Origin of the sequence: Magnetococcus marinus MC-1 (genome assembly GCF_000014865.1) — a bacterium.
GTDB classification, from domain to species: Bacteria; Pseudomonadota; Magnetococcia; order Magnetococcales; family Magnetococcaceae; genus Magnetococcus; species Magnetococcus marinus.
This window is the reverse complement of sequence record NC_008576.1, coordinates 4,547,744-4,605,414: the sequence shown is the minus strand read 5'-3', so window position 1 is coordinate 4,605,414 and position 57,671 is coordinate 4,547,744. Positions and strand designations below refer to the sequence as shown.

At 53.8% G+C, this 57,671-nt stretch carries 49 protein-coding genes and 7 tRNA genes (2 of these 56 running past the window's edge); 45 read left to right on the top strand and 11 right to left on the bottom strand.

Annotated features, from left to right (window positions below):
- On the top strand, window positions 1-984 hold the 3' portion of the coding sequence (locus tag MMC1_RS18850) for an NAD(P)/FAD-dependent oxidoreductase (RefSeq protein ID WP_011715205.1). It extends 234 nt beyond the left edge of the window; the window shows 984 of its 1,218 coding nt (coding positions 235-1,218); its start codon lies off the left edge, out of view; its stop codon occupies window positions 982-984.
- Between the two features lie 19 nt (window positions 985-1,003).
- A complete protein-coding gene (locus MMC1_RS18845) occupies window positions 1,004-1,885 on the top strand; it encodes a hypothetical protein (RefSeq protein ID WP_011715204.1) in 882 nt (293 codons plus the stop codon).
- Window positions 1,886-2,014: 129 nt separating this feature from the next.
- Here MMC1_RS18845 and ssb read toward each other — a convergent pair whose 3' ends face one another.
- Complete coding sequence (gene ssb / locus MMC1_RS18840; RefSeq protein WP_011715203.1) at window positions 2,015-2,557, bottom strand: single-stranded DNA-binding protein; 543 nt, start codon at window positions 2,555-2,557, stop codon at window positions 2,015-2,017.
- A 132-nt stretch (window positions 2,558-2,689) separates the two neighbouring features.
- Between ssb and dctP the strand changes: the two genes are divergently transcribed.
- The 5 genes from dctP (at window position 2,690) to topA (ending at window position 8,800) form a co-directional block, all read left to right on the top strand.
- Window positions 2,690-3,724, top strand: coding sequence for a TRAP transporter substrate-binding protein DctP (gene dctP, locus MMC1_RS18835; protein WP_011715202.1), 1,035 nt, complete (start codon window positions 2,690-2,692; stop codon window positions 3,722-3,724).
- A 38-nt stretch (window positions 3,725-3,762) separates the two neighbouring features.
- Window positions 3,763-4,500, top strand: coding sequence for a class I SAM-dependent methyltransferase (locus tag MMC1_RS18830; RefSeq protein WP_011715201.1), 738 nt, complete (start codon window positions 3,763-3,765; stop codon window positions 4,498-4,500).
- A gap of 138 nt (window positions 4,501-4,638) precedes the next feature.
- Window positions 4,639-5,250 carry a glycerol-3-phosphate 1-O-acyltransferase PlsY gene (gene plsY / locus MMC1_RS18825; protein ID WP_011715200.1) on the top strand — a complete coding sequence of 204 codons (612 nt, stop codon included), beginning with the start codon at window positions 4,639-4,641 and terminating at the stop codon, window positions 5,248-5,250.
- Window positions 5,251-5,267: 17 nt separating this feature from the next.
- Window positions 5,268-6,353 carry a DNA-processing protein DprA gene (dprA, locus tag MMC1_RS18820; protein WP_160162739.1) on the top strand — a complete coding sequence of 362 codons (1,086 nt, stop codon included), beginning with the start codon at window positions 5,268-5,270 and terminating at the stop codon, window positions 6,351-6,353.
- Window positions 6,354-6,448: 95 nt separating this feature from the next.
- On the top strand, window positions 6,449-8,800 hold the full coding sequence (topA, locus tag MMC1_RS18815; RefSeq protein ID WP_011715198.1) for a type I DNA topoisomerase: 2,352 nt from the start codon (window positions 6,449-6,451) through the stop codon (window positions 8,798-8,800).
- Window positions 8,801-8,938: 138 nt separating this feature from the next.
- Here topA and MMC1_RS18810 read toward each other — a convergent pair whose 3' ends face one another.
- Complete coding sequence (locus MMC1_RS18810) at window positions 8,939-10,003, bottom strand: glycosyltransferase family 4 protein (RefSeq protein ID WP_011715197.1); 1,065 nt, start codon at window positions 10,001-10,003, stop codon at window positions 8,939-8,941.
- Between the two features lie 271 nt (window positions 10,004-10,274).
- A tRNA-Arg gene (locus MMC1_RS18805) sits at window positions 10,275-10,351 on the bottom strand.
- Window positions 10,352-10,669: 318 nt separating this feature from the next.
- On the opposite strand from MMC1_RS18805, the gene trxA reads away from it, so the two are divergent.
- The 7 genes from trxA to gluQRS all read left to right on the top strand — a co-directional run bounded on the left by trxA (window position 10,670) and on the right by gluQRS (window position 15,268).
- Window positions 10,670-11,002, top strand: a complete 333-nt coding sequence (trxA, locus tag MMC1_RS18800; protein ID WP_011715196.1) for a thioredoxin — start codon at window positions 10,670-10,672, stop codon at window positions 11,000-11,002.
- 127 nt (window positions 11,003-11,129) lie between these two features.
- Window positions 11,130-11,837: a YggS family pyridoxal phosphate-dependent enzyme gene (locus MMC1_RS18795; protein ID WP_011715195.1), complete on the top strand. Its 708-nt coding sequence runs from the start codon at window positions 11,130-11,132 to the stop codon at window positions 11,835-11,837.
- A 104-nt stretch (window positions 11,838-11,941) separates the two neighbouring features.
- Window positions 11,942-12,754: a pyrroline-5-carboxylate reductase gene (proC, locus tag MMC1_RS18790; RefSeq protein WP_011715194.1), complete on the top strand. Its 813-nt coding sequence runs from the start codon at window positions 11,942-11,944 to the stop codon at window positions 12,752-12,754.
- 138 nt (window positions 12,755-12,892) lie between these two features.
- On the top strand, window positions 12,893-13,492 hold the full coding sequence (locus MMC1_RS18785; RefSeq protein ID WP_011715193.1) for a YggT family protein: 600 nt from the start codon (window positions 12,893-12,895) through the stop codon (window positions 13,490-13,492).
- A gap of 2 nt (window positions 13,493-13,494) precedes the next feature.
- Window positions 13,495-13,791: a DUF167 domain-containing protein gene (locus tag MMC1_RS18780; RefSeq protein ID WP_011715192.1), complete on the top strand. Its 297-nt coding sequence runs from the start codon at window positions 13,495-13,497 to the stop codon at window positions 13,789-13,791.
- Between the two features lie 107 nt (window positions 13,792-13,898).
- The gene (locus MMC1_RS18775; RefSeq protein ID WP_011715191.1) at window positions 13,899-14,402 is read left to right on the top strand and encodes a chemotaxis protein CheW; all 504 of its coding nucleotides are present in this window, start codon (window positions 13,899-13,901) and stop codon (window positions 14,400-14,402) included.
- On the top strand, window positions 14,402-15,268 hold the full coding sequence (gene gluQRS, locus MMC1_RS18770) for a tRNA glutamyl-Q(34) synthetase GluQRS (RefSeq protein ID WP_011715190.1): 867 nt from the start codon (window positions 14,402-14,404) through the stop codon (window positions 15,266-15,268). Before MMC1_RS18775 ends, gluQRS begins: the two co-directional genes overlap by 1 nt.
- 216 nt (window positions 15,269-15,484) lie before the next feature.
- Here gluQRS and MMC1_RS18765 read toward each other — a convergent pair whose 3' ends face one another.
- Window positions 15,485-16,264 carry a TatD family hydrolase gene (locus MMC1_RS18765; RefSeq protein WP_011715189.1) on the bottom strand — a complete coding sequence of 260 codons (780 nt, stop codon included), beginning with the start codon at window positions 16,262-16,264 and terminating at the stop codon, window positions 15,485-15,487.
- A 14-nt stretch (window positions 16,265-16,278) separates the two neighbouring features.
- Window positions 16,279-17,013 (bottom strand): FecR family protein, encoded by a 735-nt coding sequence (locus tag MMC1_RS18760; protein ID WP_011715188.1) that lies wholly within the window; start codon window positions 17,011-17,013, stop codon window positions 16,279-16,281.
- Between the two features lie 108 nt (window positions 17,014-17,121).
- Here MMC1_RS18760 and rpe point away from each other — a divergent pair, with 108 nt between their 5' ends.
- Window positions 17,122-17,796 (top strand): ribulose-phosphate 3-epimerase, encoded by a 675-nt coding sequence (rpe, locus tag MMC1_RS18755; protein WP_011715187.1) that lies wholly within the window; start codon window positions 17,122-17,124, stop codon window positions 17,794-17,796.
- A 471-nt stretch (window positions 17,797-18,267) separates the two neighbouring features.
- On the opposite strand, the gene MMC1_RS18750 is transcribed toward rpe, so the two are convergent.
- From MMC1_RS18750 to hemA, 5 genes are all read right to left on the bottom strand, one after another.
- A complete protein-coding gene (locus MMC1_RS18750; protein ID WP_011715186.1) occupies window positions 18,268-18,672 on the bottom strand; it encodes a secondary thiamine-phosphate synthase enzyme YjbQ in 405 nt (134 codons plus the stop codon).
- Window positions 18,673-18,704: 32 nt separating this feature from the next.
- The gene (gene ilvA, locus MMC1_RS18745; RefSeq protein ID WP_041641469.1) at window positions 18,705-20,216 is read right to left on the bottom strand and encodes a threonine ammonia-lyase, biosynthetic; all 1,512 of its coding nucleotides are present in this window, start codon (window positions 20,214-20,216) and stop codon (window positions 18,705-18,707) included.
- Window positions 20,217-20,424: 208 nt separating this feature from the next.
- On the bottom strand, window positions 20,425-21,276 hold the full coding sequence (locus MMC1_RS18740; protein ID WP_011715184.1) for a 3'-5' exonuclease: 852 nt from the start codon (window positions 21,274-21,276) through the stop codon (window positions 20,425-20,427).
- A 98-nt stretch (window positions 21,277-21,374) separates the two neighbouring features.
- The gene (gene prfA / locus MMC1_RS18735) at window positions 21,375-22,460 is read right to left on the bottom strand and encodes a peptide chain release factor 1 (protein WP_011715183.1); all 1,086 of its coding nucleotides are present in this window, start codon (window positions 22,458-22,460) and stop codon (window positions 21,375-21,377) included.
- A gap of 129 nt (window positions 22,461-22,589) precedes the next feature.
- A complete protein-coding gene (gene hemA, locus MMC1_RS18730; RefSeq protein ID WP_011715182.1) occupies window positions 22,590-23,855 on the bottom strand; it encodes a glutamyl-tRNA reductase in 1,266 nt (421 codons plus the stop codon).
- Window positions 23,856-24,241: 386 nt separating this feature from the next.
- Here hemA and MMC1_RS18725 point away from each other — a divergent pair.
- The 13 genes from MMC1_RS18725 to MMC1_RS18665 all read left to right on the top strand — a co-directional run bounded on the left by MMC1_RS18725 (window position 24,242) and on the right by MMC1_RS18665 (window position 38,209).
- Window positions 24,242-24,318, top strand: a tRNA-Pro gene (locus tag MMC1_RS18725).
- A gap of 43 nt (window positions 24,319-24,361) precedes the next feature.
- Window positions 24,362-24,438, top strand: a tRNA-Arg gene (locus MMC1_RS18720).
- Between the two features lie 185 nt (window positions 24,439-24,623).
- Window positions 24,624-24,698: transfer RNA gene (locus MMC1_RS18715), tRNA-His, on the top strand.
- An 85-nt stretch (window positions 24,699-24,783) separates the two neighbouring features.
- Window positions 24,784-24,868 (top strand) — tRNA-Leu (locus MMC1_RS18710).
- A 65-nt stretch (window positions 24,869-24,933) separates the two neighbouring features.
- Window positions 24,934-26,262 (top strand): trigger factor, encoded by a 1,329-nt coding sequence (tig, locus tag MMC1_RS18705; protein ID WP_011715181.1) that lies wholly within the window; start codon window positions 24,934-24,936, stop codon window positions 26,260-26,262.
- A 372-nt stretch (window positions 26,263-26,634) separates the two neighbouring features.
- A complete protein-coding gene (clpP, locus tag MMC1_RS18700; RefSeq protein WP_011715180.1) occupies window positions 26,635-27,243 on the top strand; it encodes an ATP-dependent Clp endopeptidase proteolytic subunit ClpP in 609 nt (202 codons plus the stop codon).
- A gap of 233 nt (window positions 27,244-27,476) precedes the next feature.
- Window positions 27,477-28,739: an ATP-dependent Clp protease ATP-binding subunit ClpX gene (clpX, locus tag MMC1_RS18695; RefSeq protein ID WP_011715179.1), complete on the top strand. Its 1,263-nt coding sequence runs from the start codon at window positions 27,477-27,479 to the stop codon at window positions 28,737-28,739.
- Window positions 28,740-28,752: 13 nt separating this feature from the next.
- The gene (gene lon, locus MMC1_RS18690; RefSeq protein ID WP_011715178.1) at window positions 28,753-31,191 is read left to right on the top strand and encodes an endopeptidase La; all 2,439 of its coding nucleotides are present in this window, start codon (window positions 28,753-28,755) and stop codon (window positions 31,189-31,191) included.
- Window positions 31,192-31,472: 281 nt separating this feature from the next.
- Window positions 31,473-31,548, top strand: a tRNA-Val gene (locus MMC1_RS18685).
- 170 nt (window positions 31,549-31,718) lie between these two features.
- Window positions 31,719-31,795, top strand: a tRNA-Asp gene (locus tag MMC1_RS18680).
- Between the two features lie 206 nt (window positions 31,796-32,001).
- The gene (locus MMC1_RS18675; protein WP_011715177.1) at window positions 32,002-33,276 is read left to right on the top strand and encodes an ATP citrate lyase citrate-binding domain-containing protein; all 1,275 of its coding nucleotides are present in this window, start codon (window positions 32,002-32,004) and stop codon (window positions 33,274-33,276) included.
- A gap of 66 nt (window positions 33,277-33,342) precedes the next feature.
- A complete protein-coding gene (locus MMC1_RS18670; protein ID WP_011715176.1) occupies window positions 33,343-36,093 on the top strand; it encodes a CoA-binding protein in 2,751 nt (916 codons plus the stop codon).
- A 286-nt stretch (window positions 36,094-36,379) separates the two neighbouring features.
- Window positions 36,380-38,209 (top strand): IS1634 family transposase, encoded by a 1,830-nt coding sequence (locus tag MMC1_RS18665; RefSeq protein WP_041642167.1) that lies wholly within the window; start codon window positions 36,380-36,382, stop codon window positions 38,207-38,209.
- 157 nt (window positions 38,210-38,366) lie between these two features.
- Here MMC1_RS18665 and MMC1_RS18660 read toward each other — a convergent pair whose 3' ends face one another.
- Complete coding sequence (locus MMC1_RS18660) at window positions 38,367-39,344, bottom strand: hypothetical protein (RefSeq protein ID WP_011715175.1); 978 nt, start codon at window positions 39,342-39,344, stop codon at window positions 38,367-38,369.
- Window positions 39,345-40,046: 702 nt separating this feature from the next.
- Here MMC1_RS18660 and ndhC point away from each other — a divergent pair.
- From ndhC to aroC, 17 genes are all read left to right on the top strand, one after another.
- A complete protein-coding gene (gene ndhC, locus MMC1_RS18655; protein WP_011715174.1) occupies window positions 40,047-40,403 on the top strand; it encodes an NADH-quinone oxidoreductase subunit A in 357 nt (118 codons plus the stop codon).
- Window positions 40,400-40,903 carry a NuoB/complex I 20 kDa subunit family protein gene (locus MMC1_RS18650; RefSeq protein WP_011715173.1) on the top strand — a complete coding sequence of 168 codons (504 nt, stop codon included), beginning with the start codon at window positions 40,400-40,402 and terminating at the stop codon, window positions 40,901-40,903. Before ndhC ends, MMC1_RS18650 begins: the two co-directional genes overlap by 4 nt.
- On the top strand, window positions 40,900-41,463 hold the full coding sequence (locus MMC1_RS18645; protein ID WP_011715172.1) for a complex I 30 kDa subunit family protein: 564 nt from the start codon (window positions 40,900-40,902) through the stop codon (window positions 41,461-41,463). Before MMC1_RS18650 ends, MMC1_RS18645 begins: the two co-directional genes overlap by 4 nt.
- A gap of 10 nt (window positions 41,464-41,473) precedes the next feature.
- A complete protein-coding gene (locus tag MMC1_RS18640) occupies window positions 41,474-42,667 on the top strand; it encodes an NADH-quinone oxidoreductase subunit D (protein WP_011715171.1) in 1,194 nt (397 codons plus the stop codon).
- 30 nt (window positions 42,668-42,697) lie between these two features.
- The gene (nuoE, locus tag MMC1_RS18635) at window positions 42,698-43,210 is read left to right on the top strand and encodes an NADH-quinone oxidoreductase subunit NuoE (protein WP_011715170.1); all 513 of its coding nucleotides are present in this window, start codon (window positions 42,698-42,700) and stop codon (window positions 43,208-43,210) included.
- Window positions 43,211-43,235: 25 nt separating this feature from the next.
- A complete protein-coding gene (gene nuoF / locus MMC1_RS18630; RefSeq protein WP_011715169.1) occupies window positions 43,236-44,510 on the top strand; it encodes an NADH-quinone oxidoreductase subunit NuoF in 1,275 nt (424 codons plus the stop codon).
- 14 nt (window positions 44,511-44,524) lie between these two features.
- Window positions 44,525-46,918 carry an NADH-quinone oxidoreductase subunit NuoG gene (gene nuoG / locus MMC1_RS18625; protein WP_011715168.1) on the top strand — a complete coding sequence of 798 codons (2,394 nt, stop codon included), beginning with the start codon at window positions 44,525-44,527 and terminating at the stop codon, window positions 46,916-46,918.
- Window positions 46,919-47,020: 102 nt separating this feature from the next.
- On the top strand, window positions 47,021-48,052 hold the full coding sequence (nuoH, locus tag MMC1_RS18620) for an NADH-quinone oxidoreductase subunit NuoH (protein WP_011715167.1): 1,032 nt from the start codon (window positions 47,021-47,023) through the stop codon (window positions 48,050-48,052).
- A gap of 15 nt (window positions 48,053-48,067) precedes the next feature.
- Window positions 48,068-48,562: an NADH-quinone oxidoreductase subunit NuoI gene (nuoI, locus tag MMC1_RS18615; protein WP_011715166.1), complete on the top strand. Its 495-nt coding sequence runs from the start codon at window positions 48,068-48,070 to the stop codon at window positions 48,560-48,562.
- Window positions 48,563-48,575: 13 nt separating this feature from the next.
- On the top strand, window positions 48,576-49,166 hold the full coding sequence (locus MMC1_RS18610; RefSeq protein ID WP_011715165.1) for an NADH-quinone oxidoreductase subunit J: 591 nt from the start codon (window positions 48,576-48,578) through the stop codon (window positions 49,164-49,166).
- A 5-nt stretch (window positions 49,167-49,171) separates the two neighbouring features.
- Window positions 49,172-49,474 carry an NADH-quinone oxidoreductase subunit NuoK gene (gene nuoK / locus MMC1_RS18605; RefSeq protein WP_011715164.1) on the top strand — a complete coding sequence of 101 codons (303 nt, stop codon included), beginning with the start codon at window positions 49,172-49,174 and terminating at the stop codon, window positions 49,472-49,474.
- 42 nt (window positions 49,475-49,516) lie between these two features.
- Window positions 49,517-51,430 carry an NADH-quinone oxidoreductase subunit L gene (nuoL, locus tag MMC1_RS18600; RefSeq protein ID WP_011715163.1) on the top strand — a complete coding sequence of 638 codons (1,914 nt, stop codon included), beginning with the start codon at window positions 49,517-49,519 and terminating at the stop codon, window positions 51,428-51,430.
- 39 nt (window positions 51,431-51,469) lie between these two features.
- On the top strand, window positions 51,470-52,963 hold the full coding sequence (locus tag MMC1_RS18595) for an NADH-quinone oxidoreductase subunit M (RefSeq protein WP_011715162.1): 1,494 nt from the start codon (window positions 51,470-51,472) through the stop codon (window positions 52,961-52,963).
- 72 nt (window positions 52,964-53,035) lie between these two features.
- A complete protein-coding gene (gene nuoN, locus MMC1_RS18590) occupies window positions 53,036-54,487 on the top strand; it encodes an NADH-quinone oxidoreductase subunit NuoN (RefSeq protein ID WP_011715161.1) in 1,452 nt (483 codons plus the stop codon).
- Window positions 54,488-54,567: 80 nt separating this feature from the next.
- Complete coding sequence (locus MMC1_RS20750; RefSeq protein ID WP_011715160.1) at window positions 54,568-55,749, top strand: class I SAM-dependent methyltransferase; 1,182 nt, start codon at window positions 54,568-54,570, stop codon at window positions 55,747-55,749.
- A 302-nt stretch (window positions 55,750-56,051) separates the two neighbouring features.
- Complete coding sequence (locus tag MMC1_RS18580; RefSeq protein WP_011715159.1) at window positions 56,052-56,834, top strand: enoyl-ACP reductase FabI; 783 nt, start codon at window positions 56,052-56,054, stop codon at window positions 56,832-56,834.
- Between the two features lie 89 nt (window positions 56,835-56,923).
- Window positions 56,924-57,671, top strand: partial view of a chorismate synthase gene (gene aroC / locus MMC1_RS18575; RefSeq protein WP_011715158.1) — the 5' portion only. Its footprint extends 338 nt past the window's final position; 748 of the gene's 1,086 nt are visible here — the first part of the coding sequence; it begins with the start codon at window positions 56,924-56,926; the stop codon falls past the right edge of the window.

Genomic DNA, 57,671 nt, shown 5'->3' with positions numbered 1-57,671 from the left:
CAGTACTGTATGGAACGCAAATTGCGTATCCATCCGTGTGGCAAATTGGTGGTGGCCCGTCATGAGGGGGATCTGGCGGGGCTGGATGAGCTGCAACGCCGGGCAGAGCGCAATCAGGTACCCTTGGAACGTGTCACAGAGGCCCAGGCAAAAGCCATAGAACCCCGTGTAAAAACGGCAGGATCGGCCCTTTTTTCTCCCCTCACAGCATCGGTGGATCCGAAAGAGGTGATGGCCGAGCTTAGCCGGGATGTGCAGGATGCCGGTATTGAGATTCGCCCCCATGCACCATGGCTGGGTTGCCAGGGTGAGCGGGTGCAGATCGGCAAACAGTGGCTAGAACCGGGTTATTTAATCAATGCGGCTGGGCTTTACGCCGACCACATTGCCAAGGCGTACGGTTTTTGTCAGGAGCATGTGGTGCTGCCCTTTAAGGGGCTCTATCTCAAGAGCAGCGAAGCCCCAGGGGCGTGGAAAACCAATATCTATCCGGTGCCGGATCTGGACAATCCCTTTTTGGGGGTGCATTTCACCGTCACCGTTGATGGTAAAGCCAAAATAGGCCCCACGGCGATACCGGCCTTTTGGCGGCAGCACTATGGGGGATTGGAGGGTTTCTCGGCAACGGAGTGTCGGCAGATCATGGGGCGCGAGCTTCAGATGTTGTGGCACAATCCCTTTGGATTCCGCCGGTTGGCGGTGCGAGAGATGATGAAATATAACCGTGTATGGATGGCTCATCTGGCCAAACAGTTGGCGCACGGTGTGTCGGTAAAGGATTACCGGCAATGGGGACCTCCCGGCATTCGTGCGCAGCTCTATCATGTGCGGCAGCGACGGTTGGAGATGGATTTCCATTTTGAAGGGGATCACCGCAGCTTTCATGTCTTGAATGCGGTCTCCCCAGGATTTACCTGTGCACTGCCCTTTGCAGTCTATCTGTTTGATGCTATGCAGGTTATGCGAGACAAAGGCAACCCTTGACGATCAGGAGAACGTCGTGATGATGAAGCGACTTGTGGGATTACCCCTTGCCATGGTGCTATTACTGGCCAGTGGCACCGCCCAGGCGGTCTATCGCAAAGGTTGCGAGGTCCCCCTGAAAGATGTTCAGGTGTGTTGGGAGGCCTCCACCAACAACGATGGCAAGATCACCCCGTTTCCCGAGGTGCATCTATTGCCCATCACGCAAAAGCAGGCGGGGCAGGATGGGGTGTTGGTGGATTATACCCGCACCATCTACCGTCAAATTTTGCCAGGACGTATTGCTGAGCGGCTGGTGCAGGAGTGGCAACCGGCCTACCATCTGGAAGAGGCGGTGATGCTGGCCCAGGATAATGATTGGCCGGTTACGCTCTGGATTGAGCCACGGATACTACGCAACAGCGGTACCGCCACCAGCGGTTTGGTGGATTGGGATGCCTATCTGCTGGGGGAAAAGGGTGAGTTATTGCGGCGCATGCGTATTCGGGTGGATTCGGAGCCGCACCAGCGTAAACATGATGCTGAGATGGCCACAGGTATGAGTGCCGCTTTGATTAACACCGGTATGTTTGTCAAAAATCCGGCATTGGCATTGACGGCCATCAGCACCAGCACCTCGATGGCGAAGAGTTCCCCCCCAGAAGCGGGTTATTCTCTGGAGTTGATGACCGAATTGGCCACCCGGCAGGTGCTATTTTTGACCCAGAATGCGCTGGAAGATCTCAGCGCACCGCCGAGACCGGAAGAGCCTAACCTATTCAAGACCCTATTTTTCCACGATCAGCCGCCGCCCAATGCGCCCACGGCCTCGGACCCAATGCCTGCTCGTGCCTCGACCATGGATCATGTCAAGGGATGGTGGCAGCGTAATGTGGTGCCCGCCGCGCAGCCCAGACCTTAATCTGGGGTGTCACAGCCCCGCAAGGGGGGGCGGATAACAAGCCCCTGTGGTGTTGGCGCCACAGGGGCTTTTTTATGGGACATCCGCCCGTTTTGGTAGAGCTCTGTTTGGATGGCCTGCGTGGTGGGTCTAAAAGGGGATATCATCATCAAAGTCGGGGCCTTCATTAAAGGTATCCGCCGGGGATGAGAAGGTGCCGCTGCCTTGGTTGGCAGCACCGCTCGGGGCAGGACTACCCTGGGGGGGGCCGCCAGCAAAACCCGCGTTGGGCGCACCACCGCCAAAACCTCCGGCTGGGGCCCCGCCGCCACCAAAGCCGCCGCCGCTGGGCCGGTCTAAGATAATCATCTGCCCATTAAAGCCGCTGATCACCACTTCGGTGGTGTAGCGATCTTGACCGCTCTGATCCTGCCATTTGCGGGTTTGCAGCTGCCCTTCGATATAGACCTTGCTGCCTTTACGCATATATTGCTGGGCGATCTCTGCGGCTTTGCCAAAGATCACAACCCGGTGCCATTCGGTACGCTCTTGGCGCTGGCCCTGTTGATCGTTCCATGATTCACTGGTGGCAATGTTTAAATTGGCCATCGCCTTACCCGCCTGGGTATAGCGCACCTCTGGGTCTGCACCCAGATTGCCAATCAGTTGTACTTTATTAAGGGAAAAGGCCATTCTATCCTCCTGGCAAACACCCCCAATTGGGGGGAAAACGTTCTATATGATGATCAGCACCTGACAAAGGGGCGCAGGCATGGTATCCCATGGAAACCCTCTTTTCATGGAACATCACACGGTTGACGCCACATGCACCATACCATGTTTCAAATTTTTTGCACCTTATTGACGCCATTTGCGCTGTTGGTCGCCCTATGGACCACGCCCGCCTATGCCCAAAACCCCGTACAGGTCATGCGCATTGGCGCAACCCAGGGCATGGACATGACCTATATTCGCAATCTTAGGCGCATGGCGGCGGATATTGAACAGGCAACGGCGGGCCAGGTCAAGGTGGAGATTTTGCACAATGGCCAGCAGGGCAATGAGATCAGCATGGTCAAAGCGCTCATTGAGGGAAAATTGGAAGGGGGATTTGTCTCGGCTTCCACCCTATCCCAAACCTTGCCCGCCTATCAGCTCTTGTTGATACCCCGTCTGTTTGTGACCCCCAATCAGTTGGTACAGTTTATCGGCAGTCGCTACGATCAAAAGCTGCGTTTGCGCGCCATGCGCAAGCGTATACAGGTTTTGGGTTATGGGGGGACCGGATTTTATGGTGTCACCACCTTTGAGGGGCGCGCTTGGCCAGAGCTGAGGGGGGCCACCATTCGTGCCCCCGGTGTGATAGCCCACCAAAAAAATCTGGAGCTTATGGGGTTAAAACCCAGCTATGTGCCAGCCGAGGCGGTGCCAGAGGCGATTCAAGCAGGCTGGCTGCAAGGGATCTCCAGCACACCAGAGCTGCTGGCACGTACCCGTGTGGCATCCCAGGGCAAGCAGTTTTATTCCACCCACCATCTCTATGGGTGGATGACCTTTATTGTGAGCAACCGGTGGTATGCCAATTTAAGCAAAGAGCTCCGCCAACAGCTGCGGGAAACGGTAGCCAATGGCTTGCGCCAGGGTTTTTCAGAATCCCTGCGGCTGGAGCAAAAACTGCTGGGGGATTGGAGTGCCGGGCATGGTCCACAGCCCACCCCGGTGGATGAACAGGCGTTGGCCGAGCAGCTCAAACCAGAGGTAGGGCAGCAGTTACAGGCACTGGAGAAACGTTTGGGGCTGCATGGTCAGTTATGGCAAATGTGGGTTCAAAACAATGGTTTGATGGTCAACACCCCGTAACAGGTGGGGGTGCGTAACCCTAGAAAGAGTATTTTAAGATGTTTCTATGCCCAACAACCCGTCAAATGGTATTAAGTTTATTACCCAAGCAGGGCCATGTGGTGGAGATTGGTGTGGCCGAGGGGAATTTTTCAGCGCAGATTTTGGATCGCAATCATCCCCGCCAGCTTACCCTTGTGGACCCTTGGGAAAAGCAGACCCGCGATGACTATCAAACCGATCTAAACAACTGCCCGGCTGAGGAGCAGGAGGGCCGTTTTCAAAATGTGCGACGCCGCTTTTCCTATGAAATCTCCAGGGGTGTGGTGGCGATTAAGCGTAGTTATTCCCAGCAAGCGGCGGCGGATTTTGCAGAGCATAGCCTGGATTGGATCTATATTGATGGCCTCCATAGTCAAGCTGGTGTTACGGCTGATCTAGAGAGTTATCACACCAAAATCAAACAGGGTGGGTTGATTCTTGGTCATGACTACTGCAACCATCCCTACGCGGTGTACCAACAATTTGGCGTGGTCGAGGCGGTTAACCAGTTTGTGCAGAGCCATAACTATGCACTGCTTGCCCTAACCACCGAGCCCTACCCTACCTTTGTTATGACGGACCAACCCCACGGCGATGTGGCGCAGCAGTTTGTCACGCAGCTTCTTTACACCATTTCCGGTGTGACAGAGGTGAGGGATTATCCTCACCGATTGCGTTATCAATCCAAACTGTTTCGCATCCAGGGTAACCAAGGGGGGCGGGATGTGGTGGTACCATCCTTTGGCGTGGAATAATGGGGTTAAGGCGGCGGCTAGGAACATGTAAACACAGACCGCCACCGGGTCAAGGCGTGCGGCCTCATCTCTGCTCAGGGTTAGGGGTCTGCACCGGATTTTTACAGCAAGGATTACTCTTTTAACCATGAGGCATGCATGATCGCCCAACTCTTTACGCCAACAGCCTTAATGGCCATAAGCGCCGCCTATCTACTGGGTGCCGTGCCCTTTGGCTTGGTGATCGCCCGACTCTGGGGGGTGGGGGATATTCGCACCCAAGGCAGCGGCAATATTGGTGCCACCAATGTGCTGCGCACGGCGGGAAAAATTCCTGGGTTGTTAACCTTGGTTTTGGATATTGGCAAAGGTGCCATGGCCACGGCAGCGGGCATTGCCATGTTTGGCTGGCAGAGCCCCATTACTGCGGCCATGGCGCTGTTATCCTTTATGGGGCATCTCTACCCGGTCTATTTGGGTTTTAAGGGGGGTAAGGGGGTGGCCACCGGGTTGGGGGTATTTCTCATGCTGACCCCGGTTGTGGGGTTGCTGGCGGTGGGCAGTTGGGTGGTGGGGGCACTGCTGTTTCGCATCTCTTCGCTGGCGGCGTTGATCGCCTTTGCCATGATGCCCCTTTATCAATATCTCTACGGCACGCCGGCAGCCCTGGTGGTGGCGGCCATTGTGGTGCCCATGGTGTTTTGGAAACATCGCCAAAATATCCAGCGCATCCTACAGGGCACCGAACCCCGCATTGGGAAAAAGGGCTGACCTGTATGGGGCAAGGGGTGCATCACGCATGGTTACAGTTGATGCTCACCCCAGGCTTGGGGCCCATTAGCCTGTTGCACTATGAAAGACAGTTTGCCACACCACACGCCATTTTACGGGCCTTGCCAAGGCTTAAACCCGAGCTAACATTGGCCGATGCCAGTTGGGTAGAAAGGCTGCTTACACAGACCCACCAAATGGGGGCGACGGCGCTGCATTGGCGTGAACCGGCCTATCCCCAACAGCTCTTGGAAATCTCCGATCCCCCCCCGCTGCTGTTTATACAGGGGGATGGGGCGCTGCTTAATCAGGAACCCTTGATCGCCATGGTGGGCACCCGCCGCTGTAGCCGCAATGGGGAGCGTTTTGCCCATAAATTGGCGGCGGATTTGGGGCAGATGCGGCTGACCACCGTGAGTGGCTTGGCGGTGGGTATTGATAGCGCGGCGCACGCGGGTTCGCTGTTGGGTGGGGGGGCGACGGTGGCGGTGTTGGGGTGCGGTTTGGATGTGAGCTATCCCAAGCCCAATATGCAACTGAAAGCGCAGATTATACGACAGGGCTGCTTGGTGAGTGAATATCCCCCGGGGACGCAGCCCCACCCCAAACGGTTTCCCCGGCGCAACCGCATCATCAGTGGGTTAAGCCGGGGGGTGGTGGTAGTCGAAGGGGGGTTAAAGTCTGGTTCACTGATTACGGCCCGTATGGCGCTGGAGCAGAATCGCGAGGTTTTTGCCGTGCCTGGGGCGGTAGATGATGAGCGTAGCCGGGGGGTACACCAGCTTTTAAAAGAGGGTGCCACGTTGGTGGAGAGCGCGGCGGATGTGGTGCAGGCTTTGGCCTGGGGTGGGGTGGTGCCAGAGCAGGCCAAAAGGGTGGCGGTGATCCCCTCAGGGGGCGTGAGTGAGGTGCTGCCGGATATTCCTGGGGCGGCCTCAGTGGTGGCGGCGCTGGGGGATGGTGCCTTGACGGTGGATGGTCTTTTGCGTCTTTGTCATTTGACACCTGCGGAGCTTTCCAGCACATTACTTCAGCTTGAGCTGTGCGGCATCATTACCCGTGAGATGGGGGGAACCCTGGCCTTGGTGCCACAGGTTTCTTGATGGATGTATGGATAGAAAGGGGTTGGACAGGCGAAGGAATAGGCTGTACAACACTCTAACCCTTCACCTTAACTTTGAAATGGAATGGTGGAAACATGACGGCAGTGGTCATCGTGGAATCACCCGCCAAGGCGAAAACCATCAATAAATTCCTGGGTCGTGGCTATAAAGTGGTGGCGACCTACGGGCATATTCGTGATCTACCCAGCAAAAATGGCTCGGTGGATACGGAGCACGGTTTTGCTATGAAATATAGCGTGCCCAAGGATTCCACCAAACGGGTGGATGAGTTGGCTAAGGCTGTGAAGGGGGCTGAGCAAGTATTGCTGGCAACCGACCCTGACCGCGAGGGAGAGGCGATCTCCTGGCACGTCTATGAGGTTTTGAATGAGAAAAAACTGCTAGAAAATGTGCAGGTTAAGCGGGTGGTGTTCCATGAGATCACCAAAACCGCCATTCAGGACGCCGTTGCCCACGCCCGGGATGTGGATATGGATATGGTGAACGCCCAACAGGCACGGCGGGCGTTGGACTATTTGGTGGGTTTTAATCTGAGTCCGCTTTTGTGGCGCAAGGTACGCCGGGGTCTCTCGGCGGGTCGGGTACAGTCGGTGGCGTTGCGTCTGGTGTGCGAGCGCGAGGCGGAGATTCAAGCTTTTGAGGCTCGTGAATATTGGAGCATTACCGCTCTGGCGGCGCAGGCGGCACAATCCGCACCACGCCCCTTTGAGGCGCGTCTGGCGGTGGCCGATGGGGAGAAACTCTCCAAATTTTCCATTGGTGATGAGGCCTATGCCAAAAGATTGATTAAGGCGGTGGAGAAGCGTCCACTGTATGTTTCCGAAATTGAGAAAAAGCAGAGCAAGCGCAATCCTGCGCCCCCCTTTATCACCTCGACTTTACAGCAGGAGGCCTCGCGCAAGCTGGGTTTTTCGGCCAAAAAAACCATGACCGTGGCCCAACGCCTCTATGAAGGTATGGAGGTGCCGACGGCGGATGGCGGTAAAGAGACGGTAGGCCTTATTAGCTATATGCGTACCGATTCGGTGAACTTGGCCAATGAGGCCATTGAGTCGATTCGCAAACAGATTGAGATCCGTTATGGCAAGGAGTATCTGCCCAAGTCACCGCGCAAATACAAATCCTCGGCCAAAAATGCCCAGGAGGCCCACGAAGCGATTCGCCCCACGGATGTTATCCGCACACCAGAGATGCTGCGGGAGATCCTGGAGAAGGATCAATTTCGTCTATATGAGTTGATCTGGAAACGCACCGTAGCCTGCCAAATGGCCCAAGCCAAAATAGATAAAGTGGCGGCCAATTTGTCGGTGGATAGTCAAGACCCCAACGCGGCCTACCGTTTTCGCGCCACCGGCTCCTCTGTGGCTTTTGCTGGCTTTATGAAGGTCTATATGGAGGGCAAAGATGAGGTATCGGCCCAAGACCGCGAAGATGACGATGATGATAATGAGAGCATTCTGCCGCCGCTGGAGGTAGGACAGCAGCTTGAGCAAAAGTCGCTGGATGCCCGTCAGCACTTTACCGAGCCGCCGCCGCGTTATACAGAAGCCACCCTGGTTAAAGTGCTGGAGAGCTACGGTATTGGCCGACCCTCCACCTATGCGCCGACCATGTCCACGCTACAGGATCGGGGTTATGTCAAGCTGGATGCCCGCAAATTTTATCCCGAAGATGTGGGTATGGTGGTCAACAGCTACCTGACCAAACACTTCTCTACCTATGTGGATTATAACTTTACCGCCAATCTGGAGGATCAGTTGGATGCGGTCTCCCGGGGGGAGAAGAGTTGGGTCCCTTTGATGGAGGATTTTTGGCAGCCCTTTATTCAGCAGATCACGCTCAAGGATGAGACCACCTCTAAAGAGGAGGTAACCACCGAGCAGATTGATGAGCCGTGTCCCAAATGTGGCGCACCGCTCTCCATCAAACTGGGCCGCTTTGGTAAGTTTAAGGCCTGTACCGGTTATCCAGAGTGCAAGCATACCGAGCCGCTCAATAAGGAGGAGGAGGTCTCGCGTCCAGAGCCGGAGCTTACCGACATTCCCTGTGATAAGTGTGGCAAACCCATGCTGATTAAAGAGGGGCGCTACGGCAAATATTATGGGTGTTCTGGTGCACCGGAGTGCAAAAATAACCAGCCGCTGAATAAACCCAGGGATACGGGTGTGGCCTGTCCGAGCTGTGGTCAGGGCACTTTTTTGGAGAAGAAATCCAGACGGGGTAAGATCTTTTACTCCTGTTCCAACTATCCCAAGTGCAAGCAGGCGTTGTGGGATGAGCCTTTGGAGATCCCCTGTCCCAAGTGTCAGGCTCCCTTTGTGACCAAAAAGGTGACCAAAACCCGGGGTACCGAGCATATTTGCGTGGCGGAGGGGTGTGACTATAAAGAGGTGGTCGAGGCGCCCATAAAAACCTCCAAGCAGTAACCGCATGGTGGGGATTAGCCTGACCTAAGGTGTAAAAAACAGACAAGCCGGGGCGTTATGCTCCGGCTTGTCTGTTTTCAGATCCCTTATCCCTCCGTCTGTATGGGTCAAGGGGTAGCGCAAGGGCGTGTATAAGGCTTAAGAGCCTTCCACCTCTTCAGCGGTGAGGGGGGCGGGTAGGGCATCCCGTGTTTCGATGGGGGCAAGAAACGCCAGAAACTGGTCGGCGACGCGCTCCCAGGAGAAGTTCATGGCGTAGGCCCGGCATGCTGCGGGAGATTTACCCAGCGCCTTTTGAATGGCCAGGGTAAGGTCAAAATCGAGGCAGCCCATGGCGTTTTCGCCGGGGCCATCCAACTGCATGACATCCAAAGGCCCTGTAACGGGATAGGCGGCCACGGGCACGCCACAGGCCATGGCTTCGAGCATGACCAAACCAAAGGTGTCGGTCAGGCTGGGGAACACAAAGACATCGGCACTGCTAAAGAGCTGGACCAATTCGGTATCGTTATTGGTATCGAAAAAATGGACGTGGGGGTAGTGTTTTTGCAGGGTGTTTTTTTGGGGACCCCGTCCCACCACCACCTTACTGCCGGGCAGCTCCAGATCCAGAAAAGCGGGAATATTTTTTTCCACCGCAATACGCCCCACAAACATATGGATTGGGCGGGGCAGTTGCAGGAAATCTTTGGGTTGGGGGGTAAACACCTCCACATTAACCCCGTGGGCCCAGGGTTGCACATGGGGAAAGTTGCGGGCGGTTAGCTCACGATAGACCGAGGGCGAGGGGGCCATGACGGTGTGTGCTGGTTTGTGAAAACGGCGAATGCCGGCATAGAGCCAGTTTAGGGGCAGCTTGGTGCGTTCGTGAATATATTCGGGAAATTTGGTGTGGTAGGCGGTGGTAAAGGGCACTTTATGGTTTAAGCACCAACGCCGCGCGGCGGATCCCAGGGGGCCTTCGGTGGCGATATGCAGCGCCTGTGGGGCGAAGGCTTGGATCTGCCGTTTGACCCCGCGATAGGGGAACAAGGCCAGGGGGATTTCCGAATAGCTGGGGCAGGGGATGGTGGTAAAGCGGTTGGGGGTGATCATGCCAAGTACATGACCACGTTTTTCGAGCGCTTCGATGAGAGACTCTAGAACCCGGATAACACCATTACGCTGGGGATACCAAGCGTCGGATACGATTAGAATGCGCATGTGAACTCCCTTTCAACAAAGTTTTCACACAATACGCTTGTAAGCCATTGAAATGCAAATGAACTTTATGTGTCAAGCCGGTGTAAGTCTGGTAAATGGAGTGTGGATATTTGGTGCGCTTGGCCAGGGTTGGAGAAGTCAGATGGGTAAATTCAGGCAGCGGGTATGGGCAAGTTATGCAGTCCATGCGATGAGATTGTGATTTTGGGTCGTTATTGGGTGGTTGGCAACAAAAAAGGCCCACGAAGAGATTCGTAAGCCTTTGAAAAAATGGCGCGCGATATAGGATTCGAACCTATGACCTTTGGCTCCGGAGGCCAACGCTCTATCCGGCTGAGCTAACCGCGCAATCATCAAAATCTAGGATGTGCAACTATAGGTACTGGGCGCATGATTGTCAAAGGTCAAATGAGAGCAACTTGACAACAGCAGGCTGGCAACCTACGGTAGCAGGGCAGTATCCATCTTGCGGGAGATTGCAGCAGGCTAGGTGGTTAAGCGCCGCGCCTTTATTTTAGGAAATTGGAACATAAACAGCCTTAGCCTAGCCTAAGCTGGTAACATGGACAACAGTGTCAACCCTTGGGTTATACCGTAGCCCCAATCTTATACATCCAAGGGGTCGCGCCGTTTTCTTTATTATGCACAAGAGGAGCAGACCAGATCATGAGCGAACATGTCACTTCAACCACCGATAGCCAATTTGAAACAGATGTCCTGCAAGCAGAGACCCCTGTGTTGGTGGATTTTTGGGCCGAATGGTGTGGCCCTTGTAAACAGGTAGCCCCCTTTCTGGACCAGCTGGCTCAGGATAAAGTTGGCAGCCTGAAAGTGGTTAAGCTGAACATTGATGAAAACCCCAATGTTCCCGGTCGCTTTGGCGTGCGCGGTATCCCCACCCTGATGATTTTTAAAGGGGGGCAGATTCAAGCTTCTAAAATTGGCGCCATGCCCAAATCCAAACTCTATGAGTGGGTGGACGAAGCTCTGGCTGGCTAATGGGTGTCTGTAAAAGATCAAGAAAAGGCTGGTCGTTTTGACCAGCCTTTTTTTAATGGCACAAGGGTTCTACACTGTTACCACAGATCACATGCCGCGCTTTCGCTCAAGCCGAGGGTCCAACACCATGCACACCATCACCCAGCGACTGGAAACCATTCAAGAACACATGGTGCAAGCCTGTCAACGGGCGGGTCGTTCACCCCACGAGGTGCAGCTTATGGCGGTCTCCAAACGTCAGTCCAGCAGCGCCGTGAGCGAAGCAATCGAGGCCGGGCAGCTGCTGTTTGGGGAAAACCGCGTGCAAGAGGCCAAGGAGAAACAGCCCACGGTGTCTATGCCCGCTGGGGTGCAGCCCCAATGGCATATGATCGGCCCGCTGCAAAAAAATAAGATCAAATACATCGGTGAACTGTTCCACATGGTACAAACGGTGGATACCCTAACCCTGGCCCAGGCCATCGGCGCACGCATGCAGGCCGAGCAACGCCAAATGCCCATCCTATTACAGGTCAATGTGGGTGGAGAGGCGCAAAAAAATGGGATGACCGCCGAGGCCTTGGAAGAGCAGGTGCGTCACATAGCCCAGATCCCAGGGGTGCGCATTCAGGGTTTAATGACCGTGCCCCCCTATCTGGAAGATCCCCAGCAGGTGCGTCCCTATTTTCGGGCGCTCTACACCCTGGCGAACCATGTGCAACAAATGCGTCTGCCAGGGGTTGCCATGGAGACCCTCTCCATGGGGATGAGTCACGATTTTCACGTGGCTATCGAAGAGGGGGCCACCATGGTACGGGTAGGCAGCGCCCTGTTTGGGGAACGTCGCGTAGCCTAAGCGCCCACATAGATCGGTCTCTCACGGTTTGAGTCTGGAAAGCCAAGCGAACAGCGGCTATGCTCATAGCCCACATGCGAAGCAATCAAGGTAAGGATAAAAGAATGTCCAGTCAGCCCCCAATCGCCTTTCTCGGTGGTGGTAATATGGCCAGTGCCATCATCGCTGGTCTGCACAAGGTCGGCTATCCCGCCGCAAAGCTGCGTGTAGGAGAGCCCAACGCCACCCAGCGAGAGGCCTTAATCCGCCAATTTGCCATCCAGGGCCATGCCCATAATCCGGATGCCGTGGCAGAGGCGGCTTTTGTGGTGGTGGCGGTAAAACCCAATCTGGTCGCTCAAGTGTTGCGTGATGTGGCCCCGCAGCTGGCCCCCACTGCGGTGGTGCTCTCTATCGCGGCGGGGGTGGATCTAACCACCATGGCGGCGGCCTTGCCAGCGGGTCAACCCATCATTCGGGCCATGCCCAATACCCCGGCGCTGGTGGGCCAAGGCATGACCGTACTATGCCCCAATGGACATGTTGATGCAGAGCAACTCGCCCAGGCACAACGCTTGCTGGAAAGTGTGGGCCAGGTCGCGGTGGTCAAACAAGAGAGTCTCATGGATGGGGTAACCGCCCTCTCTGGCTCAGGGCCAGCCTATCTGTTTTTAATCGCCGAGGCGCTCTCGGATGGGGGGGTGGCCTGTGGTCTACCCAGAGCTCTGGCCGATCAACTGGCGGTGCAGACACTGTTGGGCTCCGCCACCCTGCTACGGGAGAGTGGTGAGCACCCCGGTGTGTTAAAAAATCGAGTGACTTCTCCCGGCGGTACCACCATTGCGGGTCTGGGCGTGCTGGAGCGGCAAGGAGTGCGAGGTGCCCTAATGGCTGCGGTAGAGGCCGCTTGGAACCGATCCAAGGCATTGGGTCAATAACCCGTTAGAGGGTAGCAGCCTTGGGGGTTGAGGTGTGCGTTTAACCGAGTACTCAGGGCGGCTTGGGCAAACATAAAATCGGAGCAGGCTGGGTGGCAGCAGGCTCTTTCAGAGATGAACCATTAAGGAAAATCACCCATGGGTATCATGAGTTCCATCGGGCAGTTGTTAACCTTTTTTCTGGGTCTCTACTCCTGGATTATTCTGTTTAGGGTGCTGATCTCTTGGGTCAACCCTGATCCCTATAACCCCATTGTGCAGCTACTCATACGCGTTACTGAGCCTGTGTTGGGGCCGTTGCGCCGGATGATTCCCAGCATAGCGGGTATAGACTTCTCCCCCATCGTGGCCTTTTTTGGCATCAATATGCTGCAAAGTTTGGTGCAGGCCATCTTCTCTTCCGGTAATGTGGGGGGGGCGATGTTGGTCATTGTGGCGCAGCTACTTCAGTTAATCTACCTGCTGGTGGTATTCTACATGGTGTTGCTGTTGGTGCGGGGGGGAATTAACGTCTACTCTTGGCACAGCTTTCGCCAAAGGCAGCCTTCTAAACTGGATCTGCGGCATCCGCTGGCGCGTTTTGTGTTCCAGGCCACCGAGCCAGCGGTACGTCCCTTGCGCCGGTTTGTGCCAACCCTCTATGGATTAGAGATCTCTCCCTTTGTCGCGGCAATCTTGACCACCTTTGTGCTGAATCTGCTACAGTTGGTGGTGGGTGCTTTGGTGGGAATCTACTAGAGATGGGACAACCATCCTGGCAGGGAGATACCCTGCACCTGACCATTCGGGTGCAACCCAAGGCTGCTCAAGAGCGGGTCATGGGTTGGCAGGGTGAGCAGTTAAAAGTTGCCCTTAATGCACCACCGGTGGATGGGGCGGCCAATAAGGCGCTGTGTCATTTTTTAGCCAAACAGTTGGGTATTGCCAAAGGTCAGGTAACGTTGGTAAGGGGGGAGAAATCCCGCGAAAAACAGCTTGTTATTCAAGGTATAAGCCCATCTATATGGCAGCAATTTTTGGAGCGGCATGGCGTGTAATACCGCATTTTCCCCCTTGGGTTAAGCATCAACGCTGCTCGCGGGGTATGATTAAGCTATGCTTTTCTTACGGTAAAGAAGGCTTTTAAGCGCTAGGGAGAGTCGTCATGTCAGGCAAGGCCATTGTTGAAACCACTCAATTTCTTACCTTTACCTTGGAAAAAGAGGTGTTTGCCGTAGACATTGCACGGGTACGGGAGGTGCTGGAGTTTACCTCCGTCACCAAAGTCCCCCGCACGCCTGATTTTATGAGTGGTGTGATCAATTTACGGGGTAGTGTGGTACCGGTGGTGGATTTGCGTATCAAATTTGGTATGCAAGCGGCTGGCAAAACTGTCGATACCTGCATCATAATCATTGAAATTGAGAACGCTGGTGAAAAAACCGTGCTGGGTGCCTTGGCCGATTCGGTTAAAGAGGTGATGAGCCTAGAACCGGAACATATCGAAAACGCACCCAAACTGGGTACCAACCTGCGCACCGAGTTTATCCGTGGCATGGGTAAAGAGGGCAATACGTTTATTATTATCCTCGATACCGATCGGGTGTTTAGTGCCGAAGAGCTCTCTTCTATGCACGATGGCTCTGACGAGAGCAGCTCTGCCGCCTAATGGATGGCGTGATTACCCGCTTTGCCCCCAGTCCTACCGGCTATCTGCACCTGGGGCACGCCTATTCGGCGTGGTGTGCCTTTGATTTTGCCCAACGTCATGGCGGGCGCTTTCTGTTGCGTATTGAGGATATTGATACGGTGCGTTGCCGCCCAGAGTATACCGAGGCGATCTTTGCCGATCTGGCTTGGCTCGGTTTTTACTGGCCAGAGCCGGTGCGCCAGCAGTCCCAGCATATGGTGACTTATGGGGATGCCCTAGTGCAGTTGCAGGATTTGGGGCTACTCTACCCCTGTTTTTGTACCCGCAAGAGCATTCAACAAGAGATCGCCAACGCCAACCGTGCTCCCCATGGTCCCGATGGTCCCCTCTACCCGGGGCGCTGTCGAGCTCTCTCCATGGCAGAACGTATGGAGCGGCTGCACGAGGGACAGAGCCATGCCTTGCGGTTGGATGTGGGGCGGGCGCTGGAGCTGCTGGGGGGCGTCCCGCTGCACTGGGTTGATGGTGAGCAGGGTGTAGAGATCACGGCGACGCCAGAGATCTTTGGGGATGTGGTATTGGCCCGTAAGGAGTCCCCCACCAGTTACCATCTGGCGGTCACCCTGGATGACCATGTGCAGGGCATTAGCCATGTGGTTCGGGGCGAGGATCTGCGTCAAGCGACCCATCTGCACCGTCTCTTACAAGCGCTGTTGGGGTTACGCACACCCATCTATCACCACCATCCCCTACTCACCGATGAGCAGGGTAAGCGCTATGCCAAGCGGGATAAAAGCCTAACCTTACGCGCCTTGCGGGCAGAGGGTGTAAGCGCCGAGGCCATCATGCAAAGGGTGCGCAGCGGTGCAACGCTGTTAGCCTAACCCATGTTTAACAGCCTATTGTAGAAGATCTTAAAATACAGAATCTTACGATGTGTATTTTTTTTCGAGTGGCACGACAAACTGTGCATTCTTTGGAAAATGTGCTCAGACACCCATCTTTTTCACCCCACCTGGGTTTGCAAGGATTCCAAGCGCCTGGAAGATTTTCTGATGTTCAGGCTCGGCTAAAGGGTGCCCATGCCCATATGTTGGGGGTTAAACCAGGGCTGGCACCAGCCGCTCACCATAGAGGCGCAGGCTGTTTTCCCACAACCTCTCCCGCAAGGCAGGGATGGCCAGACCATGCAGCTCCGCCACCACCGCCAAACTTTGGGTTAGGTTGGCAGGTTCGTTACGGGTATCGGCTTGGGGGCCCAACACCGGACTGTCGGACTCCAACAACAAGGCGTGCAGGGGGAGTTTGACCACCAACTCCCGTAGCTGCCCTGAACGCACCACCGCCGGAGGAATGGAGAGATACCAGCCCGCCTCCACCGCCTGTAGGGCCGCTTTGTGGGGTCCATGATAGGCGTGCAACTGCACCCTTTTGGCATCCTCTTGAAGCAGCAACTCCACCACCTGTTTACCCGCCCCCCGTGAGTGGCAGTTAAGGGGTAGATCCCACGCTTCACTCAACTGAACAAAACGGCTGAGCACCGCCCGTTGCACCGCCCGCTGCGGCTCTTCTTTAGCTAGCATATAATCCAGGCCCACTTCACCGATGGCCACCCAGCGCTGTTGATGCTGTTGCATAAAGGCAATCATGGCCTCTGCTTGATCCAGGTCGGCATATCCGGGGTAGAGGCCGCAGGCCGGTTTTAGCAGGGGGTAGCTGTCGCACAGTGCCAAGGTGCGTTGGGCATCGGCCAGGGTTTCACTTACCGCCACAATGGCGGTAACACCGGCGGCGTGCGCCCGTGCCAATACTGCGTCCCGATCGGCGTCAAAGCGGTCATCGCAAAGGTGAGCGTGGGTGTCGATCAACGGGTGGGACATGAGCAAGGCACTCCCTAAAGTGAATAGCGGCTGATACCTGTGATCGAGGAGATAAAGGGCGGTTTACGCAGCACCAGGGCCTCCAGCATGGTCAATTCGGCATCCGTATGGTTGATGACCGGGGCTGTAACCATCAGGTTATCCCCATGGCGGTCAATATAGCGGGGATCATCATGATGGTGGGTTTGGATGCGGGCCTGCATGTTCGGGTTGGCGGTGGGGGTGATTGTTACCGTTCCATAGCAGGTACAGGCGTAGGTGCGTTGCGCTTCCAGTTCTAAATAGATGCCGGTACCGTGAATGCCGATCAAGGCTTGAGGGGTGCGCAACTGTCGGCGTCCTTGTGCAAAGACCGAGAGCACCCCGCCGGATTGCAATAAAAATCCTGGTACCCCCAATGTTTCTGCAAGGGTGCTTGGGGAGGCATCGGTCACCACAGCAGCCTCGGTAACTTGGGCCAGGGTAGGGGGGTCTAGCTGCAACTGGGTCTCCGGGCGCAGCAGCAGGGCATCTTGCCCTATCACCACCACCGCTTGGGTACCCATATCGGTCTGCAAGAGGGCTCCCGCTGGGATGGCCTCACCCTGCATGAGGGAGTGCCCGTTGGCCGTTATGCCACCGGCACCAAGGTGTAAACCCGGTTTAATCATACCCCGCTGCATACAGGCGCTGAGCCATGGTGTGAACATGCCCCAAGCGACGACCCATTGCAGCATGTGACGACGACTTAACCCCCGTGGATGTGTCATGTTTTGCCCTCTGTTGGTGAAAAAGCCTTGCTCCAGACGCCCATCTTGACCACAATCCCCCCTAACCGATACGACCCCTACGACCTCTTACCCGGGAGCGAGACCAGCATGATTAAAATAGCCCCCTCTATCCTCTCCGCTGACTTTGCCCGCTTGGGCGAAGAGATCCGTATGGTAGAGGCGGCTGGTGCCGACTATATCCATGTGGATGTTATGGATGGCCACTTTGTGCCCAACCTAACCATGGGCCCACCGGTGGTGGCCTCTATTCGTAAGGTAGCCACCAAACCCCTGGATGTCCACCTGATGATCTCGCCGGTAGACCCCTACATTGAGGCCTTTGCCCAAGCGGGTAGTGACATTATTACCGTGCATGCCGAGGCGACCCACCATCTTGATCGTACCCTTAACCTTATCAAAGAGTATGGAAAAAAGGCTGGGGTTTCTATTAATCCCGCCACCCCGGTGAGCGCCATTGAAAATGTCATGCACTTGGTCGATATGGTATTGGTGATGAGTGTGAACCCCGGTTTTGGTGGGCAGAGCTTTATTCCCCACAGCTTAAACAAGGTGCGCCAAGTGCGGGAGATGATCAACCGCCAGGATCGCCCCATTGAACTCCAGGTAGATGGCGGCGTAAAACCGGATAACATCGCCAAAATAGCCGAAGCAGGGGCCAATGTGTTTGTGGCCGGTTCAGCCATCTTTTCCCAACCGGACTACCGGGCTGTCATGGATAGCATGCATAAAAATGTGCGGGATTCCCAAAAAAATCCAGATTAAGTGTTTGTTACATAAGGGTTACACTTTTCAGGAAATGGTTACAATCCCCATGGGCGCACCTTACCAACACCGGTTCACGCTTTCTACGCTGTTATTGTAACATACCGGATATAAAGTCTATATTTGGATTTAAGCCCCCTACATTGTGCCGCGCTGTAGGGGGCTTTTTTGTTATTTATGGGGGGAAATATGGGATTTTAGGGTGTGGTCAGCACCACACTATAAAAATTAGAATTTCATTATGAACTAACATAGAGGATACTCACTCTATACTGAGGATGAACGATACAAGGGTAGCGATAACACCCTTTAGGGATGGCGCATACAGCTAGGCTTGCCGGGCTGTTGCCATCGCCCTGCCATCTCCCTCCTCCCCCCCTTAAGCGGAGGTGGTGTGGGCGTGAAAAGTGGGCTGGAGTTCTGCCAAACTCCAGCCCTTTTTTTGTACGGTAGCATCCCCAGCGGGCAACCCTAACCCTCGCTAAGGGTTAGGATGACCTTGCGGGCGCGGGGTCCGTCAAATTCGGTAAAATAGAGGCCTTGCCAAGTACCGAGCAACAGTTTACCCCCCTCGATTGGTACACTTAGAGCGTGCCCCATCAAGCTTGCTTTCAGGTGGGCGTGGCTGTTGCCTTCGGCATGGCGGTAGTTCCCATGGATGGGCACCAATTGATCCAGGGTCGCCAATATATCCCGAGCCACGTCGGGATCACAGTTTTCATTGACGGTGATGCCAGCGGTGGTATGGGGCACAAACAGGTGGCATAGACCCTGTTGCATTTTCGCTTTGCTTATTAGGGCATTGACCCCATCGGTTATATCAATGAAGGCTTGGGCACGACCACTGTTGACCGCTAAGACATGGCGTTTTAACATGGTTTTTACTCCTGTCTAACCCATGTGATCGCCTAGAGAAACAGCTTATAGGCAGGATTCTCACTCTCATCTACATAGCGAAAACCCAGCTTATCTAGGCAGCTTTGCAATTGATCGTGTTGCTCAGGGGGCACCTCCAGACCAATCAACACCCGACCATACTCCCCGCCGTGTAGTCGGTATTGAAACAGTGAGATGTTCCAATCCGCCTGCATGGTGGTAAGAAAGTGGGCCAAGGCACCGGGCCGTTCGGGGAAACGAAAACGCAAAAGACGCTCATGCTGCACCACATGGGAACGCCCGCCAACCATATGACGCAGGTGGGTCTTGGCCAGATCGTTTTCGGTAAGATCCACAAATTGATAGTGGAAACTCTGTAACCGATGGGCGAGCAGTTGTCGTTCGGCTGGTTCACGCAGATCAATGCCCACAAAGATATGGGCGGCATCGCGCCCCGATAGACGGTAGTTAAATTCGGTAATATTATGGTCCCCCACCACCTCTTGGCAAAAGTGGCGTAGAGCACCGGGCTGTTCAGGTATGGTGATGGCAAACAGCGCCTCGCGTTGCTCCCCAACCATGGTGCGTTCGGTTACATAACGGAGCCGCTCAAAGTTCATATTGGCCCCGCTATTGATGACCACCAAGCGTTGACCGGTTATGCCTTTTTCCGCCACATAGCGGCGTAAACCAGCCAGCGCTAAGGCCCCTGCGGGCTCTACAATGGCACGGGTGGCTTGATAGGTCCACTTGATGGCGGTACAGATCTCATCCACATTGACCCGCACCATCTCATCCACATACTGTTCACACAGCGCCAGGGTGCGTGTACCAACCTCACGCACCGCCACCCCATCGGCAAAGATGCCCACTTGGTCTAAAGAGACAATCTTGCCCGCCTCTAGGGCGCGGGCCATGGCATCGCTATCGGTGGGTTCTACGCCAATAATACGGATCTGCGGTAGCAGATTTTTTACATAGGTGGCAATGCCCGCAATCAACCCCCCGCCGCCGACCGGAACAAAAATGGCGTCCAGTTGATTACCGCTCTGGCGCATAATCTCCAGCCCCACGGTACCCTGTCCGGCGATCACCAGCTCATCGTCAAAGGGGTGAATAAAGGTCATGCCGTTGTGCTGAGCCAGCTCTTTACAGTGGTCGGCGGCGATGGAGTAGTTATCCCCATGCAGCACCACCTGGGCACCAAACTGTTTGACCGCCCCCACCTTGATCTCTGGGGTGGTGCAGGGCATCACAATGGTGGCAGATAACCCCAACTGACGGGCGCTAAAGGCCACCCCTTGCGCATGGTTGCCCGCAGAGGCCGCAATAATGCCCCGGGCCCGCTGCTCAGGGGTAAGCTGCGCCATTTTGTTGTAGGCCCCGCGTAATTTAAACGAAAAGACAGGCTGTAGATCCTCGCGTTTAATAAAAACTTGGTTGCGTAGCTGCGCCGAAAGCCAAGCCGACTGTTCCAAAGGGGTCTCCACCGCAGCCTCGTAGACGCGGGAAGTAAGAATGTGGCGAAACAGTTGTTCGGACATGGGCAACCTTTGTATAAAAGGGCAGTGTAGATCCTCCATGGTAGCGAAACCCATGAGATCTACGCATTAAAAGCGAGGTTACGCCCAGCCATAACCGTAGAGAAGCGCAGGACGCAACATAGAGTAGGGAAGCCACCACGCAACAGGGGTTCCCCGCTTTTAGCGGTAAGCGGACGGCAAGCGAGGATAACCCCCTCCACGCCCCACATTAAGCCGTGGTCATCTTGGTCAGGCGTTCCCACTGTTGCAAATAGGCCAACAGATGGGGCTTTTGTGCCCCTTCCCGTTCGATCAAGGCGCGCACCAGATTTTGCTCATTTTGATAGGTCGCCCCATCAAAATGGCCAGAAAAATGGACCATGCGCAGCCACAACAGATAGGTGGTTAGGGCGTCAAATTCATTATAGGCCACAATATCGGCCAGACGACCATCCAACCACATTTGCGGCACCTGATCCCCGGCCACATCCATCTTGCCCGGAATACCCGATAGGGTTGCCATCTCATGCAGGGAGGGGGTGAACTGTCCCCACCCTGAGACCACCTCTTTAAGGTCCACATGCCAATCGCCGCCACGGGCAAAGTAGTCAACCCCTTCCCACGGTTTGTTGGGGCGATGAGCAAATTTGGGCTGATGCATGCCACGAATGATGCCACGTTGCAACATCGCCTTAATATCGGCACTAATGGAGTTATACCCCACCAGCTGCGGTTTTTTTTCACCCACGCCTTGGAGAAAGCGGCTGAGCACAGCATCCTCTTTGGCATAGGGTGCCTGAGTATCCGCCACCTCTTCTGGCAGGGACATCAAGGTAACGGTGATGGTGCCATCCTGGTGCTGACGGCGTACCACCGCAGCGATGGAGATAAACCGACAGAGCGCCGTTTTTAGATAGGGTGTTGGGTTCTCCTCGGTGGCCCCCCCCTGTTTCCACATCTCCGCCAATACCTGGGCATCGGTCAGATCCTCATCTAAGTTATAGAGCATGCGGCCTGCCAAAGGGTCGGGGGTCCACTCGGCATCAAAGGCCCAGACGGTGTGGTGTACAAATTTGATCATGGTAAACGCACCGTGACACTATTAAGACCAGCGGTCTTTATTAAAAAAGGTAAAGCCATAAAAGACTTTAGAAAAGTTACGTAAAAGATAAAGGGGGATTAATCTCCCCCGCCCAAGTGGGCCAGTTTGGAGGCTTGATCGTGGGCGGTCAAGGCATCCACTACCTCAGCCAACCCTCCTTGTAGCACCTGATCAAGTTTATGTAACGTCAGGTTGATGCGGTGATCCGTAACCCGGCTCTGGGGAAAGTTATAGGTGCGAATCCGCTCAGAGCGGTCACCGCTGCCCACCTGTCCCTTGCGCGCTTCGGCCCGCTGCGAATCGGCCGCCTGTTGTTGGGCATCCAGTAAACGGGCTTGTAGCACTTTCATGGCCTTGGCTTTGTTTTTGTGCTGGGATTTTTCATCCTGACAGATCACCACCAAGCCAGTGGGCAGGTGGGTAATGCGCACCGCCGAGTCGGTGGTGTTAACGCTCTGCCCACCAGGACCGGATGAGCGGTAGACATCAATACGCAGATCTTTATCTTCGATATGCAACTCCACCTCATCGGCTTCAGGCAGGATCGCCACTGTCACCGCCGAGGTGTGAATGCGTCCGCCCGTCTCGGTGACTGGAATGCGCTGTACCCGATGCACCCCCGACTCATATTTTAGGCCCATGTAGGCCCCTTTGCCCTGCACCATGGCGATGAGCTCTTTATAGCCGCCCAGATCGGTGGCGCTGCTGGAGAGCATCTCAATGCGCCACCCTTTGATTTCGGCAAAACGGCCATACATGCGAAATAGGTCAGAGACAAATAGGGCAGCCTCTTCACCGCCGGTACCGGCGCGGATTTCCAAGATCACGTTTTTGTCGTCATTGGGATCTTTGGGGAGCAGCATAAGGTGTAGATGCTTCTGACTCTGCTCCAATTTATTTTTTAGGGTTTCCCGCTCCTCGCGGGCCATCTGCCGCATCTCGGCGTCATCACCGGCCTCGGCCAACATCTCATCGGTCTCCGCGAGCTGTTGCAGGATAGCCAAGTGGGCCTGCCATGCTGCCACAACGGGTTCCAGATCGGAAAACTCTTTGCTGTAGGCGGCAAACCGTTTGGAATCCGACACGGTCGTAGGGTCGGCCAAGTGGGCGGAAAGCTCCGCATGACGGCTGGTTAGGGATTCAAGCTTCTCTTCAATGGCCATGGGGTCTCTTGGCGATTCTGTATGAAAAGGTTGATAGGCATTCCAGCGACCGCCTAAAGGGAGGCCGCCAGGGCTTTAAGGTTGTGGGTTTAGGGCGTTACAGAGAGGACGCAAAACAAGGGAAGTCCGCTAGTCGTCATCCAACTTATAGAGTTTGCGGGCCGCATCGATATAACGGTCGCCGTCATGCTCATTGGTTAGGCTACGTAACCGTTCGGTGGGATCATGCATCAACTTATTGACCAGTTGGCGGGCCAGATTTTCGACCCTTTGCCGGTCGGTATCACTTAGATCCCAGCCTGCCAAATGTTTTTGCAAGAGCTGGTCTTTGGCCGCTTCGGCCTTGCGGCGCATCTGTTTGATGGTGGGCACCACATCCAGGGTATCCAACCATTGGATAAACAGGGGGGTTTCCCCCTCGATAATCTGCATGGCAGCCTGAGCGGCCTCGGCACGGTCTTGGCGGTTGTCGTTGACGATTTTATTAAGGTCGTCCATATCGTAAAGAAAAGCGCTATCCACTTGACCGATCTCGGGATCTAAATCCCGAGGTACGGCAATATCAATAAGAAATATGGGGCGTTGGCGACGGCTTTTGAGAGCCTGTTTCACCATATCCGGCCCGACCATATAGACGGTGGAGCCGGTGGAGGAGATGACAATATCGGCGCGATGTAGATTTTCGGCCAATGCTTCGATGGGAAAAGCATGACCATCAAACTGCTGCGCAAGATCCACTGCGCGGCTAAAGGTGCGGTTGGTCACCAGCACCTCTTTGACCCCATGGGTTACCAGATGGCGGGCCGCCAATTCACACATTTCACCGGCCCCGATCAGCAGGCAGCTATGACCGCTCAGATCACCAAAGATGCGTTTGGCCAGATCCACAGCGGCAGAGGCCACCGAGACGGAATTTTCCGCAATGGAGGTTTCGGTACGGACCCGTTTGGCGGTTAAAAAGGCGTGTTGGAAAAAACGGTTGAGCACCACCCCGGTGGAACCAGCGGAGAGAGCATCTTGATAGGCTTGTTTCATTTGGCCGAGAATTTGAGCCTCGCCCAAAACCATGGAGTCCAGACTAGAGGCTACACAAAAACCGTGACGCACCGCCTCGGACTCGGCCTTGGTATAGAGATGGGGGGTGACATCGGCGGGGTCAAGGGCGTGATCGCGGGCGATCCACTGACTGGTTTGGGCCGCAGCCGCGTCGGGGTCGCGGCTGGCCATATAGATCTCCACCCGGTTACAGGTCGACAGAATGGTACCCTCATGCACCGCATCTAGGCGGGTAAGGGCCTGTAGGCTGCGGGGCAGGGTATCACTGCTGTAGGCGACCTTCTCACGTAAGGAGACCGGTGCGCTCTTATGGTTTAATCCAACGACAACGAGCTTCATGGGTGTTTCTACATACCCTCGATAGTAAGGGATCCAGCGCCGCAGCGCGACTGAACCACCCGCCGGTGAAAGGGGTTGGTTATATTTATTCCATTTATAAACAGGCACATGGATAGCTTAATCAAGGATACCAACAAGCTCCTTGAGAAAGATTAAACCAAGGGCACGGCAAAACGGAACGAAGCATTATAGCGCTGTTGAGACGGTTTGTTAATGGATTGTGTAAAAGCAGCGCGAATAGTACTTGTCACGCCTGCGGGGTTGTCGTATATTGCCTGTTCTCGGAAATGGAAGAGTGTCCAATACGGGATTTTTTTGGCCCTTTTGAGGGAGCCTATCATAGGTTGGCCTTAAAAAGAGTTGGGATTATCTGGCGTTTGCGGATTCGGGGTGTAGCGCAGTCTGGTAGCGCATCGGTTTTGGGAACCGAGGGTCGGAGGTTCGAATCCTCTCGCCCCGACCAGCTTTTCCGCCACCTTGGGAACTTGAGACTGTATCGGTTGTTAGCGCTTGTGGCTCAACTGGATAGAGCAACGGCCTTCTAAGCCGTAGGTTGCAGGTTCGAGTCCTGCCGGGCGCGCCACCCCCTTTGCCACAAAAAAAGGGGCATCGTTCTGGCTAAACCCAAGGGTAAAGGGCAAGGTTATCGCGTGAGCGGAAAAAAATACTTTGCCATTCCTTTGCTGAGACATTAAATATAAGTCGGTTTCTTCGATGAGCTGGTGGTGGTTAGGCCAGCGGCTTCGTCGGGATCGCACGATGATTATGGCGGTGGTAGCTCAGGGGTAGAGCTCCGGATTGTGGCTCCGGCGGTCGCGAGTTCAAATCTCGTCCATCGCCCCAAGATCAAAATGGGACCCGGCCCTTTGCAGGGCCGGGTTCTTTTTGTTATGTCGTTTGTCGGGTGGATATCAGCCTCCAGCTGTGGGCGAAAGTGGCGGAACTGGTAGACGCGCTGGACTTAGGATCCAGTGCCGCAAGGCGTGGGGGTTCGACTCCCCCCTTTCGCACCAACTCTTCTTCCCGAGTAAACATTTCTTAACCTCATCGCTCAAAAAAACCAAAACCGGTGCTCATCATGGAAGTCAACGTTGTAGAGAATGGCCTTTTTGATCGCGATATCACCATCACCGTTGCGGCGGAGAAGGTCGATGCGCTACTCAGCCAAGAAATGACCAAAACGGCCGCTCAGGTTCGTCTCCCTGGTTTTCGGGCGGGCAAGGTGCCTACCAAGATGATTGAGCAACGCTTTGGGGCCAGTATCCGGGCTGAGGTTGCTGAACAGCTGTTTCGGGATTCATACCCCACCGCATTGATGGAAAAAGGGCTACGCCCCGTGGGTCAGCCTGAGCTGGATCTGGTGGAGTTGGAGAAGGGCAAGCCTTTCACCTACACGGCCAAAATTCAGATTTTTCCCGTGATTGAGCCCAAGGATTACACCGGTATGAGCTTGACCAAACCGGTGGTGACCATCCAGGATTCTGATGTTGAGACGGTGATCACCCGGGTACGCGAGGCCAATGCCGAATATCGTACCCAAGAGGGTGTGGCGGCTGCCAGCGGTGACCGCATGACCTTTGATTTTGAGGGCTTTGTGGATGGTGAAGCCTTTGAGGGCGGCAAAGCGGAAGATTATGTGTTAGAGCTGGGTTCCAACCGGTTTATCCCTGGTTTTGAGGATCAGCTTATCGGTGCCAAGGGGGGGGATGCGCTGGAGGTTAAGGTCACCTTCCCAGAAGATTATCATGGTACCCAGTTGGCGGGCAAAGAGGCGATTTTTAAGTGTGTGGTAAAAGCCATCGAAAGCCGTGAGCTGCCAGAGGTGGACGAAGAGCTGGCGAAAAAAGCCGGTGTCCAAGAGGGCGGCGTGGAGGCGATGAAGCAAGAGATCCACGAGCGTCTGGTCAAAGAGGCCGACAAGGTAGCCAAGCAAGAGATGAAACAGCAGGTGTTTAAGCTGCTGTTGGAAAACAATCCCAATGAGCTGCCCAGTCAGATGGTGGATCATGAGATTGAGCAGATGGTGGCCACGGCGAAAGAGGAGTACAGCCGTCAAGGGGTTGATCCCGAGCAGCTTGGTTTTACCGATGAGACTTGGCGTAACCAGTACGCTGAAAAGGCCAAAGAGCGCATCATTCTGGGTCTGTTGATGGGCAGTATCGTCAGCAAAGAGAATCTGGAAATTGATGATCAGGCGGTTGAAGCCCACATTGACGCGCTGGTGCAGCAGTTTGCGGCTGGGGACTATGCTGAGCAGCTCAAGGCGCAGCTCAAGAAGGATAAGGCGCGTTTAGAGGAGTTCCGGGGTGCCGCGTTGGAAGAGAAAACCGTGGCTTGGTTGATTGAACAGGGCACCGTGACAGAAGAAGAAAAATCTTTTGAAGAGTTGGTGGCGCAGCGCGGTTAAGGCAGGCTGAATAAAATTGTACCATTTTACGGCTGTTTTGGACACAGGGTGCCCATTTTCGCGGCGTAGGTGGTTAAGGTAATAGATAAAAAGGCCCGGTGTGTTGGACACTCCGGGCCTTTTTCATACCATGACGCCTTGCGTCTGGTGGGGGTTCATGGGATACACTTAGAGCTTATGGTTTGGTTTGGGCAAGGGATATTGGGGCAGCCTATAAACCATGGCCGCTGCGTTAAGTGGGAACTTCATAGCGTTCCATGGTTCAAAACTTGCTAACGGTCCTTTGTTAGATAATGGACAAAAGAGAGGCGTTCGCGCAGCCAGTGTGGGCCGGGTGCACTTCTTCAAGGATTTTTTAGGAGTATGGATACCATGAGTTTGGTGCCAATGGTGGTGGAGACCACCAACCGGGGCGAGCGCGCCTACGATATTTACTCTCGTCTGCTCAAGGAGCGGGTGGTTTTTTTGGTGGGCCAAGTCGAGGAGCACATGGCCAACCTGGTGGTTGCCCAGCTGCTTTTTTTAGAGTCGGAAAATCCTGAAAAGGATATTCACCTCTACATCAATAGCCCGGGTGGTTCGGTGACGGCTGGTATGGCGATCTATGACACCATGCAGTTTATCCGCCCCAGTGTAAGTACCCTCTGTATTGGACAGGCGGCCAGTATGGGCGCGGTATTGTTGGCAGCGGGTGAGGCCGGTAAGCGCTTGGTACTACCCAACGCGCGGGTGATGATTCACCAACCTTTAGGGGGTTTTTCGGGTCAGGCCAGCGATTTTGAGATCCACGCCCGGGAGATTTTGCGGATTCGTGAAAATCTTAACCAAGTGCTGTCGCATCATACCGGCAAGCCCCTAGAGCAGGTGCAGTTGGATACCGAACGGGACAACTTTTTATCCGCGACCGAGGCGGTAGAGTACGGTTTGGTGGATAAGGTGATTAGCCATCGGGAACTGCCCGAGGCTGAGGCTGAGTCTTAAATCAAACGTGTGGCGGGTAGGGGTGGGCTGGTTTTACCCATGTGTGCACGCCATTTTATATGACAACCTGTTGTTTTAAGTCTACCTAACGAAGGTAGCTGCGGTGCGAAGTCGAAGGGCTTTAGCATATAAGCAGAAACAACTTCCCACAAAGCCGACTCTAACCTAAGAGTAGCCTCTGTGGAATGAGCCCGGCCCACCTGGGCGGGACCTGTTATGGAGTAGAGCTAACCATGCCCAATAACTCTTCCGATTCCAGCAGCATCCTGCACTGCTCGTTCTGCGGTAAGAGCCAGAACGAGGCGCGCAAGCTGATTGCCGGCCCTTCCGTGTTTATCTGTGATGAGTGTGTTGATCTCTGTATGGAGATCATTCGTGAAGATAAGAGCGATCAGCTTGAGAAAAAGCGGGGCGGTGTACCCACCCCGATGGAGATTAAAAGCACCCTGGACGATTATGTTATCGGCCAGGATAACGCCAAGCGTACCTTGGCGGTGGCGGTCTATAACCACTACAAGCGGCTGGAGAGTAACGATACTTCAGCAGATGTGGAGATCTCCAAAAGCAACGTGTTGATGATCGGTCCCACGGGTTCGGGTAAAACGCTGTTGGCGCAAACCCTGGCGCGCCTACTGGATGTCCCCTTTACCATCACCGATGCCACCACCCTGACCGAGGCCGGTTATGTGGGGGAGGATGTGGAGAACATTATCCTGCGCCTGTTACAGGCGGCCGATAATGATGTGGAAAAGGCCCAGCGGGGTATTGTTTTTATTGATGAGATTGACAAAATCTCGCGTAAATCCGACAACCCATCCATCACCCGTGATGTCTCTGGTGAAGGGGTGCAGCAAGCGTTGTTGAAAATTATTGAAGGTACCGTGGCCAGCGTACCGCCCCAGGGTGGTCGCAAGCATCCCCAGCAGGAGTATCTACAGGTCGATACCACCAATATCTTGGTGATCTGTGGGGGGGCTTTCAATGGTTTAGAGAAGGTGATCGAGAAGCGTTCGAGCAAACATCATGGTATTGGTTTTGGGGCCACGGTACGCAAGAACAGCAAAGAGGAGAGTGTCAACGTCCTGCTTAAAGAGCTGGAGCCTGAGGATCTGCTGGCCTTTGGTTTGATTCCCGAGTTTGTGGGGCGTCTGCCGGTGGTGGCCACCCTGGAAGAGCTGAGCAAAGAGGCGTTGGTGCGTATTCTTACAGAGCCGAAAAATGCCTTAGTAAAACAGTACCAAAAACTGTTGGAGATGGAGAACGTCAAGCTCACCTTTACCGATGGTGCTTTAGAAGCGCTGGCGCAAAGGGCCATTGAGCGTAAAACCGGTGCCCGTGGTCTGCGTGCACTGCTGGAGTCGACGTTACTTGACATCATGTTTGAGATTCCTTCCAAGCAAGGGGTGCGCGAAGTGGTGATCAACCGCGAAGTGGTTGAGAAGCAGATCGAGCCCCTGCTGATCTATGCTGAAGAAGCCTTGGAAGCCAATGCCTGAAATGAGGTAAGGCATGACTGAAGAAACCTACGACTCGTTAGGGCTTGCCGTGCGTATGCCGGTATTACCGCTACGGGATATCGTTGTTTTTCCCCATATGATTGTGCCCCTGTTTGTGGGGCGTGATCGTTCTATTCGCGCGTTGGATGCGGTTACCGCGACCAATGAAGAGGATCGACGTATCCTTTTGGTGACCCAGAAGGAGGCCTCAACCGACACTCCGTCGGAAGAGGAGCTCTACACGATGGGGGTCGAGGGTTCGATTCTCCAGATTCTCAAGCTCCCTGACGGCACGGTAAAGGTGCTGGTGGAGGGGCTACGACGTATGCGGGTACGGCGCTATATTCAGAGCGAACCCCATTTTGAGGCCGAGGCTGTGCCCCTACAGCCAGCCAGCTACAGCGATGCGGAAGCACGGGCCTTAATGCGCTCGGTGATCACCCAGTTTGAGCAGTATGGTAAGCTCAACAAAAAGGTGCCGCCAGAGGTATTAATGACACTGCAATCCATTGAGGATCCGGTGCGTTTGGCCAATACGGCGGCGTCGCATCTGACCCTCAAGGTCTCTGACAAGCAGCAGTTGTTGGAGGTGGATGGGGTGGTGGACCAACTGGAGCAGCTCTATCTTCTGTTAGAACGGGAGATAGAGGTGATTCAGGTGGAAAAGCGCATCCGTGGCCGGGTTAAGAAGCAGATGGAGAAAAGCCACCGCGACTACTATCTGAATGAGCAGATGAAGGCGATTCAGAAAGAGTTGGGGGATGAGGGTTCGGAGAAGGATGAGATCACCGAACTGACCGAAAAGATCGAAGCAGCGGGTATGCCCGCTGAGGTTAAAAAGAAGGCCGATGGTGAGCTTAAAAAGCTTAAGCAGATGTCCCCCATGTCGGCTGAGGCCACGGTGGTGCGGACCTACATCGACTGGTTGGTTTCGCTGCCCTGGAACAAAGAGAGCGAGCTCAAGCATGACCTTACAGAGGCCGAGACCATCTTGGAAGAGGATCATGATGGTCTGAAGAAGGTCAAAGAGCGCATATTGGAGTATCTGGCGGTACAGAAGAAAGTGGGCAAGATGAAGGGTCCCATTCTCTGTCTGGTGGGACCGCCGGGGGTGGGTAAGACTTCGCTGGCGAAATCCATTGCACGGGCCACGGGGCGCGAGTATGTGCGTATTTCACTGGGTGGGGTACGGGATGAGGCGGAGATTCGCGGTCATCGTCGCACCTACATTGGTTCTATGCCGGGTAAGATTATTCAATCCATGAAGCGGGCAGGCACGCGTAATCCGCTGTTTTTGCTTGATGAGATTGATAAGGTAGGCTCTGACTACCGGGGTGATCCGTCGTCGGCGTTGTTAGAGGTGTTGGACCCCGAACAGAATGTGGCCTTTAGTGACCACTATATGGAGGTGGATTACAACCTCAGCAATGTGATGTTTATTACCACCGCCAACAGCCTGAACATTGCGCGTCCCCTGTTGGACCGTATGGAGGTGATCCGTCTGGCGGGGTATACCGAGGATGAAAAGCTGCGCATTGCCACCCGCTATCTGATTCCCCGACAGATGGAAGAGCATGGCTTGACGGAGCAGGAGTTGAGCATTTCGTCGGGTACCATTACCGATATTATCCGCTACTACACCCGGGAGTCGGGGGTGCGTAATCTGGAGCGGGAGGTTGGGGCGTTGTGTCGTAAGGCGGCGCGTATTTTGTTGACGGAAGAGAATCGTAAAAAGGTCACCATTACCGCCCAGAGTTTAGAGAAATATTTGGGTACCCGGCGTTTCCGTTTTGGTATCGCGGAAGAGGCGGACATTGTCGGGGTGACCACGGGTTTGGCGTGGACCGAGGTGGGTGGGGAGATCCTCACCATTGAAGCGACCCATCTGGAGGGCAAGGGCTCCTTTACCATCACCGGTAAGTTGGGCGATGTGATGCAGGAGTCGGTGCAAGCGGCGATGACCTGTGCCCGCAGTATGGCGGAAGGGTGGGGCATTAAGGGCGAGTTTTTCCAGAAACGGGATTTCCATATCCACGTGCCAGAGGGTGCTACCCCCAAGGATGGCCCCTCAGCGGGCATTGCTTTATGTACGACGCTGGTCAGTTGTATGACCGGTATTGCGGTGTGCAAAGATGTGGCGATGACCGGTGAGATCACCCTGCGTGGTCGGGTGTTGATTATCGGTGGATTGAAAGAAAAGCTACTGGCGGCCCACCGTGCAGGCATTCGACGGGTGTTGATACCCGAGGATAATGTGAAGGATCTAAAAGAGATTCCTCAGAGCATCCTTAAAGATCTGGAGATCCATCCGGTGCGGCATGTGAGCGAAGTTTTAAAACTGGCTCTGGTCCGCATGCCGGAACAGGTGGATGTGGTGGTTGAAACCGCCCTACCCTTGGAAAAGGGGATAGGAGAAGAGAGTGAACCGCTGGGTAGTGTGCCTCACCACTAAAATGGCGTGGCAAGCGGGTTAAGCGTTGCAAAAAGAGCACACCGTGGGGTGTGCTCTTTTTGGTTTTGGGGATTGCAGCAGCCTAAAAAAGGGCGTTGGCGACGTAACATGGTCTACCTACGCAGGATTGAAAAGGGGAATGTGCAGCCAACGATAAATAGATCCTATTGAAAGTAGGTGAAAATATAGATGGAAGAAAGAAACTTGAAAATTGTGTCGCAAAAGGGTTGCATCCCATTTTGAAAAGCTGTATTTCTATGGTTCCCTAATCGGACACATGGGGGCGAATAGCTCAGCTGGGAGAGCATCGCCCTTACAAGGCGAGGGTCACAGGTTCGAACCCTGTTTCGCCCACCACTTCATCCTTGTTCATAAGGTTGCGGTGATACTCCATGGGTCTAAATGAGGGTCGAGGGCGGGGTCAAATTTTTTTGTCAAAAGATGTTGACTTCGTTTTCACAAAGCGGTATTTTTTCCGCCTCATCGCATGGCGATGAACAAATGGATCGTTAAGATCCGCCCTTTGCGGGGGCGTAGTTCAGTTGGTTAGAATGCCGGCCTGTCACGCCGGAGGTCGCGGGTTCAAGTCCCGTCGCTCCCGCCACTTTGAGATTTACAAAAAGAGCAAGCGTGCAAACGACTTGCTCTTTTTTTTGGGTTATTGCAAATCGCGTTGGGTGGCATCACTGTTGTGAATGTTTATGGCAAAAAACCAACATCAGGACTGGCTAATATTACGCCTTTGTGATAAGGAGTATGGATAGCCTGAATACAGAATCAACTCACTCCAGGTTTAAGGGAGTCGTTCTAATGCAGATTACAGGAATGTACTGGGGATCCAAGCTTCTTAAGTATGTTGGATTTCCCACCTCCAAAGTGCTAGGGCCAGAAGCCTCAGCCGGCGAACTACAGTCCATGATTGACGAGGCTGGTGGTTTGCTGGTTAAGCCAATTTTTAAAGGTGGTGTAGGCAAGAAAGGCAAGGCCGGACTACTTGGTATTGCCAAGGATGTGCAGACCGCACTCAAAGAGAAGGAACGGCTCTATTTTGCAGAGCATCAGCACGGTAATGCCTATGCCAAGGCAGAGGGTGTGACCTTTGAAAGCTTTGTGGAAGCCAAGTATGAGGTCTACTTTTCCATTACCGATAGCACCAAATATCGGGCACCCACGGTTACCATCACCCACCATGGTGGGGTGGATATCGAAGAGCTCCCCCCGGAGAAGATCGCCACGGTGCCCTTTGACCCACTGACCGGTTTTAAAGGTTTTGTGGTCTCTAATGCGCTAACCCGTTTGGGTGCGCCCAATGAGATTATCAGTCCACTGGTACAAAATCTGCCCAAGCTGTGGGATCTCTACCACAACTATGGCATGACCACGCTGGAGCTGAACCCCATTCGTATGATGCCCGATGCCAGTGGCCGTCTGGTCCCGGTGGCGTGTGACTTTAAGTGCTCCTTTGATGGGGATGATCCCAATGTTGAGCGTCTTAATCTGCCCACCGATCTGGATATGGCGGACTACTCCAATTTTGAGATGGAGGTCAACCAACTGCGCACCTATCAGGGGCAGTCGGACGTGTACGTGATCAATGACCAAGGCTCTATCACCGCCATGACCTTTGGTGGTGGTGCCAACGCATTGGTAACGGAGCAACTGGGTGATCGGGCCACCATCTCTTCGGATTTTGGCGGCAATCCTCCCTATCAAAAAATGTATGACATCAGCCGTATCACCATGAAATATTGGATTAAACAGAGCAACGTTTTCTTCATTATCGGTGGTAAGGCCAACAATACCGATATCTTTGAGACGTTCCGGGGTATGGCGGATGCGTTGCGGGAATATTTCGGCGAATATGGCCCAACGCCACTCTATGTGGTGGTGGGTCGTGGTGGGCCTAACCTGATCCGCGGTATGGGTTATTTGAAAGATACCCTGGACGCACTGGGTCTGCCCTATCGCTTCTTTGGCTATGATTCCGCCATGAGTGAAGTGGTGAATTATGCCAAGGATATCGACGACTGGATGGCCAATGGTGGCCGTCAACAGGTTGCCGATAAGCTGGGCTGTGACGCCTGATTTGGGGGTTTATCCACCGATTCAGTGCGCACCTTCGCCACAACGCCATTGACCGAGGAACGATCAATGTCTCAAGAATTAAAGCAAAATCTTAACGAAGGCTACCACACCCAACTGGCTAAAGGGGTGTCGGAGTTTCCTTATTATGTGGGCATTCACTCTCTGGCCGAAATGGCGACCAAGGAAGATCGCGTCTGCGTTCTGAACATCCTTGGTGGCGAGAGTAAGAGTGTTACCCCCATCAGCCATGCCTATTCGGGTGGCAACATCGTCTGCGGTACCCAGCCAGGGCGTTCCGGCAGCACCCTCAAAACCCCTGCTGGGGATATCCCTGTCTACAGCAACGTGCTGGAGGCGGTGGAAGCGGGTCATGTGTTTAATGCGGCGGTGGTGTATGTTCCCCCATCGGGTGTAAAAGATGCCGTCATTGAGGCGGTTCGTGTAAGCCCCAACCTTAAAAAGGTGGTGATCCTGACCGAGAAGGTTGCGGTTAAGGATGCCCGCATTATTCGCGCTTATTGCCAAATGCGTGGTGTGGATGTTCTGGGTGCCAACTGCCTGGGTGTGGCCGATGCACACAACAAGGTGCGTATTGGTGGGGCTTTGGGTGGGGCGAATCCAGAAGAGTCGTTGATTCCTGGTTCCGTTTCCATCTTTTCCAACTCGGGTAACTTTACCACCACCATTGCGGTCTATCTGGCCACGGCTGGTTGGGGCACCACCACCTCGGTGAGTTCAGGTAAAGATGTTTATATTCACTATGCGGCACCTGAATATACCTATGCTATGCATAATGATGACCGCACCAAAGCGGCGGTCTTTTATGTAGAGCCCGGTGGCTATTATGAACATGATCTGGTGTTTAAGAAGCCGGTTGTAGCCTGTGTGGTAGGCCGTTGGAAAGCCAAACTGACCCGCTCTTGTGGGCATGCGGGTGCCATTGCCGGTTCCGGCGATAATGCACTGGCTAAAGAAGAGTGGTTCATGGAGAAGTTTGGGGTCGATGGCCTCTTTACGCCAGAAAATCCGGTGTGCAGTGCCAAGGGCGCGGTGGTCACCAACATTGCCCATATTCCCCTGGCGCTCTCCAAGGTGATGGCACTCAATGGGGTGCAGCCGGACTTTGAACCCCATGGGGATCTCTCCCTGAAGTGCTGGTTTGAAAATGACCAGGGTATGACGCTGCCAGAAAAGCTTACCTACAAAGCTGAAAAGGCGGTCTCTCCCTATGATGATCAAATTGAAGCGCTCTCCAAGCAGGTGGGCACGGTCTTTCCGCGTCAGAGCATGAAAGATGCTTCTGGTGCTTCTAAGATGGATCCTAAGACTCAGGTCTCTTCGATCCATGGTACCAGTGTGCTGGATGCTTCGACCCATACGTTGGAAGAGAACTTGGCGCAGTCACTGTTGCGTGAGTATCCTGATGCAACCGGACAGGCGTTGATGAACGTGGTCTTAAACGCAGCGGTCAACCAACATGGCAAACCTGCGTTGTTGGCGGCGGATGCGGCCCGTGCCGCAGGGAGCAGCCCCAACGTTGTACTCTCCACGGCGGTGGGTATGGTGGGTCCCAAGTTGGTTGAGGGGGCCCGTAAGGCCACCGATGCTTTGATAGAGCTGTTTGGTCGTAGTGGGATCACCAATGTGGCTGCGGATGGTAATTATAGCGCCCAGCTGGCTATGGCTGATGCGGCGTTGTTTACCAGCGACAGTGACGATGGTGCGGCTGCGATGTTGGCAGGCTGTGAGGCACGGGGTGCCAAGAGTATCTTCATTGAGTTTGTCAAAGCGGTGGCGGCCAAGGTTGGTAAGCAGCCCAGCCGAGATGGTGTGATCGCTGCCATTGCCTTGCATGTGGCGTGGCGTCCGTTGATGCGCAAGCGTCTGTCGCGCATTACGGTGGTTAATCTGCCTTGGCATTTTGAGGTGTTCTCCACCATGGTGGGTGCGGCGGTAGCTGCCGAAGGTCAAAGCGGAGATCGCTTTGAGGGTGTCTCCAACAGCGAGTTGATTAATAGCTGGAGCTTCACCGCCACGGCCTTTTTGGCGCTGTTTGGGCGTAAGCCCGACCAAAATGAGCTCTACAGCTTCTCGGTCTTGTTGGGTCTGATTATTACCAACGGTCCTGGCACCATTTCGGCACAGGGTGCCAAGGGTGCGGTTTCTGCGGATGGTCCAGAGGTATCGGATCGGGTACAGATTAACAAAGGTTACATTGGCTTCCTGACCCACACCGGCTTTGCCCATGGTGGTAATGGCTTTGAGGCGATTGCTTTCTTGGTGGATCGCTTTAAAGATAGTGGTTTGACCGATCCAGGCAAGGCCACCTCGTTGGATTTGGCTGAGATGGCGCTCAACTACGCCAAAGAGTACAAAAAGTACAAAAACAAGGCGAAGGCTGAAGGGGATTTGAATTATTTCAAGGTACCCTGTATCAACCATCCCGTGTTCAAAAATAAGGACGTCAACTACGATCCTCGTGAACAGTTTGTCAATGGGCTGTTCAAGAAGCGTGGCGACTATAACGTCTTTTTGGACTACTACCATGAGTTAGTGAATGGTCTGTTCAAAGCGGGCGTGAGTAAGAATGTCTATTGCGTCAATGTGGATGCGGTTATTGCGGTGATTTTGCTGAAAATGTTGTGGAGCTCCTACAGCAAGGGTGAGATCAGCAACGACAGTATGGAGTCAGCGGCCTTTACCACCTTCTTGTTTGGTCGCATGATCGGCTCAGCGGCTGAGATTGATGATCACACCAACCGTGGTAAAAACATGGATACCCGTACCCCAGCCAGCCAAGTCTCTAGTGTTGGCTAAGTAGCGGTTACGGATGGTGCGTTTAAAAGAGGGTCGGTCCGGCATGGATCGGCCCTTTTTTAGTGGGTGCTTTAAGGTGTTCGTGTTGGTTTTGGGGCACCATTAAAAGGTCAACGTTCGCTTAACCCATGTTTAACATTTCTCTACCGAATTTAGGCATGTTTGGCCTATTGATATATTTTAACATATTGATTTATATGTACTCACAAATTCAAACATGTTTTGTAGTGCCATAATAAATTATTATGTCTTGCGCCACCATGGTGCTTTTGGTATCATTCCGAGTATGTATATACGACGCACACAAACCCGCAATACAGCCACAGGCGAATCTTACTACACGCATCGCCTGGTTCAATCCCTTCGTGTCGGCACGAAGGTCAGGCAGGTGACACTCTTGAATCTTGGCCGTCATTTCGCCATAGGCCAGAATCACTGGCCCACCTTGTGTTCACGTATCGATCAACTGCTAAGCCCTCAGAAGACACTGATTTCTCTTGATTGTCCTTCGCAAGTGGAGCGGGAGGCCCAGCGTATTGTCGCGCAATTGTTGACCCGTCAGCCGGAAGCAATCCCGTCTGCCAAGGAGACGGAAACCGGCCTTTCCCCAGAGGATGTGCAAACAGTATTGGTGGACTCTCTTGAAATGAGCCGCCCCCGGAGTGTGGGGGTGGAGCAGGTGGGACTATGGGCCATGGGTAAGGCAGGGTTTACAGAACTGTTGGCCGATGTCGGACTAACCGGCCCTCAGCGAGCCGCAGCCATCGGCGCCATTATTGGACGCATGGCCGCACCTGGTTCCGAACGGGCGCTGCATAGATGGCTCAGCGCCCAAAGCGGCCTAGGGGAGTTGCTTGATGTGGACTTCGAGACCATGAGCCTGATGCAATTTTACCGAGTTTCAGACCTATTGATCAGAAACCGCGAGGCTATCGAAAACAGATTGTTTTCCAAGATTAACGATCTATTCAACCTGCCGGGCACCGTCACCTTATACGATTTGACCAATACCTATTTTGAGGGAGAGGCAGAAGGAAACAGCAAAGCTCAGCGGGGGCGCTCAAAGGAGAAGCGTTGCGACTCTCCCCTGTTGACCTTGGGTCTGGTACTCGACGGTAGCGGGTTTGTGCGCCGTTCGCAGATTTTCCCCGGCAATGTCTCCGAAGGGAGCACCCTGGAAGGGATGCTCAAAGGCTTGAATGCTCCCAATGGTGCCTTGGTGGTTATGGATCGGGGGGTAGCCACTGAGGCCAATCTTGTCTGGTTACGCGACAAAGGCTATCGTTATCTGGTGGTCAGCCGAGAACGCGAGCGGCAATTCGATTTCAACGGTGCTGCATGTATCGAAACGGCCGCAAAGGAACAGATCCACATCCAAAAAGTTCTCAGCGACGATGGCCAGGAGGTGAGGCTTTACTGTCATTCCCAACGCCGTGCGGAAAAGGAAAAGGGGATCTCCCGGCGTTTTGCCGAGCGCTTTGAAGCCGGTCTGACTAAGCTCTCCGAGGGGCTTTCCAAGCCCCGCACCACAAAGAATATCGATAAACTTTGGGAGCGCATTGGACGGCTGAAAGAAAAAAATCGTGGTATAGGCCAGCACTACCACATCGAAATCATCCCGGACGACAGTGGTTTGCAGGCCCAAGCCATCCATTGGAAACAAAAACCGCTCGATGGCACCTCGCTGACCCACCCTGGGGTCTACTGCCTGCGTAGCAACGAGACCGGCTGGGATGAGGAGCGCTTATGGCGCACCTACATCACCCTCACGGATCTGGAATCGGTGTTTCGCTCTCTCAAATCGGAATTGGGCTTGCGTCCACTCTTCCATCGGAAAGAGGAACGCAGCGATGGTCATCTGTTTATCACCGTGCTGACCTACCAGATCGTACAGATAATACGTCAACAATTGGCGGAAAAAGGTATCCACGGTCGCTGGAGCACGCTGCGAGACATCCTCTCCAGCCAGTGCCGGATTACCGCTTCATTTCGACGACCCGATGGACATTCCTTGCAGGTGCGCAAAGCCACCAGACCTGAGCCTGAACAACAGAAAATCTTCCAGGCGCTTGGAATCCATGCAAACCCAGGCGGGGTGAAAAAGATGGTCGTCTGAGCACATTTTCCAAAGAATGCACAGTTTGTAGTGCCACTCGAAAAAAATACACATCGTAAGATTCTGTATTTTAAGATCTTCTACAATAGCCTGTTAAACATGGGTTAAGCAGGGGATTGGGGCCGATGCTCTTTATGGATACAGGGACAGAGCGGCCTTAGGGGGCGGTTTTACATAAACGTATGGTGACCACTCCTGGGGTGCCGGGGATGCCCATCCGGCCAGCGTGACAGGCCATTCCCTGACGATTGTTGGAGAATAAGGCCATACCACCCGAGCCGACACGGCTAACGTTTAGATGCCTTTCTGTAAGGATGGAGCCATCCTGTTTGCGGGTTTTGCCGTAATAGACATGCAGATCACCACCAGACCCACCATTGCCGCCATCTTCACCATTACCATTGTTGACACCATCGCGGCCATTGATGCCATGACCGCCGCGACAAGCAACATAAAAAATGCCTTTAAGACGTTGTATCAACAGGGTGCTATAGGGGTAGCTGGGTTGACCGTGGCGGTAGGGGTTTCCCCCCATTTTTGGCATATGGGGGGGGAGCTGGCCATCTTGACCCGCAAAGGTAATATCGGCATATCGACGGAGCGATGGAGAGGGAAGATCGTTTTTTAGACGGCGAGTTAGGGTACCAATGAGTAAGGGAAAAGGGGTGCGTACAATCAGCTGGGCACGGGGTTTAAAGGTGAGCGTGTCGATGCAAAAAATGGCCTGTTCGCCCTCTAAAATATAGGTCGAATGGTCACCTAAATAAAGCGATTCAATATGGTAAAGCGTTATCTCATGAGGTGGTTTAGCGAGTCGCTTGGCATCCATAATATTGTCATATATGTTAGCGCGATGATGGAGGAGAGAGAACAGCCGTTGGTTGGGATCATGAATGGTTAGCGGATCAATATTGGGTAGAGAGAGATTTTTTTCACGTAGCGGCCAGGGTTGAAAAAGATGCCGTAATAGGGTCAGCGGCGGGGTTGGGAGCCGCATAGCGGTCAAGGTTGTGCTGTCCAAGCACTGATATTCCAAGAGGGTCACGTTGGCGTTGCTATGCAAGGTGGCGCCAGAGTGGCTTAACCAGGGCGCGAGGCGGTCGGAAAGAGAGATGGTTTGCATTGGGCGATTCATAGTATCATTACCACAAGTTGTATTCCGAAGGGTTTCAGGCTATAAAAGCTATAATATATGCCTTAGAGTATTGCACAGTTAAGATTGGTAGGGAAGCCTTAACAATATGCGGACGGTAAAAAACTTTGAGCCTATGTCTATAAGTTGTTAAACAAATTGGCTTGAACCCTAGGGGATATATGGGCCATTACGCCTTGCTGGTGGAGGTGGCGTAAATAACCTAAGATAAATAGCCTTGGGTGTGGCGTATGGTTTAGGTTCATTGAGGGTGGGGGCGCGTCAGCATGAGACGGCGTTGCACATGCTTCAGGGGGTCGGGAATAGATCGAGGCTCAAGCTCGGTGGTGCGTGGATTAGCCCGTTACGATGGATGGGTTTGGGTGGGTATATTTTAAAATAGGCCAATTAATCAAACGCATAGATAACTAGAAATAATATGTACCATTTTTATGAGTCAATCAATAAATTTTTACTTAGCCTGAATAAGACGATTGTAACCATATAACAACGTGTTACACTTGCGATACAAGAATGGAGTGGGTAATATACGTGGGTTGGTCAAGGGCTAACTGTTTCGGATAACCGATGTAGCGCTTGACGTGGGGTGCTTGGAATGGTACTCATCGTCCGGCTACCTGATAAATGCGTGGGTGTGGTTGATAACCCATCTGTTACATACGCGCTCAAGGAAAGGGTGACAGCATGCTGGAGAGTTATTTTCCGGTCCTGATTCTGCTGGTCATAGCTGGAGGTATGGCGGTCTTTATGTTGGCGGCCAGCTATCTGGTTGGGGTAAAGCGTCCTTACGCGGAGAAGCGCTCCCAGTATGAGTGTGGATTTGCCCCACTATCACGGGTCTACATCAAGTTTGATGTACGCTTCTACCTTCTCGCCATTCTGTTCATTGTCTTTGATATTGAAGCTGCGTTTTTATTTCCTTGGGCGGTAGCCTTTAAGGAGATTGGTATCGTAGGCTTTGTAGAGATGGTGCTGTTTCTGGTGGTGCTGCTGGTTGGCTATGCATACGCCTGGAAGAAGGGGGCGTTGGAATGGGAATGATCGAAGAACTGCATCAGGAAGTCAGTGACCGTGGCTTTCTGCTTACATCGGCGGACAAGCTGGTGAATTGGGGTCGTTCCATGTCCATGTGGCCCATGACCTTTGGTTTGGCCTGTTGCGCGGTGGAGATGATGAACGCCGGTGCCAGTCGTTATGACCTGGACCGATTTGGGGTGGTGTTTCGCGGTTCCCCGCGTCAGTCCGACGTGATTATTGTCGCAGGCACCCTAACCAATAAAATGGCCCCGGCGCTGCGCAAGGTGTATGACCAAATGCCCGAGCCACGCTATGTGATCTCGATGGGCTCCTGTGCCAACGGCGGGGGGTATTATCACTACTCCTATTCGGTGGTACGTGGCTGTGACCGCATTCTGCCGGTGGATGTCTACATTCCCGGTTGCCCACCCACGGCAGAGGCAGTGATGTACGGCATTATGCAGCTACAAAAAAAGATCAACCGTGAAGGTCAGGTTTACTCCGGTTGGAGGAAGCGTGTATGAGCAGCGACAAGTTGCAACGGCTGGAGTCGCGGGTGGCCTCCATCCTGCCTGAGCTAAAGCGGGAGTGGGTTTGTGGTGCGCTGGTGGTCTGGTGCGACCCTGAGCAGGTGGTGGATACCCTGCGAACCATGCGCGATGATCCGGGGATGAATTTTAAACTGTTCATCGACGTGACGGCGGTGCACTACCCCAAGCGTGAAAAACCGTTTGAGGTGGTCTACCAACTGCTGTCTGTGCATAAAAACCATCGCATCCGGGTAAAAACCCTGGTGGATGCCGATACCCCTGTGCCCTCCATTACGGGATTGTGGAAAGCGGCAGATTGGTTTGAGCGGGAGATGTATGAGATGTTTGGCATTTTAATTTCAGGCCATCCAGATCTCCGTCGCCTGCTGTTGGATTATGATTTTGATGGCTTTCCCCTGCGTAAAGATTTTCCCGTTACCGGTCCTTTTGAGCTGCGCTATGACGAAACCCAGCAACGTATTGTACGCGAGCCGGTGTCGTTGACCGTACCCAACCGCAACTTCTACAGCAACGCCACTGGCGAACAGGCTTAGGGGGGGAATGATGCCAGCGACCATTACCGACCATAAAGAGTTTCAAAACTACGCCATCAACTTTGGCCCACAACACCCGGCTGCCCATGGTGTGTTGCGTCTGTTGCTGGAGTTGGATGGCGAAGTGGTAGAGCGGGCCGACCCCCATGTGGGTCTGTTGCACCGTGGCACGGAAAAGCTGTTGGAGCAGAAGACCTATATTCAGGGTACCCCCTATTTTGACCGTCTCGACTATATGTCCATGATGAGCGAAGAGCACGCATGGGTCATTGCGGTCGAACGACTGGGCCAAATTGAGGTGCCGGAGCGTGCGCAATATATCCGCACCATCTATGCGGAGATCACCCGTTTTATCAACCATCTGTTGTTCTTTGCGGCCCACGGGTTGGATGTGGGTGCCATGACCATGTTCCTCTACTGCTTCCGTGAGCGTGAGGAGCTGATGGACATCTATGAGGCGGCCTGTGGTGCGCGTATGCACGCCAACTATTTCCGCCCTGGTGGTGTGGCCCGTGATCTGCCAGATGGTTTGGAGCAGCGCATTCGTGACTTCTGCAACCATTTTCCCAGCAAGTTGGATGAGTACGAAACCCTGTTGACCAACAACCGCATCTGGAAACAGCGCTTGGTGGATATTGGCAAGGTCAGCCAGGAAGATGCCTTTAGCTGGGGCTTTACCGGACCCATGCTGCGGGGCAGTGGGGTCGCCTTTGATCTGCGTAAGGCCGAGCCCTATGACGCCTATGACCGGGTTGAGTTTGATATTCCCGTGGGTAAAAACGGCGACAGCTACGACCGCTATCTGGTGCGTATTGAGGAGTGTCGTGAAGGGGTGAAGATTATCCAGCAGTGCCTGGATCAGATGCAGCCCGGACCGGTACGCAACGATAATTTTAAAATCTCCATGCCCTACCGTCAGGATATGCAACAGGATATGGAGTCGATGATCCACCACTTTAAACTTTGCACCGAGGGCTTTAACCTGCCTGCGGGTGAGGTCTATGCGGCGGTGGAGACACCCAAGGGTGAGTTGGGGGTCTATCTGGTTTCCGACGGTGGCAACAAACCGTACCGGGCGCGAATTCGCGCGGCAGGGTTTAACCATCTGCAAGCGGTTAAGGAAATGGCCCGTGGTCATATGATTGCCGACGTGACCACCATCATCGGTAGCATCGATATCGTGTTTGGCGAAATCGACCGCTAAGGCATCAACCCAATAAGGTGATGGAAAGCGATGAGTGAGATTGCACCAGCGGCCAAGCCCGCTTTTTCCCAAGAGGCTCTCAAAAAGGTTGAGACCATCTATAACCGTTATCCCGCAGATAAGCGTCAATCTGCCCTGCTGCCCGTGTTGGATCTGGCCCAGCGGGAGTTTGGTGGCTGGCTGTCGCGGGCATCCATGGACTATGTGGCGGAGCTGATGGGTCTGGCGCCGATCCGTGTTTATGAGGTGGCCACCTTCTACACCATGTACAACCTCAAGCCCGTGGGTAAACACCATGTACAGGTGTGTACCAACATCTCTTGTTGGCTGTGTGGGTCGGATGGCATTGGTGAAGCGGTAAAACAGCGTCTGGAGATTGAGTATGGTCAAACCACGGAGGATGGTAACTTTACCCTCTCCGAAGTGGAGTGCCTGGGGGCTTGTGTCAATGCACCCATGTTCCAGATCAATGACGACTACTACGAAAATCTGACACCAGAAACAGCGGTTAAGATTATCGACGAGCTGGCCAACAAGGCCTAAGTTCGTATAACGGCGAGGACACACCATGAGCGAAGCCAATCTGGTGCTCTTCAAAAACATCCATATTCAGGGGCAAAACACCCTTGCAGTCGCTCAACAGCAGGGCGCCTACAAGCGGATGGAAAAGGCCTTGGGGATGTCCGGTGAAGAGATTATCCAAGAGGTTAAGAGTGCTGGCCTGCGTGGCCGCGGTGGGGCCGGATTTCCTGCGGGCCTAAAGTGGTCCTTTATTCCCAAGGATGATCCCAGGCCCAAATATCTGGTTTGCAACGCCGATGAGGGCGAGCCCGGAACCTGTAAAGATCGTGATCTCATGCGTTTTGATCCCCATCTTCTGATTGAGGGTATGATCATTGCGGGTTATGCGGTCAACTCCAAGCAGGGTTACATCTATATTCGCGGTGAGTTTTATCGCGAGGCAGAGGTTTTAGAAGCGGCGGTGGCCGAGGCGTATGCGGCCAATCTGCTGGGCAAAAACATCCTGGGTAAGGGAGTGGATTTTGATCTGGCGGTGCATCGGGGTGCTGGTGCCTATGTGTGCGGTGAAGAGAGCGCCCTGCTGAATTCCCTGGAAGGGGAGAAGGGTCAACCCCGTCTCAAGCCACCCTTCCCAGCCAACGTGGGGCTGTATGGTTGCCCCACGGTGATCAATAATGTTGAGACCCTCTGCGCGGTACCGGCCATCCTGGAAAAGGGTGGCGCGTGGTACAGCAAGTTGGGGGTAGAGAAGTCGTCGGGTACCAAGCTGTTTAGTGTCTCGGGTCATGTTAACAAACCGGGCAACTATGAGGTTGAGTTGGGTATTCCGCTAAAGAGCTTGATCAACGACTATGCTGGTGGTGTGCGGGGTGGTTGGGAGAATCTAAAGGGGGTTATCCCCGGTGGTTCATCGACGCCCGTGCTTATTCCCGAACAGTGTGAAACCATCCTCATGAGCTATGAGGCGCTGGCTGGAGCGGGCTCCATGCTGGGTGCGGGTTCGGTGATTGTGATGGATAAATCCACCTGCATCGTCAAAGCCATTGCCCGGTTGAGCAAGTTTTATCGCCACGAGTCTTGTGGTCAATGCACCCCCTGCCGGGAGGGTACCGGTTGGTTGGCGCAGATTATGGACCGTATCGAAACGGGTCAGGGTCGTGAGGGTGATATTGATCTGCTTCTCAGTGTGTGCAGTAACATTCAGGGCAAAACCATTTGCGCCCTGGGTGATGCAGCGGCGATGCCTGTGGTTGGGGCGATCCGCCATTTCCGGGACGAATTTGAGTACCATGTTAAACATGGTCGCTGCATGGTGGATTGAGGAGACGCTACGCGATGCCTACCCTAATAATTGACGGTAAGGAAATCAGTGTCCAGCCTGGCACCACCATTATGGAGGCGGCCAAGAAGCTGGGTGTGTATATTCCCCATTTTTGTTATCACCCCAAGCTGTCGGTGGCGGGCAACTGCCGCATGTGCTTGGTTGAAGTGGTTAAGATGCCCCGCCCGGTGGTGGCCTGTGCCATGCCCGTGGGGGATGGTATGGAGGTTAAGACCCATAGCGATATGGTGATGGCCGCCCGCCAAGGGGTGATGGAGTTTTTGCTCATCAACCATCCGCTGGATTGCCCGGTGTGCGACCAGGGTGGGGCGTGTGATCTGCAAGATTTGGCCATGAAATATGGTCCAGACCGCTCCCGTTATATTGAGATTAAACGCCAGCCGAACAATTTGGATCTGGGACCCATTATTGAAACAGAGATGGACCGCTGCATTCACTGCACGCGCTGCATCCGCTTTTCCACCGAGATTGCCGGTGTGGAAGAGATGGGGGCCACGGGGCGTGGGGACCATATGTTGGTGGGTACCTACGTGAGCAAGGCGCTCTCATCGGAGTTGGTGGGCAACTTGGCGCAGGTCTGCCCGGTGGGTGCCCTCAATGATAAACCCTTCCATTTCAAAGCCCGTAGCTGGGAGATGTCCAGCGGCGATGGTATCTGCACCCACTGTTCGGTGGGGTGTCAGGTGCGGGTGGACCATCTGGATGGCGAGGTTAAGCGGGTGGTTGCCCGTGAGTGCGACGAGATCAATGAGACATGGTTGTGCGACCGTGGTCGTTTCTCTTATGACGGTTTGAGTGTGGGTCGCCTAACCCAACCGACCATTCGTGGTGAAGAGGGTGTGCAAGAGGTGAGCTGGGCCGAGGCGATGACACGCGCGGCGGAGTTAATCAAGGCGGGTGAGGGTGACGCCGTAGCGGGTATTGCGTCGGAAGAGCAAACGGTGGCTGAGGAGCTCTATGCCTTCCAAGATTTTATGCGCAATGTAGTGGGCAGCCCGCATTTGGACCATCGCATTCGGCAGCGTGATTTTAGTGGGGATGCCGTGGCGCTGACCCGGGCCGATCTGATGATGAATACTTCGCTGGAGGCGCTCGAAGAGGCGGACGGGATCCTGCTGGTGGGTTCCAACAGTCGTTATGATGTGCCTTTGCTCAACCTGCGTCTGCGTAAAGCAGCCCGTAAGGGTGCCAAGGTGATGGCCATTAATCCCTGTGAAAAGGATTTGGCACTGCCTGGGCTGCACACGCTGGTGACCTTACCGGGTGAAGAGCCTGGCGTATTGAGCCAGATTTTAGCCGCCTTAAAGGGTAAGGGGGCAGGAGAGGCCGCTCAGGTGGCCGCCATGCTCAAAGCGGCGGAGAAACCGGTTATCCTGCTGGGTGACTTTGCCATCAACCATCCTGCGGCTGAAACGTTACGTCGTACGGTGGTAGCGATTTTGGAAAAGCTGGGCAAATTGGACGATAGTTGGAACGGCTATAACCGGGTAAGTGCGCGGGCTGCGGCGGTGACGGCGCAGGATATGGGTGTGGTGCCCCATCGTGGTGCGGGTTACGCCATTGTGGGTAAACGGGGTAAGAATGCCCATGAGATCTTGCAGGGCGCGGCGGAGGGTTCCATTAAGGTGCTGTTTGTGTTGGGTGCCGATCTAGAGCGTGAAGCGGCCGATCCCAAACTCGCACGGGCAGCGCTGGAAAAGGCCGATGTGATCTATCTAGGTGCTTTTAGCAACTCGACCAGTGAGGCGGCTACCGTGGTATTGCCGGGCCTAACCCCATGGGAGAAGAGCAGCACAGTCACCAATGCCGAGGGCCGCGCCCAACGTATGGAGGCCATGGTGCCGGCTCCAGGTGAGGCGAAAGAGGATTGGCGGGTGTTGCGTAAGCTGTCGGATTGGTTCTCGACTCCGCTCTCCTATACCACCACCGAATCGTTGCGGCAGGCGTTGGAGAACACCGACCTACGCTATAAAGAAGAGCGCTTGGTGTGTGAGGATTTGACCCCAGCCTGTGACCATAAGCCGGTAACCACCGGTTTGGCGGTCACGGAGTGGTTGGCACCACCCAGTGCTAAGGGTTTGCGGCTCTCATTGGAACTGCCCTTCTACCATAGTGATGCCATGGTGCGGGGTGCCAAGGTGATGCAGGCCCTCAATGGAGGCAATCGGCTACGCATCCATCCTGTCGATGCCGCTAAGGCTAAGGTGGTGGAGGGTGGCATGGTACGGTTGATCCGTGGTGATCATACCGTTGAGTTGCAGGCGAGCATTGATGCGGGTGTGCCGGTGGGTAGCGTGGTGGCCTTTGCCAATTTTGGTCATCAGGCGGTGCACCGGTTGACCGATTGGGAACATGCCTATCCGGATGTCTCGATTGCGGCCATCTAGGGTGTGCTGGGAAACTTTGGGGTGATACACCCAACGGGTATCACCATGATTGGCTGCATGAGCATGCAGCTTTGGGCTTGAACCGGGAAGCGGGCATACGCAATGGCTGAATTCATCTCTTCCATTCAAGCGATGGGCGTGGCGTACTTGGGGGAAACTCTGTGGACGCTGGTATGGACCATCCTTAAAATTGCCGTACTCATCGCGCCGATTCTGTTTTGTGTCACCTATCTGACCCTAGCAGAGCGTCGTTTGATTGGCTTTATGCAGGTCCGTTTGGGTCCCAACCGGGTGGGTGTGTTTGGTATCCTGCAACCCCTGGCGGATGCGGTTAAGCTCTTCGTCAAGGAGACCATGCTGCCAGCCAAGGCGCACCGGACGATGTTTATCCTTGCGCCGATTTTGACCTTCTCCACGGCGTTGGTTAGCTGGGCGGTGGTTCCCTTCTCACCGGAGCTGGTGTTGGCAGATGTCAACGTCGGGGTGCTGTTTATTTTGGCGATGTCCTCGCTGGGGGCCTATGGGGTGTTGCTATCGGGCTGGGCGTCCAACACCCGCTACTCTTTGTTGGGGGGGTTACGTAGCGCGGCCCAGATGATCTCTTATGAGGTCTCTATGGGCTTTACCCTGGTACCGGTGATTATGCTCTCGGGCAGTCTTAACCTGGGGGATATTGTGGAATCGCAGAAGGGGCTGTGGTATGCCTTGCCCTTGCTGCCAGGGTTTTTCATTTACTTTATCTCGGTGGTGGCGGAGACCAACCGCGCCCCTTTCGATTTGCCTGAGGCTGAAGCGGAGCTGGTTTCGGGTTTTTGTACCGAATATTCAGCCATGACCTACGGCATGTTTTTTCTGGGTGAATATGCCAACATCATTATGGTGTCGGTATTGGGTTCGCTGATGTTCTTGGGTGGTTGGTTGCCCCCGATTGAGGCACTGAGTTTTATACCCGGCATTGTGTGGTTAATTCTCAAAACCGGCGTGTTGATCTTCTTCTTCCTATGGCTGCGTGCCACCTTCCCCCGCTACCGGTATGACCAACTGATGCGGTTGGGTTGGAAGGTGTTTTTACCCATCTCGCTGGCGTGGATCTTTATCGTCGGCCTTGCCATGCATCTACTGGATATGGCGTAAGGGGAGTCGATGCAAATGGGAAATGCAATGAAACAGTTGATGGCGTCATTGGCTCTACGGGAACTCTGGCAAGGCATGGCGGTAACCCTGCGCTACATGTTTCGGCCCAATATTACCATTCAGTACCCAGAGGAGCGTACACCCTATTCGCCCCGTTTTCGTGGCATCCATGTGCTGCGCCGGTATGAGGGTGGTGAAGAGCGCTGCGTGGCATGCAAGCTGTGCGAGGCGATCTGTCCGGCCCAGGCGATCTATATTGAAATTGATACCGAAAGCCGTGCCGACAAGCGTTTGACCAAGGTTTATGACATCGACCTGTTCAAGTGTATCTATTGCGGTTTGTGTGAAGAGGCGTGTCCGGTGGAGGCCATTGTTATGGGGCCTTATTTGGATATGGCTTATGAAGATCGCAATGCGCGCTTTTATAAAAAAGATCAACTCTTGGCCAATGGCGAATCATGGCGTGCAGAAATTGATGCACGTTTGAACGCCGATGCCAAATATCGCTGAAGGAGCGCGCTACATGTTGGTGGACGTCGTCTTCTATCTCCTGGCTGCAATCATGTTGGTGGCCGCACTACGGGTAATCACGGCAAAGAACCCCGTCTCTTCGGTGATGTTTTTGGTGCTGGCCTTTTTCACCGCTGCCGGCCTGTTTTTGCTGATTGAGGCTGAGTTTTTAGCGGTCATTCTGGTGATGGTTTACATGGGTGCGGTGGCCATTCTGTTCCTATTTGTGGTGATGATGTTGGATGTTGATTTTGCTCTGCTGCGCCAAGGGGCGCGGGATCATCTACCCTTGGGCATTGCGGTTGGGGCGGTGGTGCTGTTTGAGTTTGCCGCAGTAGCCAGCAGCATCCACCCTGAGCAGCATGGGGCGGTGGTTGGGGAAAATGTGAACAACACCTTAGAGATTGGTAAAATTCTTTACACGAAATATCTGTTCCCCTTCGAGGTCGCTTCTTTGATTTTGTTGGTGGCTTTGATTGGGGCAGTGGCGTTGGCACATCGTAAACGTAACAATGTGCGGACACAGAATATACCTGACCAGATCGCCCGTACTCGTGATGAGTCGGTTGCGCTTAAAAAGGTCAAATCTGGCGAGGGGGCCTGAACACCATGAGTCTCAATGCCTATCTGGTTTTGGCGGCGATGCTGTTCACCATAGGGGTGTTTGGTATCTTCCTTAACCGTAAAAACGTGATCAGCATCATGATGAGTATCGAGTTGATGCTGCTGGCGGTGAACATCAACTTTGTGGCGTTTTCCCACTATCTGCATGATTTGACCGGTCAGATCTTCACCTTTTTCGTTGTCACGGTGGCAGCGGCAGAGGCGGCGATTGGTCTGGCCATATTGGTGACCTTCTTCCGTAATCGGACCACCATTAACGTGGAGGAGATCGACACCCTCAAGGGTTAATCACTCTGGGGGACGATCCAGCTGAAGGGATGGCGTAAGAATATGAGCACGTATAAACTCATCGTACTGTTGCCGCTGCTAGGTTCGCTGATTGCGGGACTTTTGGGGCGGACCATCGGCACCCGTATGAGCCAAATGGTCACCATTGGTGGGATTGGTCTCTCCCTATTATTATCGATCCAAGCCTTCTGGCAGATCGCAGTCAATGATGGCGAGGTGGTTAGAGAGATCTTCTGGAGTTGGGTTATCTCCGGCGATTTCCAGGTAACACTGGGTGTACTGGTGGATCGCCTGACGGCGGTGATGTTGATTGTGGTGACCGGCGTCTCGACCTTGGTGCATATCTACTCGGTGGATTACATGCATGAGGATCCAGATAATCCACGTTTCTTCAGTTATCTGTCGTTATTTAGCTTTGCCATGCTGATGTTGGTCACTTCACCCAACTTTTTACAGCTCTTTTTTGGCTGGGAAGGGGTTGGTTTGGCCTCTTACCTGTTGATCGGCTTCTGGTTTAAGAAGGAGTCGGCCTGTAACGCCGCCATCAAGGCATTCTTGGTGAACCGGGTTGGGGATTTTGGTTTTGCGCTGGGTGTGTTAGCCATCTTCATGGTGTTTGGTACGCTGGATTATAGCGCGGTGTTTGGCATGGCAGCGCGTGGTGAATTTAACCAAACCATGCATTTTCTGGGTTATGAATTTACCACCATCACCTTGATCTGTTTGCTGCTCTTTTTGGGGGCGATGGGCAAATCGGCACAGCTCTTTTTACACACTTGGTTGCCCGATGCGATGGAGGGTCCAACCCCGGTTTCGGCGTTGATCCACGCGGCAACCATGGTGACGGCTGGGGTCTTTTTGGTGTGCCGCGCTTCGCCCCTGTTTGAGTTGTCGGAGACGGCATTGGCGGTTGTGACCATCATTGGTGCTTTGACGGCGTTTTTTGCCGCCACCGTGGGCATGGTGCAGAACGATATTAAACGGGTGGTGGCCTACTCTACCTGCTCGCAGTTGGGTTATATGTTTTTTGCGGCGGGGGTATCGGCCTATGCCGCTTCCATGTTCCACCTTATGACCCACGCCTTCTTTAAAGCGTTGCTGTTCTTGGGGGCCGGTGCGGTGATCCACGCCATGCACCATGAACAGGATATGCGTAAGATGGGCGGTTTGGTGAAAAAAATCCCGCTCACGTATGGCCTGATGATGATTGGCACACTGGCACTGACCGGATTTCCGGGGCTGGCTGGTTTCTTCTCCAAGGATGCGATTTTGGAGTCTGCTTATGCGGCCCACAGTGCCACCGGTACCTTTGCCTTTTGGTTGGGTATTATGGCGGCGGGTATGACCACGTTTTATAGCTTCCGGTTGGTCTTTATGACCTTCCATGGTAAGCCTAAGGATCATCACGCTTACGACCATGCCCATGAGGCACCCTGGTTTATGCGGGGTCCCAATATTGCGTTGGCCATTGGGGCGCTGTTTGCGGGTTATCTTGGGGTGCCGTTGATTGAGGCGGGTTGGTTTAAAGAGGCCATTGTGCTGGCAGCAGGGCACAATGCCCTGGAGCATGCGCACCATGTGCCTGCCTGGGTCAAGTGGCTACCCTTTGTTATGTTTGTGTTGGGGTTGAGTGTGGCGGTTGTGCTCTATGTGTTGGCACCCACGTTACCGGCTAAAATTGCGCAAATGTGCCCACGCGGTTACAACTTTTTGCTCAATGCTTGGTACTTTGACAAGCTTTACGACAAGCTATTTGTTAAGGGTGCCCAGTGTTTGGGTCAAGGTCTTTGGAAAACCGCTGATGAGACCATTGTGGATGGTTATGGTGTCAACGGTTGGGCGCGGACCCTGGGTCGTTGGGGTGCATCGTTGCGGCGTATGCAGTCTGGCTATGTTTACCACTACGCCTTCGCCATGTTTGTCGGCGTATTGGCCCTGGCTACCTTCTACAGCTAAGGTCCGATTAAGGAACCGAACAAAGGGGATGCTTCAATCATGCTGAGCCTTCTTACTTTCCTGCCCTTGATCGGCGCACTGGCGATTCTTGCCTTTGTGGAGCGCCAACGTGACGACATCGCACGTTTGGCGGCCATGGGAATTTCCACCGTGGTCCTGATCCTTTCACTGCTGCTCTACGGTGAGTTTGATCCCAGCGTAGCGGGTTTTCAGTTTACCCAAGAGGCCGCTTGGCTGCCTGCCTTGGGTATTCACTACCGGATGGGGGTGGATGGTATCAGCTACCCCTTTGTCATGCTCACGGCCTTATTAACCCCCATTTGTATTCTGGCCTCTTGGCAGAGCATTCAGAAGCGGGTTAAGGAGTATATGGCGGCCTTTTTGGCGCTGGAGAGCTTTGTAATCGGGGTGTTTTGTGCCCTGGATTTTGCGCTCTTTTATGTTTTGTGGGAGGCGATGCTGATTCCCATGTTTTTGATCATCGGGGTTTGGGGTGGTCAAAACCGGGTCTATGCGGCGATGAAGTTTTTTCTCTACACACTGGCCGGTTCGGTATTGATGTTGGTGGCGATGATCAGCCTGTATGTCACCACAGGGACCTTCTCGATACCGGAATTGATGGAAGTTCAGCTACCTTTTAACTATCAAATGTGGCTCTTTTTGGCCTTCTTCATCGCCTTTGCGGTGAAGGTGCCTATGTGGCCCTTTCATACGTGGTTGCCGGATGCCCACGTGCAGGCTCCCACGGCAGGTTCGGTGATTCTGGCCGGTATTCTGTTGAAGATGGGTGCCTACGGTTTTCTACGCTTCTCGCTGCCGATCTTGCCGGATGCCAGCCGCTATATGGCGGACTTTATCTTTGTGTTGTCGCTGGTCGCCATCGTTTATACGGCATTGGTGGCATTGGTGCAGACCGATATGAAAAAGCTGATTGCTTATTCCTCGGTATCCCACATGGGTTTTGTGACCATTGGTATCTTTGCGTTTAACCAACAGGGGATCGAGGGCAGCATTTTGCAGATGATTAACCACGGTATTGTATCGGGGGCGCTGTTCCTGATTGTGGGGGTTATCTATGACCGTCTGCATACCCGGGAGCTCTCCCGCTTTGGCGGTTTGGCCATACGTATGCCCATTTATGCCGTGATCTTTATGCTGTTTACCATGGCTTCGGTGGGTCTGCCTGGGACCAATGGTTTTATTGGCGAATTTCTTATCCTGATGGGTGCCTTTTTTGCCAATACCACGGTGGCCTTTGTGGCGGCGACGGGTCTGGTGTTGGGGGCGGCCTATATGTTGTGGCTCTACAAACAGGTGATGTTTGGCGAGATGGTGCATGAAGAAAATCGGTCCTTAATGGATGTGAACGGGCGGGAGATTGCCCTGTTTGTGCCCCTTATTGTACTGGTGTTGTGGATTGGTTTTTATCCCAACCCCTTCTTGGATGCCTTCCATAGTTCGGTGGCGCATCTGGTGGATCAGGTACAGGTGGTAAAGACCGGGGTAATGACGCAAGCGGTTGCGGCTCACTGAGTCGCGTTTAAGTAGCGCGTCCTTGACGCGGGGTTAGAACCCTACGTGTGATGAATTGGAGCGAATGTGACCATGGCGATTCAAATGCCCGACATTAACCTCGCCCTTATGCTGCCAGAGATTGTCATTTCTGTGGTAGCCATGGGACTGCTTCTAGCCAGTGCTTGGTGGGAGGGTGCCGAAGGGGCGCGCCGTATACGCCGTATTGCAGCGGGTGCTTTAATGGTGGCCATGGTGATCACCTTGCTGGGGGTGGGTGCCACGCAGAGCAGCACGTTTGGCGGTATGTTTGTTAATGATCGTTTTGCTGCGTTTATGAAGGTGATGCTCTACCTTTCGACGCTGCTGCCCATGGTGGTCTCTTGGGTCTATCTGGAGAAGAGCAAGCTGGGCAATGGGGAGTATTTTGTTTTGACCCTGTTTGCCATGCTGGGTGGCATGTTTATGATCAGCAGCGGCAGCTTTTTGGTGCTCTATCTGGGCATTGAGTTGCTGTCACTTGCCATTTATGTGCTGGCCGCATACAAGCGCGATGATTTGGCTTCCAACGAGGCGGGTTTAAAATATTTTGTGTTGGGCTCTATGGCATCGGGTATCTTGCTGTATGGCATCTCACTGATTTATGGCGTAACCGGTAGTGTGGATTTTGCGACCATTAATGCTTATTTGCAGCAGGACCACCACAGCATGCTTGGTATTACCATGGGCTTGATATTGGTGGTATCGGGGCTATCGTTCAAAATTGCGGCGGCACCATTCCATATGTGGGCACCCGATGTCTATGAGGGTGCGCCTACCTCGGTTACGGCGTTTATGGCGGCCATGCCGAAGATTGCGGCGTTTGCGGCCCTATTCCGGGTTTTGGTGGAGGCGTTTGGCCCCATGCACGCCACCTGGGGCCCCATTATGGCACTGTTGGCGGTGGTTTCTATGGGTGTTGGCGCGCTGGCGGGTTTGGGTCAGAGCAACATCAAGCGCTTGCTGGCTTACTCTTCCATCGGTCACGTGGGTTATGCTTTGATCGGCCTAGCGGTTGGTAACCAGATGGGGTATGAGGCCGTATTGGTCTATCTAACCATCTACATTTTTATGAATGTGGGGGCCTTTGGTTTAATCTTGGTATTGAACAAAGAGGGCTTTGGTGACCAGATTGAAGACTATAAAGGGCTGTCGGCTAAGCGTCCTGGTTTGGCGCTGTTGATGGCGATCTTTATGTTTAGCATGGCGGGTATTCCACCCCTTGCGGGTTTTATGGCTAAGTTACAGATTTTCATGGCGGCCATTGATGCGCACATGTATACCGTGGCCATTTTGGGTGTGTTGTTTAGTGCGGTGTCGGCTTTTTACTATCTGAAGGTGATCAAAACCATGTACTTCGATGAAGCGGAGCGGGCCTTTGATATGCCAATGGATTTTCTTAGTCGGGCCATTGTGGGTGTAAGCGGTATTTTGGTGGTGCTGTGGGGTATTTTACCGGGGTCATTGATGGCATCCGTGGCAGAGACGATTAAATCGTTGATGTAAGCGTTGAAGACATAACAAAAAGGGGATGGTGTTTACACCATCCCCTTTTTTATTGGTTAAACGAAAAGGTTAAGAAGATCATGCAACACACCCCATCGCCTGCCTCTGAGGCACTCCAGAGCGAACTCATTGAGTGGGCTAAAGAGCATGGTGGTATCCTCTCTTTTCGTAAGTTCATGGAGATGGCGCTGTATCATCCAAGCTATGGATATTACATGCGCAAGTGGTCACGTTTGGGTGTGGAGGGGGATTTTACTACGGCCCCAGAAATGACCTCGCTGTTTGGTGAGTTATTGACGTTGCAGATGATGGAGGTTTGGCAACGTATGGGTAGCCCGGCCTTTTTTGCGGTAATGGAGGTTGGCGCGGGCAGTGGTAAGTTAGCAGGGGATGTGCTTCGTACAGCCAAAAAATTCCCTGATTTTTATGATGCTTTATCCTTGATTATATTAGAAAAAAGTCCTGATTTTCGTAGGGTTCAAGCCGAATTTTTGCAAAAAAAAGGGGTGGATATCCATAAAGTGCGGTGGGTATATGATTTGGATGCCTGGGAGGGCGAGGGGGCTTTTCAAGGGGTAGTTTATGGTAATGAGGTATTGGATGCCTTTCCCGTACATTGGGTGGAGCAGACGGAACAGGGCTTAAAAGAGGTGGTGGCACAATGGGACGGGCGCTCTTGGTGCGAGCAGTTGGTTGAGCCAGAAAGCGCACTTCAGGGTGATTATTTTAAAGTCAGGGGCATTGAATTAGAGACGGGCTGGCGTACGGAGTTTTCCTTAGATGCCCAGCAGTGGCTGGGTAGAATAAGCGCAAATATGGAACAAGGCGCGGTTTTGATGATAGATTATGGATATGTTGCGCAGGATTATTATCAGGGGGGTTTACCCCATGGTACGTTGATGGCGCACCAGCGCCATCAACGGATCAAAGAGCCGTGGTTGTGGCCGGGGGATATGGATTTGACAGCACACGTGGATTTTTCGGCCATGCAGCAGGTGAGTTGTGGGCAGCATGGGCTGGATTTGCTGGGATTTACCACCCAGGGTTGGTTTTTGCTGGGGATGGGGATTTTGCAGCGTCTGGAGCAGGCTATTAAGCTGGACGAGGATCGAGAGCGGGTTGCGTTGTTACGACAAACGGTATCGAGGTTGATTATGCCGGATGCCATGGGTGAGCGATTTAAGGTATTGGCTGTGGGGCGGGGGTTAGGTAGAGAGCGACTGGCGGGCTTTTTATTGCAAGATCTTAGCCATCGTTTATGAGCTGGCTGGGGTGCGTAAAGAGGCAATGCGGAGCCGTGTCAGCCATTTAGGCAGGCCTACGGGATGACCGGTGTTAAGGCGAAGGTATGGGGTGAATGCAATCGGCGTATGGTTGGGGTTATGTTATAGGGCTATAAAGGGTAATATACCGGTTGTAGGTTTGAAAGCGCTTTACCCATAGAGTGTTACAGGGTAAAGTTTAGCTTTTGCAGATCCCTAAGCAGGATTGAGATAGCGTTTAACATGAAATGCTAGCTTTTTTCTGATGTTGGATCATATTTAGCGATTAGGAGTTTGTTACCATGGGCTTGATGAAGGGGAAACGGGGCATCATATTTGGGGTTGCCAACGACCGTAGTATCGCCTGGTCCATTGCAGAGGTGTGTAAGCGTGAGGGTGCGGAGATAGGCATAACCTATTTGGGTGAGGCCATGGCTAAGCGGGTGGTGCCATTGGGTGAAAAACTGGGTGCGGCCTTTACACTTTCTTGCGATGCCACGGACGATGCGGAGATCCAGGCCGTTATTGATGCTTCGGCGGAGATATGGGATGGTATTGATTTTATCGTTCACTCTGTAGCCTATGCAAAAAAAGAGGAGTTAAAGGGCAAGTTTTATGACACCTCTAAGGAGGGTTTTCAGCTTGCCATGACGGCATCGGTTTACACATTAATTTCCATTTGTCGCATTGCTGAGCCACGTTTGACCGATGGAGCGGGTATTTTAACCATGTCCTATTTGGGTGCGGAACGGGTTATGCCGCACTACAATGTGATGGGGGTGGCCAAGGCAGCGTTAGAGGCGAGTGTGCGTTATTTGGCGGTGGATATGGGCCAGCGGGGTATACGTGTGAATGGTATCTCTGCGGGGCCGATTCGCACTTTAGCGGCGGCGGGTATCTCAGATTTTAAAGAGATTCTCAACTGGAACCGGGATAATGCGCCCATGCGTCGCAACATTAGTCAGCAGGAGGTTGGTGAGTCATCCTTGTTGTTTTTGTCGGACATGGGTTCGGGTGTGACGGGTGAGATTATGCATGTGGATGCGGGGTATCATGTGGTGGGCATGCGTGCAGTGGATGAGTAGTTTGCGGGTAGCATAGGGTAGGTATAAGGGGGGTTAGCGGTGCGCTGACCCCTTTGCCATTTAGAACAGCGAGCGAGTGAGAAACGGCCATGGCGGGCAGTCAGATTGGGACACTATTTCAGGTAGCCACATTTGGTGAGAGCCATGGTTTGGCATTGGGTGGGGTGGTGGATGGGTGTCCGGCGGGATTGGAGCTGAGTGAGGCGGATTTGCAGGGGGATTTAAACCGGCGTCGTCCTGGGCAGAGTCGTTTTACCACGCAGCGGCAGGAGCGGGATGAGGTAAAGATTTTATCGGGGGTTTTTGAGGGTCGTACCACGGGCACGCCCATTGGATTTATTATTGAGAATGAGGATCAGCGTTCTAAGGATTACAGTGAGATTAAGGATAAATTTCGGCCTGGGCATGCGGATTTTACCTATTGGAGCAAGTATGGCAATCGGGATTATCGCGGGGGTGGTCGCAGTAGTGCGCGGGAGACGGCGATACGGGTTGCGGCGGGTGCCATTGCCAAGAAGTTATTAAGGCAGGCGGAGGGGGTGACGGTTCGGGGGGCATTGACGGGTATGGGTCCGGTGGTGATTGAGCCGTCGCGGTGGGATTGGGCGGAGGTTGAGCGCAACCATTTTTTTAGTCCGGATGCGGGTTCGGTTGGGGAATTTGAGGCTTATTTAGAGGGCATTCGTAAGGCGGGCAATTCGGTAGGGGCTTTTTTGGAGGTGCATGCGGAGGGTGTACCGATTGGATTGGGTGAGCCTGTTTTTGATCGTTTGGATGCGGATTTGGCGAAGGCGGTGATGTCGATCAATGCGGTTAAGGGGGTAGAGATTGGTGCGG

Excerpts from the sequence above, each read along its gene's own strand:
- MMC1_RS18780 (WP_011715192.1), top strand. The coding sequence starts at position 13,495 with ATGGGACAACCATCCTGGCAGGGAGATACCCTGCACCTGACCATTCGG.
- nuoG (WP_011715168.1), top strand. The coding sequence starts at position 44,525 with ATGCCTACCCTAATAATTGACGGTAAGGAAATCAGTGTCCAGCCTGGC.
- clpX (WP_011715179.1), top strand. The coding sequence starts at position 27,477 with ATGCCCAATAACTCTTCCGATTCCAGCAGCATCCTGCACTGCTCGTTC.
- MMC1_RS18760 (WP_011715188.1), bottom strand. The coding sequence starts at position 17,013 with ATGACACATCCACGGGGGTTAAGTCGTCGTCACATGCTGCAATGGGTC.
- topA (WP_011715198.1), top strand. The coding sequence starts at position 6,449 with ATGACGGCAGTGGTCATCGTGGAATCACCCGCCAAGGCGAAAACCATC.
- prfA (WP_011715183.1), bottom strand. The coding sequence starts at position 22,460 with ATGGCCATTGAAGAGAAGCTTGAATCCCTAACCAGCCGTCATGCGGAG.
- tig (WP_011715181.1), top strand. The coding sequence starts at position 24,934 with ATGGAAGTCAACGTTGTAGAGAATGGCCTTTTTGATCGCGATATCACC.
- MMC1_RS20750 (WP_011715160.1), top strand. The coding sequence starts at position 54,568 with ATGCAACACACCCCATCGCCTGCCTCTGAGGCACTCCAGAGCGAACTC.
- rpe (WP_011715187.1), top strand. The coding sequence starts at position 17,122 with ATGATTAAAATAGCCCCCTCTATCCTCTCCGCTGACTTTGCCCGCTTG.
- nuoH (WP_011715167.1), top strand. The coding sequence starts at position 47,021 with ATGGCTGAATTCATCTCTTCCATTCAAGCGATGGGCGTGGCGTACTTG.
- plsY (WP_011715200.1), top strand. The coding sequence starts at position 4,639 with ATGATCGCCCAACTCTTTACGCCAACAGCCTTAATGGCCATAAGCGCC.
- MMC1_RS18775 (WP_011715191.1), top strand. The coding sequence starts at position 13,899 with ATGTCAGGCAAGGCCATTGTTGAAACCACTCAATTTCTTACCTTTACC.
- MMC1_RS18645 (WP_011715172.1), top strand. The coding sequence starts at position 40,900 with ATGAGCAGCGACAAGTTGCAACGGCTGGAGTCGCGGGTGGCCTCCATC.
- MMC1_RS18665 (WP_041642167.1), top strand. The coding sequence starts at position 36,380 with ATGTATATACGACGCACACAAACCCGCAATACAGCCACAGGCGAATCT.
- MMC1_RS18765 (WP_011715189.1), bottom strand. The coding sequence starts at position 16,264 with ATGTCCCACCCGTTGATCGACACCCACGCTCACCTTTGCGATGACCGC.
- MMC1_RS18750 (WP_011715186.1), bottom strand. The coding sequence starts at position 18,672 with ATGTTAAAACGCCATGTCTTAGCGGTCAACAGTGGTCGTGCCCAAGCC.
- MMC1_RS18830 (WP_011715201.1), top strand. The coding sequence starts at position 3,763 with ATGTTTCTATGCCCAACAACCCGTCAAATGGTATTAAGTTTATTACCC.
- nuoE (WP_011715170.1), top strand. The coding sequence starts at position 42,698 with ATGAGTGAGATTGCACCAGCGGCCAAGCCCGCTTTTTCCCAAGAGGCT.
- nuoK (WP_011715164.1), top strand. The coding sequence starts at position 49,172 with ATGAGTCTCAATGCCTATCTGGTTTTGGCGGCGATGCTGTTCACCATA.
- nuoF (WP_011715169.1), top strand. The coding sequence starts at position 43,236 with ATGAGCGAAGCCAATCTGGTGCTCTTCAAAAACATCCATATTCAGGGG.
- gluQRS (WP_011715190.1), top strand. The coding sequence starts at position 14,402 with ATGGATGGCGTGATTACCCGCTTTGCCCCCAGTCCTACCGGCTATCTG.
- MMC1_RS18810 (WP_011715197.1), bottom strand. The coding sequence starts at position 10,003 with ATGCGCATTCTAATCGTATCCGACGCTTGGTATCCCCAGCGTAATGGT.
- MMC1_RS18610 (WP_011715165.1), top strand. The coding sequence starts at position 48,576 with ATGTTGGTGGACGTCGTCTTCTATCTCCTGGCTGCAATCATGTTGGTG.
- MMC1_RS18650 (WP_011715173.1), top strand. The coding sequence starts at position 40,400 with ATGATCGAAGAACTGCATCAGGAAGTCAGTGACCGTGGCTTTCTGCTT.
- hemA (WP_011715182.1), bottom strand. The coding sequence starts at position 23,855 with ATGAAGCTCGTTGTCGTTGGATTAAACCATAAGAGCGCACCGGTCTCC.
- MMC1_RS18675 (WP_011715177.1), top strand. The coding sequence starts at position 32,002 with ATGCAGATTACAGGAATGTACTGGGGATCCAAGCTTCTTAAGTATGTT.
- MMC1_RS18580 (WP_011715159.1), top strand. The coding sequence starts at position 56,052 with ATGGGCTTGATGAAGGGGAAACGGGGCATCATATTTGGGGTTGCCAAC.
- trxA (WP_011715196.1), top strand. The coding sequence starts at position 10,670 with ATGAGCGAACATGTCACTTCAACCACCGATAGCCAATTTGAAACAGAT.
- MMC1_RS18595 (WP_011715162.1), top strand. The coding sequence starts at position 51,470 with ATGCTGAGCCTTCTTACTTTCCTGCCCTTGATCGGCGCACTGGCGATT.
- MMC1_RS18660 (WP_011715175.1), bottom strand. The coding sequence starts at position 39,344 with ATGAATCGCCCAATGCAAACCATCTCTCTTTCCGACCGCCTCGCGCCC.
- MMC1_RS18740 (WP_011715184.1), bottom strand. The coding sequence starts at position 21,276 with ATGATCAAATTTGTACACCACACCGTCTGGGCCTTTGATGCCGAGTGG.
- ssb (WP_011715203.1), bottom strand. The coding sequence starts at position 2,557 with ATGGCCTTTTCCCTTAATAAAGTACAACTGATTGGCAATCTGGGTGCA.
- MMC1_RS18640 (WP_011715171.1), top strand. The coding sequence starts at position 41,474 with ATGCCAGCGACCATTACCGACCATAAAGAGTTTCAAAACTACGCCATC.
- lon (WP_011715178.1), top strand. The coding sequence starts at position 28,753 with ATGACTGAAGAAACCTACGACTCGTTAGGGCTTGCCGTGCGTATGCCG.
- nuoN (WP_011715161.1), top strand. The coding sequence starts at position 53,036 with ATGGCGATTCAAATGCCCGACATTAACCTCGCCCTTATGCTGCCAGAG.
- ilvA (WP_041641469.1), bottom strand. The coding sequence starts at position 20,216 with ATGTCCGAACAACTGTTTCGCCACATTCTTACTTCCCGCGTCTACGAG.
- proC (WP_011715194.1), top strand. The coding sequence starts at position 11,942 with ATGTCCAGTCAGCCCCCAATCGCCTTTCTCGGTGGTGGTAATATGGCC.
- MMC1_RS18785 (WP_011715193.1), top strand. The coding sequence starts at position 12,893 with ATGGGTATCATGAGTTCCATCGGGCAGTTGTTAACCTTTTTTCTGGGT.
- dctP (WP_011715202.1), top strand. The coding sequence starts at position 2,690 with ATGCACCATACCATGTTTCAAATTTTTTGCACCTTATTGACGCCATTT.
- MMC1_RS18670 (WP_011715176.1), top strand. The coding sequence starts at position 33,343 with ATGTCTCAAGAATTAAAGCAAAATCTTAACGAAGGCTACCACACCCAA.
- ndhC (WP_011715174.1), top strand. The coding sequence starts at position 40,047 with ATGCTGGAGAGTTATTTTCCGGTCCTGATTCTGCTGGTCATAGCTGGA.
- MMC1_RS18795 (WP_011715195.1), top strand. The coding sequence starts at position 11,130 with ATGCACACCATCACCCAGCGACTGGAAACCATTCAAGAACACATGGTG.
- MMC1_RS18845 (WP_011715204.1), top strand. The coding sequence starts at position 1,004 with ATGATGAAGCGACTTGTGGGATTACCCCTTGCCATGGTGCTATTACTG.
- clpP (WP_011715180.1), top strand. The coding sequence starts at position 26,635 with ATGAGTTTGGTGCCAATGGTGGTGGAGACCACCAACCGGGGCGAGCGC.
- nuoL (WP_011715163.1), top strand. The coding sequence starts at position 49,517 with ATGAGCACGTATAAACTCATCGTACTGTTGCCGCTGCTAGGTTCGCTG.
- nuoI (WP_011715166.1), top strand. The coding sequence starts at position 48,068 with ATGGGAAATGCAATGAAACAGTTGATGGCGTCATTGGCTCTACGGGAA.